Here is a 57,671-nt window from a genome sequence, read left to right as displayed (position 1 = left end):
AAATCAATACATTACGTTTCAAACAAACAACCCATAACTTAATGTTATGTATCATTTTTAATGTTTTCTCACAACAAAAAAGCTAAAGAAACACCCTATTAACAAGTAGATCAAAATAAAGTTACGTTTAAAAAAAATGAATTAAATCCGTCAAATATAACGCACTTTTATTTCTTAAAAAAGCTCCTTTTTTTTAAAAAAAAGAACACCTATTTCCTCTAAATTATACCCAGTATTACAATGCATTCAATTGATTTTTCTGTCAATTGCAGCTATACTTTTTGTAGCGCTACTTTCGAAAAGCTGTCGTTTACTTGCAAAACTACCCGTCTTACAATGGACGATATTTTCTATTTCACTTCCCTATTCTATCCTCAAAAACTCGGAAAAACAAAGCGTGTAAGCTGTGTTTTAAGCTTGATATTTCTCTTTTATTTTAGTGCAAAACAAGTACATTTTGCCTTTAAACCTCTCGCAAAAACAGTGTATTTACCACGTATTTTTCAACGTAACACCCCTTTAAACACCCCTTTAAACACCCCTTTAAACACCTTAAATTCAACTAGAATCCGTTTGAATCTACTTGAGTAAATAGCAAAAAAAAGGCGAAAATGACTGCCATTTTCGCCTTTTATTTCTTTGTTATAGTCCGTTTTTTACTGTTTTTTCAAACGGTAAAGTTCTGCCATATTACCTGTAATTTCATTTCCGTCTTCATCTAAAAGCAAGATACTTCCTTCGTGAACAGCAACCATTTTTTTACTTCCATCTTTTGAAGTAAGCGTGATTTTGTTTCCTGTCGCGTCCCACTCAAATGTTCCTTCAGATTCAAAATGACCGTCTTTTTTCTCTTGATAATGGTCTACTATTTTGAACGTACCATCTTGTTTGATTTCAATTGTTTCATCAATTCCAGGACAATCTGCACATGGAATAGTACCTTTATAAGTACCTGCCCAGTCTAAAGCTGTTCTTGAATTATCAGCAATTGTTTCTTTTGGAGCTACTTCTTCTACTGCCTCTGTAGCTGTTTTTACTTCTTTCTTACAGCTAGCTAATGTCAAAACACTTAAAGCCGCAATAAAATAAATTCTTTTCATAGGTAAATTTTTTTTATTCTATCTCAAAATTACAACATATTTTTTATACTTCTAAGTTTTTTTAAAACAAAAAGCACACTAATGTTTTTATTTCACACAAAGACTTGTTAATTCTTTATTTTTTTAAACTTTAAATACACTTCTTGATCTTTCGATTGCAAGAGTAAGTGCTCTTTTTCTACTTTGTATTCTTTCGCCTCACCTAATGCTTGCATATAGACCAAAGGTTTAACTCCTGAACAATACTTTAGTGTCGACGCTAAGCCTTTATTTAAGACAAGCGTAGTAGCTGTAATACTCTTAATAGGGCCTCGATATACGTTACAGCCATTGTTTCCGAAAATGATCATAGCCTCTGTATCAATAACCAAAAAGGGTTTCTTTAACGGAAATAGGTCTTCTAGTGTTTCATCTGTCATTTGGCGAAATTTAATAGCCACAAGCTCCCATTCCCCTGCTATTTCGCTTGCTATTTCGCTTGCTTCTGTTTGTCTTAGCTGTGTCATTTGATCTGTTTCTTTTTCAACGGCCTGGCTCTTACACCCTATGGTAAGTAGAGCCATGACGAACAACAGTACTGAGCATCCTTTTTTCATCTATTTTATTCTATTAATTTTAAATTTTCATCATATAAGCCGATCAACACGCTATTGCCCTGTTGATCTACTCTTAAACCACCATATTTAGCTTGGTCATACAGGCTATCTTTCTTTTCCTGAAAGAAAAAACTCTCTGCACCAACAGCAAGTGTAAATCCGTCCCAATTAAAGTACTTTATAGGTAAAAGAGAATCTCCTTTTACAGCAGGAAACGTCGAACTAATATCCTGAAAGCTCCCTATTTGTTGTTGATTGACACGGAGTAGTATATACCCTCTTTTGCGTATATCTGCTCTATCTCGTGTTGTTGTGCGCAATTGCTCGTTAAGGGCGTAATTCAATTGCATATAATCTCCTTGCATCAAGGATCGTGGGTCTACAGGTGCTAAAGGCAATAGCACGAGCCTGCCTTCTTTTATTGTCTCTTCCTTTTTTCCCACGGCGCGTAAGAAAAAAACACCAAATAAAACGAGGGTTACAACAACGACTATATTTCTTTTATTTTTCACGATTCCATCGGTTATTAATTATAAAAAGACTTAAAAAAACAAGCCCACACCCCATGAGCAACAGCGATTTAATCAGTAAACTCACTTGTAAGAAGTAGTAGTAACTGACAAGGGAGAACAACAACAGTACTACGCCAAGCACGATTCCCTTGGTCAAGCGATATTGGAAAGACCAAACGATTAAAAGCAGACTAACAGTTAAGGGTATTCCAAATCCATTCATAAAGGAAGAGAGGGCTAAAACACCGACAATACTACCTCCTATAACTAGTTTAAGTTGCTTAAACCCATGTTTTTTCCCTATTTGAGTAACTGTAAAATAAGTTAAACCGACTAACACCAGCCGAACAAAGACGAAGTAGATTTGATGTCCTACTTCATTATAGGTAATCGATCTATTGCTATTGATCCAAGATGAAGGGTCAATAAGCGCTATATTGTCGTGTACTACTTCTAGGAATAGCAAAGCGATTAATCCATGTTGTAGTGCGCTGTATTTTTGAGACCAAAAATTTGTAGCTGTTTTGAGTTTGACTTCCTTGATAAACAAGACATAGACACCGGCAACAACAAACCAGAATAGCGCCAATCCAAGATAGCCTAAGTTCAGCGTTCCCATTAAGTATACGAGTCCATAGTACAGACTAAGGACGGATATAAATTGTATAATCTTACTTTTAAAGACTGAAAAACCAAGCAAACTAAGGAGAACAATACAGTATTCCATAGTTCTCTCACTTGAATTAAAATCGAAATAAGCCGCCATCAAGCAAACAAATGCACTGATATACGTTGCGACAAAAACACCATCTCTCAAGGCGGGTTCTCTTTTTTTGTTTCCCAAGAAACTCAAAGCATATAAGAGTACACCAAAAATAGTAAAGCTCACATACCCCAAGGAATCTCCTAGCGTAAGAAATAAGAAGCCGAAGAAAAAGCCCATTGCCAATAAACTTCCCAAGAGGGCTACTACTTTTAAGAATACATACTTGATTGAGTTTTCTTCCTGTATGCGTTGCATTAGGTGTTCATCTACAACCACGCCTTGATTCTCCACTTGGCGAATCAAATCACTCCACGAATTACTCTTCATACTTCCACGCTTTTGATTTGTTAGACACAAACTTGATAATGAAAAAGATAGCTCCAATTGCATAGAGCATATAGATCAATAAACCTTCTGCAGAATCTTTAAATAATTTCATCCAAAGCATTAATCCACAGCTAACTGCCGCAATTAAAGCATAAGAAAACAAATAGATTTGCCTTTGCATCCATCCTACTGCAAAACCACCTCCAATTAGCAATAAAGCGAGCAATAGCATCCAAAGGGCACCTTGTAGTTCTTGAGGTTGGTAATTAGCATCAGTTGTAAACAGCCAAACGCCAAATCCTATGGTAGCTAGTATATAAACCGTTACAAGTTGTAATTGGGTATATAAATTCCCAATCTCAAACGTTGGGTGTATCCATTTCATCTTTGGCAATACGAAAAGAATAGCATTGGCTAACACTAAACAAAGGATTCCCACAAAAATAGAATCTACTTGTAAGCGTTGTACCATAGCCAAAATAAGCGTTGTATTGGCTAGAATACTAAAAAACAACCATTGATATGTCGATTGGCTAACAAGGGTCAATGGCGTGATAACACAGAGCCAAGTCAAAAACAAATCATAGGCATTGGCTCCTGTTTGGTAGATTTGCCCAAAAACAGCGAGTAACACACCGACGAGTATGGACGTAGCGACGAGGCATATTTTGTTTATCGGCTCTTTTACTCGGGGGGTAACCGCAAAAAAAGCGCTAACAACAATCCCACTTCCAACCAGTATAAACTTGACCATCGCAGGCATGTGATCCCAATTAAAAGCAAAGAAAAATAGCACTCCACTAACCAAAAAGCCGATGCCACAAACGGCTAGTGCATAGGAGATAAAATTTTCCCATTGCCTTTGAGAAGCCACACCGTACTGTTCATAGAGCACTTTAAAGTCTTCCTCACTTATAGAAGCATGTTCTCTTAACAAAAACAACGCTTGCTTGTTTATTTTCTTTTCTTTCATAACGCATGTATAATAACCAAAAAAGAGCAGTACTGCTCTTTTTTGTTACAATTCTAAAATTTGAGCCGCGTGATCTTTGGTTTTAACCTTTTCGATCACGTTGCTAATCACTCCTTTTTCGTCAATAACGAAGGTCATACGATGAATCCCATCATAGGTTCTACCCATGAATTTTTTAGGTCCCCAAACGCCAAAGGCAAGTAGAACTTCTTTATTTTCATCAGCCAATAACGGAAAAGGCAAGTTATTCTTGTCTATAAATTTTTGTTGTCTAGCAGCTGAATCAGCGCTAACACCCAACAATTCATACCCTTGCTCCTTTAGTACTTGGTAATTATCTCTTAAATTACACACTTCTGCTGTACAACCTGGTGTACTTGCTTTTGGATAAAAAAAGACCACTAATTTCTTGCCTTTATAATCGCTCAACTGATGTTTTACTCCCTCTTGATCAAAACCAACAAAATTTGGCGCTTGATCACCAACTTTTAAATGTGTCATTTTAGTATACTTTTTGTGAATAGTAAAATTACTTTTTTTTTACTTAGTACCATCATTTTACCCTCACTCTCTGAATTTAAATCAAAAAAGAAGGTCATCAATCCAATTAACATCTGCTAATCAATACTTTACAAAACATCTTTCTAAACGGAGTCATTCCAAATGCTCCTCTATTCTAGATGGATCACCTTTTATTCTTGCTTCTAGCACAGGTTCTTCATCTGTGTTTGTAAAAGCACACGAAGACTTGTCTCCACTACTCCTTCCACTACGTTCCCACTTTCCTAGTGGTATGCTAAACGAGAAAGCCAACTCAATGAGTTGGCTTTCTATTACCATAAAATCTAGACGTGGCTACTTGTCCAATTTGATTTTTTACGAAATGTTATTTTATTTTTGAGATTCCTAAGGAAAAACTTCTATCCAGAAGGTGTCTTTTTTCGAAGTGGGGACCTCGTGTCAAATTTTGGTTTTGCAAATTAGCTTAAATAATCTGAAAGAAAAAACGCTAAACAATTATTACTAAAACATCTAAATAAACATAGTATTACTACATTTTACTTGAGTCTTTAACACATTACAATTTTTAATTCCCTGAAACTGTGCTATTATGAGTAATAATTTAAGGTCTATTTAGCAAAAACTCTACTAGTAAAAACTCAAAAATAGCATATTCCGATTTATACCTATCCATAAAGCGCTCCCAAATTACCTCTGGTATTTCAATTTTAGTTTTATTACTATCAGTATAGATGTAACTATTGCTATAGTTTTTCTTCAAGTTTGCCCATTGTCTACCACTTGAATACTCTAAATCACCTGCTAAATTTTTTCCAATACTAGAGGAATGTCGTTTGTCTGTCGTATCAATTTTAAGATTTCCGAAGATATCTACTTTAGATTTGACTGTTTTTCCCTGATTATCTGTTATTGTTAACGTACCAAGGATATCCACTTTATAACTAGCTTCATATCCACTGATATGGCGATAATCCAAGACTAAATCCTGAAAGAACAGTGATTTTACATCATAGTCTTGGTACATATTTCCTATGTTTTGCTCTAAATACGCTTTGTTAAATTCTATTTTATTGTCGTTAGAATCGGTAAAAAGCAAATGGTCAAAAATGTCTTTTTTGAGTTTAGCCTCATACTGTCCTTCTTTAAAGATCAAATCGTTAAAGATATCTTTTTGAATACGTTGACCATATCCCACAAAGGTGCAAAACAGTAGGAGCAAGCACATTCCTATTTTCCACGGATTATTCTTCTTCATCTTTTTTATTGCGTTTTCATTTTTGCTTGCTCCCAATATACGTCCATTTCTTCTAAATTCATATGAGACAATTCCTTACTTTCTTCTTGGATGAGTTTTTCCATGGTTTGGAAACGCGCCATAAACTTTTGATTGGTTAGACTGAGGGCGTGTTCTGGATCAATGCCAACAAAACGCGCATAATTGACAAGTGAAAAAAGAATATCGCCAAATTCTTTTTCCATGCGTTCTTTATTAGCTGCTAGTTCTTCTGCTTTAAACTCTTCAATTTCTTCTTCTACTTTTGCCCAAACCTCGGTCTTATTACTCCAATCAAAACCAATACCACTAGCTTTTTCCTGCATACGCAACGCTTTGATAATAGCAGGTAAACTTGTTGGAACTCCTTCTAAAACTGATTTACGGCCTTCTTTAAGCTTCAATTGCTCCCAATTTTGAAGTACTTCTTGTTCGTTGGCAACTTTTGCGTCTCCGTAAATATGAGGATGTCTATAAATCAATTTCTCACAAATTCCATCAGCAATCGTTTTTACATCAAACAAGCCTTGTTCGCTACCGATTTTGGCGTAAAAGACAATATGCATGAGCAAGTCGCCGAGTTCGCCTTGCATTTCTTTGGAATCCTTGCTAGAAATACTATCTGCCAATTCATAAACCTCTTCAATAGTCAAAGAGCGCAAAGAATCAAAAGTTTGTTTTTGGTCCCAAGGGCATTGAACGCGCAATTCATCCATGATCGTTAACAAACGTCCAATGGCTTCTAATTTTTCTTGTTGTGTATGCATAGCAATTTGTATTAATGTAGGGTAAAAATAAAAAAGCTCGTTGTACAACGAGCTTTTTATCTATTCTTTTTTCTTATTTATTTTCTTCAACCACTTCTTGGAAAGTTTCTTGAATCAATCCTCTTTTTTGTACGATATTATACCAGTTGATTACCTTTTTAATATCTGAATTGTAAACGCGCTCTGCATCGTAGTTTGGCAATACTTCTTGGAAATAAGCAACTAATTCAGGATCAGAAACTTTGTGAGAAATCGCCTCTCCATTATTTTCTTTTGCTGCGATATTTTTAAACACGTCAAATAGTTTAACTTCTCCTTCGTGTGTGTATATTGAGATTTCAGATAATAAACTAACGTTGTTTTTTAATCCTACCGTGCTTCTTTTCCCGTCAACTAATGATTCTGCGATAAATCCTGTGCGTGTTTGAACAATTAACTCAAATAATCCTGGTTTACCAGAAATAGCTAATACTTTTTCTAAACTCATTTTCTAAAATTTTTCTTTTGTAACAAATATCTTAATTACTTCTTAATTTCCAATTTTTTATCTGCCTTTTTTAGCAGCAAATTTCATTTTATAGTCTGTAAATACTTTACCTTCCATAATATTCTTCAATCGCTTGGCGATTAGTTTCTTCTTTAGGCTAGATAATTTATCTGTAAAGAGAATTCCTTCAATATGATCGTACTCGTGTTGAATGACACGTGCCGCTAATCCGTTAATTGTTTCGGTATAGCTCACAAAGTTTTCATCGCAGTATTCAATGGTGATTTGCTCTTTTCGAGTCACCAATTCATGTACATCGGGAATACTCAAACACCCCTCATTGAAGGCCCATTCGTTGCCTTCTTCATTGATGATTTTGGCATTGATAAACGTTCGTTTATAGTTGGTTAAAAACTCTTTTTCTTCGGGTGTATTATCTTCAATCTCTGCAAATGGTGCACAATCAACTACGAATAATCGAATTGGCAGTCCCACTTGAGGAGCCGCTAATCCTACTCCACTAGCCGAATACATCGTATCGTACATATTAGCAATTAACTCATCTAAATGGGGGTAATCTTTTGTTATGTTTTCACCTACTTTACGCAAAACAGGATCTCCATAACCAACAATTGATAGTATCATAGTTGTTCCTTTGTATCTTTATTGATTTTAACGATTGCAAAATTAATCAAATTTATAGTATTCTTGCAGACTACAAAACTTTTTTCGATTTAACTTTTAGCCTTTATTCATTGCTTTTTCAATTTAGTAAAGTGAATACAGGCGGTTAAGAGAAAAGGAAGAGTAAGTAATCCTCTGATTTATATCATTTTAAATAACAGTTAGGTATAAAAAAAGCCTTCCATCACGGAAAGCTCTTTTCGTTAATTTCTTTTATTCTTCTTTGTCTTTCAAAAAATCTACTAGCTGGCTGACAGCTCTTCCGCGGTGACTAACTGCATTTTTTTGTTCTATACTCAATTCAGCGAAGGACTGCGTCATCCCTTCCCCTCGAAATAACGGGTCGTAGCCAAATCCCCCCTCTCCTTGTTCGGCAAGTAAGATTTCTCCCTTGCTAATTCCGGTAAACAGATGCTGTTCTCCCTTGTAATGCAAGGCAATTACCGTTTTAAAATTGGCTTTTCGGTTGTCCTTATCTGCTAATTCACGAAGTAATTTCGCGTTATTTGCCTGATCGTTCTTCTCTTCTCCTGCATATCGGGCAGAGTATACCCCTGGAGCCCCTTGTAATGCATCTACTTCTAAACCAGAATCATCCGCAAAACAATTGAATCCATAGTGTCTCTTGATGTAATCTGCTTTTAATAAGGCGTTACCCTCAATAGTATCAGCAGTTTCTGGAATGTCTACCATGCATCCTATATCTTCTAAACTCAATATTTCAATTGAATCGGGTACTTGGCTTTTAATTTCTTGAATCTTGTTCTTGTTGTTTGAAGCAAATATGAGTTTCATTGTGTTTGTCTTTTATCCGCTCAAAAATACAAAATAGTTAGGAGAGACAAAAAACAAAATAAGTGATGAAAATTTAAATAAAAAAAGAACAAACTCATTACAAGTTTGTTCTTCTCATTCACCTTATCAATTACTAACCTAGTAAAAGAAAATATGACCTATTATGTAAGCGATTCTGATAAAATTTTAACTCAACCATTTTATATCAAAAAAGAACCCCAAACACTTAAACACAGGACATACTTATCTCTTTCACAAGTTTTAACCTAGTACAATAGTACAGCTATTTTGAGTATTGCCTTAAAAAAACGAACTGAAACGGAAAAATGTAAACACTCAAACGTGGATATGGGGAACTCAGTTGTTTGTTGTGAGGTTTGTTCGGTTTGCTCGTTGTGAGGTTTGTTCGGTTTGCTCGTTGTGAGGTTTGTTCGGTTTGCTTGTTGTGAGGTTTGTTCGGTTTGCTCGTTGTGAGGTTTGTTCGGTTTGCTTGTTGTGAGGTTTGTTCGTTGTGAGATTTGTTCGTTGTGAGGTTTGTGTGTTGTGAGGTTTGTTCGTTGTGAGGTTTGTTCGTTGTGAGGTTTGTTCGTTGTGAGGTTTGTTCGTTGTGAGGTTTGTTCGGTTTGCTCGTTGTTTGTGGAAGAAATTTTCTTTTAAAGAAAAAACTTCTGATCCCTGATAACAGATAACAGATAACCAAAAAAAAGGAGCGAAAATTCGCTCCTTTCTTTATCTTATTTTTTGTATTCTTTTACCACTTGGTTAATTCTACCAAAAATGCTTTTTCCTTCTTTGTCCATCATTTCAATTTCGATGCGGTCACCGAATTGCATGAATGGGGTTGATGGTTTTCCATCCTTAATGGTTTCTAAGCATCTTACTTCTGCTAAACAGCTTGATCCTGTTGGGCTACCTTGATTGGCAACGGTTCCTGATCCGATTACTGTTCCTGCCATTAGCGAACGCGTTTTGGCTGCGTGTGCTACGAGCTGACCGAAGTTAAACGTCATATCTACACCTGCATTGGGTGATCCTACTAAAGTTCCATTTAACGTTGAATGTAAAGGCAAATGCACTTTTCCCTCTTGCCAATCTGCTCCTAGCTCATCTAAAGTTACCATAACTGGTGCGAATGCTGTCCATGGTTTTGACTGGTAAAATCCAAATTGTTTACCTAATTCTGCTGGGATTAAATTTCTCAGTGAAACGTCATTTAAAATCGTTACTAATTTAATGTGTTTCAATGCGGTTTGCGCATCTACTCCTGGAGGTACGTCGTCTGTAATAACAGCTACTTCAGATTCGAAGTCGATTCCCCACTCTTCTTTTTCGATGAGGATATCATCTGTTGCTCCAATAAAAGCATCCGAGGCTCCCATATACATTAATGGATCAGTCCAAAATGATTCTGGCAATTCTGCATTTCTTGCTTTGCGCACCAACTCAACGTGTGTTACATAAGCACTTCCATCTGCCCAGTGATATGCACGTGGGATTGGTGCCATTATTTTAGCCGTTGCAAAATCGATGGTATTAGATAGTTTTCCTGCGTTTAAGTTGTCATACACTTCTTTTAAAAGTGATTCTTTTGTTGCCCATTGATCTAATGCTGCTTGCATTGTTGTAGCAATTTCACTTACTACAACTGCTTTGGTTAAATCTTTTGAAACAACGACTAATTGACCATCTCTTGTGCCATTGTTGATACTAGCTAATTTCATGAATTTATGTTTTTAGTTTTTATTGTTGGTTTACTATTTTTCTTCTTTATGAGTTGTTGAAAAGAAAAGCCGAAGGTATAAAAAAAATAGGGAATACTATAATTTCCTTTTTTCAGAAGGGCTAAAAGGCTTTCTTCTCTCAGAAGATAGAATGGACAAGGTGTTTAATCGTTTGTGTCACACCATCTTCCTCGTTGGTTGGTATTTTGTGTTGAACGAGTTCGAGTATTGTTGGATGTGCATTGCCAACGGCGTAGGTATGAGCGTCTAACTGAAGCATGCCTTGATCATTGAGGTTGTCTCCAAATAAATGCAAATGGTCCGATGGAATTGCATACGCATTTTGTAAAAACTCGATGGCCTTTTCTTTTGTTGCGTCTGCGCTTGAGATTTCCAATACAAATTGATTGGGGATATATTGATCCTGCATCAACAAGCATTTAAGAGCATCGCCATGCTGTTCTTGTAATTGGAGTTTAAAGGATACTAAAGTATCGTACGTATCAATAAACATCACAACTAAGCTTTGTGTATCCCAATCTGAGGCGGTTTGTATGAGTTGTTCTACTTCAATAAAACGAGGATCACTTGGTCTCAGCTTCATAAAATACTGTAATCCTATACTGGGATTTTCTTGATAAAAGATCCCTTCCTCAAAGTCCTCATTCAACGTAAAGACAAAAGGTGAAAGTCCTTGGCATTGACCTAATTCTAGTACTTCTTGCACGACAAGAGGCTCGATTCCTTTTATTTTCAGTACTTTTTGCGCTTGCCAATCGTAAATTACTGCGCCATTATTAAGAATAACGGGAAAATTCCAATCTACTTGTTGCACGACTTTAGCAGCGCTTGTTAATCCCCTAGCTGTGGCAAAGCCAATTTTGTGAGGGGAATTCAACCTTATTTCGCGTAGTATTTCTTCACTATCGTAACTCAAGTAACCGCGATTATTGAGTAAGGTTCCATCTAAATCCGTAATAAAAACTTGTTCCATAGGGCTTATTCCTTTAGCATAGAAATGAATACATCGAGCATTAGGTCATCGGTTGTCCAAGAAGTAATGAGACGTATGGCCGCATATTCTGCATTTATGGGTTTCCACACGTAAAAATCGAACTTTTCTTGGAGGCGCTTAATGAGGTCAAGCGGTAAGATGGGAAAGATTTGATTACTTGAAGGCGCTACTAAAAAAGAAAACCCTTCTTCATGGAAAGCTTGCGCTAATTTTGCTGCCATACCATTGGCATCCTTTGCCAATTTAAAATAAAGGTCATCTTGAAAAAGAGCGAGAAACTGAATACCGAGTACCCTGCCCTTTGCAAAAAGGGCCCCCTTTTGTTTGAGGTTATAATCGAAATCAACCGCTAATTTTGGGTTTGGAAAAACGATTGCTTCACCAAATAAAGCTCCGTTTTTTGTTGCTCCTATGTAAAAAACATCGACTAACTCCGCAACTCGTTCTAACGTTAAGTCGTTACTTGCTGCAGTTAGGGCGTGTCCTAAACGCGCACCATCCAGAAAGAGAAGAAGTCCCTCAGCTTTACAAAATGCTGATAAATCGCGCAATTCACTTTCCGTGTACACAGTTCCTATTTCGGTTGTATTGGAGATATAAACGACTTTAGGCTTCACCACATGAGGACGCAATTGATACAGCGCTAAGGTTTGCTTGATTTGCAAGGGAGTTAACTTACCATCTTTGCTTTCGATTGGGATGACCTTGTGGCCTGTTGCTTCAATTGCTCCTGTTTCATTAGCATAAATATGCCCAGTAGTTGCACTGATAACGGCTTCATGCGGTCGCAACAAGAAAGAAATTACGAGTAAGTTAGCTTGTGTTCCTCCAGATACAAAGAAAATCTCCGCCTTAGCTTGGTTCATTTTCTCTCGTAAAATTGCTTGTGCTTTTAGGGTATATTCATCACTACCATAACCGTTCTGCTGGATGAAATTCGTTTCGAGCAACTGATCTAAAATTGCAGGGTGAGCACCTTCTGCATAATCTATTTTGAGGTTGTACATATCGATAATCTTGTGTCAAGTAAAAATAGAACTTTCTCACCAAAATAGGGTAATTCAAGCGAAAACTTTGTTAAAAAAAGTAGGGGTACTTTCCTTTTTTCCATTTAAAAAGTGTACTTTTAAGTAAAAATAGAAGAATATGGATCACAAGAAATTATTCGCCGGTAGTGAGGTTATGGTTTTAGCCGTACGCAACGTATTAGAAGAAAATGAGATAGCTTATATTATCCGTGATGATATTGAAGCAGGACGCAGTGCAGGATACGGCACACTAGGAAAGGCTGTTCACGTATTTGTAGCCGAACAAGACTTAGACAGAGCCCAAGCGTTATTAAAAGAAAATAACCTAGAAGAATAAAGAGAAAAGGTCCTACAACTAGGACATAAAAAAAGGAATAACGGTTTTCGTTATTCCTTTTTTTATGGGTTAATCATCAGACTCCTCTCTAACTCGAATTGGCATACTGGGATTCACTACGGATTTACAATATCTCGCTTTAACTGTTATCTTGGTAGGTCTACTTCGAAAATCTTCATGTGAAAAGGGAAAGTGTTCTCCTTGATCAATACTTTTAGCAGAAATATAAATACTATAATCTCCTTCAGGAAAACTTTCATCTTCCGGTGTAAAATACACTATACAACTATATGTGTTGTAATATAATTCCCATTCTCCTACACCTGGTTCATCGTATATCTGACTGATATAATCATTTAAATCATGTTCAACTATTCTATAATCTAAAGGATAGCCATATTCATCTTCTAAACGCAAGGAATAAAAGTCAATTTCCTTATAAGAATCTCCTCCTTTAGGACGAAAGGGATCATAAGGATCACCGACATAAAATCGTGCCCCTTCAAAAGGCTTTTCTAATCGTATCCAACTTTCACGATCATCACCAATACCAGGTTCACTTAAACAAAGTAACATTTCTTTATCCTGAGTTTCGGGGGCATGCTTCAATCGAACGTTAATATTTTTTAGTAGATGTGTTTGGCTAGCCTCTCCTGTTGATGCTGCAAAACCAATGCGATAACTATCTATATTTTTCGCATTAAACGTATATAAATTTCCATTCTCATCTCTCGTTTTAAAGGACTCTTTATATTTAAGTATTCCATAATTCCCTCCTCCATATGTATATTCATTATCAATATGGTAACTTAATGCAAATTCCTCATCCCCGTTGTTCACAGGATCAAATTCAAAAGTTACCTTATTAAATCTCATCTGACTCCCGTATTGCGTTCTTAAGTTTGGGGTACTATTTACATAAGACTTTTCGATATAATCACCTGTTTCGAAATCTAATTGCACATAAGCTGCATCAGGACTTGAGCTGCTTCCTGAATATGTTTGTTGAGAGTAAATCACAGGATAACCTTTGTAACGATTATTCTCATGTTGTCCCCCACGAAGTGTTACGTGACTACCATAGTATTGATAGTTCACTCCAGCAACTCCTTCTCTCTTAACACGAGTGGAGTTTGCTCGAATTTTAGCATCTCCAAATACATCAAGACTCAATCCTAAATAAGCACCATCTAGCCCAGGTTGTTTATTTCCCGAGGCGTTATTATAAGCATATCCGATTCCAGAACCTGTACTTCCTAGGTCAAACGTTGCAGCTGAATCAAAGAAGAACATCGTTAAACCATCTCCATAGCTATCATTGTATGTTTCACCATCTAGCGTAGCATATTCAAAATCTATAGTAAGTACATAATTCATTGGTACCTCTACATCCTTGAGGTAAAAACCACTGAGTGCGTGTTGGGTATCATCATAGGTTAAACGCAACCCATCCTCGGTATATCGATTACTTCCAGTAGGTGCTCCTGTTTTTATTTTTTCTACAATTCTAGTGGGTGCAGAAGTTCCTTGCAAGGAAGCGTGGTAAGGGAATGTTCGATTCAGTTCTTGAGCTGAAATGCCCAGAGATATCAAAAGGAAAAGAAGTAGTACTACTTTATATTTCATATTGGTCTAATTAAATAAGAATTAAAGATCTCCCTTATTTCTTTATTCCGTTGAACTAAGGGAGTATCATTTTTTAGTCTTGTCTAAGTTGCATGGCTACATTAAAGAATGTAGCTGCAGTAACTTCAGCATCGCGTTTAACATCGTATTTTAATACTCCTGCTTCACTAATCGATACATTTTCGAAAACGTCTTCATCATAATACAATACAAAGAAATCCAACTCGACTTTTTCATAGATAGCTAAGCTAGCCGTTGATCGAGAGGAAATAGCGCCTTGGAATTGATCTTTATAAATCTTATAGACATCTTTAGTTTTACCACGGCTACCTGGATATACGTCTACTACAAAAGAAGGCGAATAGAAGAATCCCGAATTTCCTCCTTTTGCTTTTTGGAAAGAAGCCCCTCCGTTTCCGTCAGAAGTCAATACAAAACCTTCAGGTGTATTATCCTCCTCTTCATCTTTAGAACTAATTTTTTCAGCAGACACCCCTTCATCTTTAATTACATCTCCGTGAACTGCATTGCCCTTTAACTCATCATAACCAATCGTATTATCCGCAATATGTTGGGTGGTAATTGATCCTCCTTTTACTTTTAAGTCTACATTTTTAAGTACCGCATCGGTCCCGTTTGTCACTTCAATTGTAGAAGAACTGTTTAAATTTCCTTTCGTAAAATCTGCTCCTGCTGGTGCTTCAAAAGCCACTGTTCCTCCTGATTTAACCGTTAGAACGTGTCCAATCGTTGCAGCACCTGCATCGATTTTAGAAGCTGTAATTCCTTTATTTCTTACTACAACACCATACACAGCATCCGGTTGAATCTTATCGTAATTCACAGAATTCTTCTTAATCTTCGATTCAGTTACCGCATCCGTTGCAATTTTATCCGTTGTTACTGCATTCGCTGCAATTGCTCTTGATTCCACTGCACCAATAGAAAAGTGTTCATCTTGAAGTGCCCCTTCTTTAATTTTAGTTGCCGTTACTGCTTCTTCCGCAATTTTACTCGTGATTACGGCATCATTGGCTAAGAGTTGTGCGTCAATTGAGGTTGGCTTCAAACTTAGTTGTACATCTTGCCCAACCGTATTGTCACCGTTTACCACCTTAATTGGAGAAGTACCACCATCAATAGTACCTGTTAATTCAGTTGTAGCTGTGGGTTTAAAACTTACTCCTCCTCGACCATCTGAAGTTAACACATGTCCACCAGTCACATAGTTATTATCTACTTTAGAGCTCAACTTGGCTGCAGTTACGTTTTTATCTGCTATTTTTAATTCTGTTACTGCATTAACCCCTAACTTAGCTTCTGATACCCCTTCATCTTTAATACTAACCGTTGCTTCTGCTAATAAAGCATGAGCCGCGTTCACGCCGGTTACCGAGATTCCCGTTCCGCCTGTTAAACGTTGTCCAGATTCAGAAACGATATCAAACATATTAACCAAATCAACTCCACCTTGTCCGTCAGCTCCTAGAATTAACCCAAATGCCGCATCATCAGTTGCCATTTTATCAAGGGAAACATTACGTGCAGCAAGGTGTTCCTTTTTAATTCCCCCTTTCGTAATGCTAATACTAAGCTCCTGTAATGCTGCTTTATTAGCAGCTGGAGAAATCGTAATAGAAGGATCACTCAACAACGCTTTTCCTTGCGTCGTAGCGAGTGTCTCAAACGATTGGAATATAGCATTTCCATTTCCATCCGCGGTTAATACCGTTCCAGTAGCAGCATTATCTGCTCCTGCTATAGCGCTAATTTTACTAGGCGTTACTGCTTTTTCTTGTAGGTGTTGATTAGAAACCCCTCCTTCTGCAATAGCGATTGTCGTTTCAGCTAACAAGGATTTGTTGTCCTCCAATACTTTAATCGATCCATCTGATTTCAGATCTTCTCCTTGTCCTTCAAAAGCAGTATCACTCAACGCTTTGAACGCTACTGTACCATCGCTATTTGCAGTTAGCACTGTATTTTCAGCTGCATTTTCAGCTGTTATCTTCGCTGGAGTAACAGCGCCATTAGCTAATTTACCCGTTCCAATTCCGCCCTCAGCCACATCAATTTCAGTTGGTGCTAATACCGCACTCAATCCTGTTGTTTCTCCAGTAAACACCAAAGCATTTCCAAGTTTTAAGTCTACACCTCCCGCCTGAACCGCTTCTTTTGCTTCATAGTTGAACCCTCCTTGTCCATCCGTTACTAATAAATAGTCTTCTAAATACGGTTGGCCATCAACGATTGAACTCAATTTATTACGAGTAATACTCTTATCTGCAATACCTAAGGTTACGTCTTTTAATAGTGATTGCTCTGCATCGCCACTGGTCACTTGAATAATGTCATCAGTGGTTAAATTCCCAGCGGTTTGACTGACGATATCACCTAATTCCGCCCATTGCGCAACGCCATCTCCTTGGGTTACAAGCATACTAGCTGCCGTGATTCCCTCGGCTGAAATCTTCTCAACAGTAACCGCATTATCCTTTAATTGTTGTGTTCCAACGGCTTCATTAGCCAATTGAGTCGTTGTGATTCCTTGGTTCTTGATACTCAGTTTCAAATCGCCGAGTACTTTATCTACCCCATTATCTACCACAATAACACTATCCGTTGTAATTTTTCCTTTGTTAAAAATTTTAGCTGGAGTAATTGCTTCATAGCTTACAGTTGTACCATTGGCGCCTACCATAGCTACGGTATTCGCAACTGCTCCGCCCCCGTTCAATTTAGTTGCTGGGATAGAATTTTCAGCGATACCTAACGTAACATCAGCTAGTACTTTTCCAACCCCATCCTCTGAAACAGTTATAATCGAATCGGTACTAATATCTCCTTTCTCGGTCATAGAATCTGCAGAGAGCGTTTGATAAACCACCTTTCCTGCAGCATTAGCCATAGCCACGCGATTGTCCTCACCCTCACCTGCTGTGAGTTTAGTTGCCTCAATGGTATCATCAGCAATATTGATGTTTTTAACTGTACCTGCTGCAATATGGTTGCCCTTTACACCACCCTCATTAATTTTTACAATGGCTTGTGTTCCGTCCGCACCAAAGAGCACATTAGCTCCCCCTTGCACTATAATTCCTTCTTGCCCAACTAAATCGCCATTCATGGCAGGAGCAAGTACATCTTCTGTTGTTTTAAATATTGCATTTCCAGATCCATCTGCAGTTAATACAGCGCCTTCTGTAGCACCTTGCGCACTAATTTTAGTAGCTGTTACCGCGCGATTTTGAAGATGAGCGGTTTCAATCCCCCCTTCTTTCACTTTCAATTCAAACGGTTGTAGAACAGCTTTAGCCGCATCACCTACAATTTCTAAGGAGGTATCCACGCTAAGTGCTTTTCCTTCTACCACAGCAGCCATTGGCTGATATTGTACACTTCCATCAGCTTGCGCTACTGGAATGTGATTGGCTTTTCCTGCTCCAGCGAATAATTTGCTTTCTGTTACCGCTTGATTTTGAATCTTAGCCGTTGTTACACCATCGTCTTTCAACGTGATATTCATCACTTCTAAAGCTGCTTTTTCTCCTCCTGTTATTTGAATCGATGCATCTCCTGTTACTGCTTTACCTTGAGCCGCAACGGTAGTAAAAATGTCATGCTGAACGATTGAATCATTTAAGATTTCTGTAATGTTTTCAATTACGGTACCCGCTACATCGATAGTTGCTAGTGCTTCATCTGATCCTTCATTATAGAACACATACGTTCCTGCCACGCTATCATCAATGCGAAGTGTATTGGCATCGAAGGTCACTCCTGTGCCTACAATCGCTCCTTCTTTAGTAACATCGCTCTCATTGAAGTACGTAAACGTTCCATCTCCATTATCTTGTAGTAGGGTGATTCTCTCTTGCGTTGTGACAATAGTCTCGATAATATCACTTGTTGCATCAACCCAAGCAACTTTTCCTTCTTCATCGGTTACCAACAATTGACCAACAACACCAGGAGCTATCTTAGCAGGTGTAATTCCGGCGTTTGCAACTGCAATTTGAGTAGCCGCTAAAACAGCTTGATCACCACCTGAAATGGTGATAGATTGATCCGTAGCAGTTAAGGCTTGTCCTTGAGCTGCTATTGTTTCATATAGCTCTTCTTTAACAGTAGTTTCGTTTAAGATTTCTGTAATATTTTCAATCACAGCAGCTTCTACATCAATCGTAGCAATAGGAACGGTTGCACTACTCCCATCGAAGAATTGGTATTTCTTATCCTCTGTGTTTACAATTCGCAATGTATTCGCATTAAACGTAGAACCAACTGCATTGGGTTTTATATTGCCCTGCGCATCTACTTCTTTTTCATCATAGTAGGTAAACGTCCCATTTTCATTGTCCTTTAGCACCGTTACAATTTCATTGGACTGGATGATGGTTGTTAGGATACTATCATTAGCATCCATCCATTTCACTAAACCACTAGCATCCGTACCCAAGATTTGTCTTGGTTCGTCACCTAGCATTTTAGCAACCGTAACTGATTGATTTTGAATATTACTCGTTCCCACTGCATCTTCAGCCAATTTTTCATTGGTAACGCCGCCATTCGTGATAGAAAGGGTTACATCTGCTAAAGCAGCATTTCCTCCCCCTTGTACATCAATTCCTTCTTCACCAACGATCGCTTTTCCGTTATTTCCAATGACTTGACCCAAAGAACGAAACTCAGCCCCTCCTTGACCGGTAGAGGTTAACACCAATCCGTTAGGTTTATTGGTTCCGATTTTATCTTCTGTAACAGCTTTTGCTGCGAGGTGGTCTTTTTTAATTCCTCCTGTAGCTACCTTAACATCCAAAGGTTGTAGCGTCGCTTTGTTTCCAGCAGGTACAGCGATGGATTCATCTGAGGAAGATACTGTTTGTCCTTGCACGAGGGCAACCTCATTCAACGGTTTAAAGGAGGTATGACCCGCCCCGTCAGCTGTTAATACCGCTCCGTCAGCAGCAGCTTCTGCATTGATCTTACCTACGGTAATGGATTGATTTGAAATATGTTGATTTTTCACCCCACTATTTGCAATACCGATCGTCAACGCATTTAAAACTGCCTTATTATCTTCTGGAATTAACAACAATCCATCCGATACTAAATCAGCTTCTGTTCCTTCAAAAGCAGTTTCATTAATCTTTTTATAACTTACATTTCCTTGTCCATCTGCTGTTAATACAGCGTTTTCTTCTGCTCCAATTGCATTGATCTTCGCTGTAGTAACGGAAGCATCTGCTAACTTAGCAGTGGTAATTCCTTCATTTTTTACGCCAATTTTTGTCGGTACTAGCACGGCATCTACTCCATTTCCTTCAACAAATTCTAAAGCCGTATCTAATTTTAAATCTTCTCCATCTGTTTCAATACTCTCTCGAGCTACATATTCAAAACCACCTGTTGCTGTAGAAACTAAGATCATGCCCTCACCTGTTGCACCTGCACTACTCAATTTTTCAATTTGAATGGTTTGATCTTGAATTTGTGTATTGGTAATACTGCTGTCTTTAATTCCCAGTTTTACATCGTTAAACAAGGTGTTTATGCCATCACCTGTTTGAATTTCAACAATATTATCTGTCGTTAAATTACCTGCAGCATCCGTCACTAAATCATCGAGTTCGCCCCATTTCACCACACCTAATTCATCAATAACTAAGGCTCGCTTTGGCGGTTCATTCCCTGCAGAAATCTTGTCTACAGTAATGGTATTTTCAGCAATAAGATCATTGGTAATGGTTCCATCCGTAATTTGAGCCGCAGTAATGGATTTGTTTTCGATACTCAAGTTCACATCGGCTAATACTTTGGCTGTACCGTTATCCACTTTGATGATAGCATCCGTTGTGATATCTCCTTTTTCAGCAATTGCACTAGCTTCTAGTACCTTATACGTAACCGTTCCATCCGCATTTACGGTTGCAACTGCACCTTCTACTGCGCCAGTTGCATCTAGTTTTCCGGCTCCTACCGATTTATTTTTGATTCCCAAATGCACATCACCCAGTACTTTGTCCACGCCATTATCTACCGTTACAACACCATCTGTTGTGATATCCCCTTTGCTAGTAATCGCTTCAGGAGTAAGAGCTTGATAACTAACTGAACCATCTGCATTTACAGTAGCTACATGTCCTGCCGTTTCCCCTGTTGCATCCAACTTTTCCGCTTTGATGGATTGATGTCCCAAGTGAGCGTTGGCAATTCCTCCTTCATTAATTGCAATGGTTACTTTTTTAGTTGTATCACCAAATAGTACATTTTCTCCTCCAATTACATTGATGACATCCGTTTCTCCAACCAAATCCCCTTGCATAGCTGGTTCGACAACAGTTGTTGGTGTTTTATAACTGGCATTACCCAATCCGTCAGCCGTTAATACAGCCCCATTCGCAACTCCTTGCGCATCCATTTTAGCCGCTGTAATGGTTTTATTTTTAATTTTGTCAGCCGTTACTCCTTCATTTTCAATGTTGATAGTCACGGCACTCAATACCGCTTTACTACCTCCTGTTACGGAAATAGATCCATCATTACTTGCTATTTTCTTTCCATTTGCAGCAACAGAAGCGTAAATTTCGTTTTGAACTTCTTCCGTATTGAGGATTTCCGTAATATTTTCAATCACACTGCTCGCTACATCAATGGTTCCAATTGGTGTAGTATCGCTCGATTGATCGTAAAATTCGTATGTATTCTCCGCTGTTTTGACAATTTTTAGTGTATTGGCGTCGAATTTTATCCCACTACCTGGAATGATAGCTCCATTGGCATCAATTTCCTTTTCGTTGTAGTACGTAAACGTTCCATCACCACCATCAACTAATAGAGTCACTACTTCGTTGTGTTCTACGACTTCTTTGATGATCTCATCCGTGGCATCTACCCAAGTTACCACCCCATTCTCATCGGTAACCAACAGTTGTTTGAGTCCACCTGGTTGAATTTTAGCCGGTGTAATTCCCGCGTTAGCCACAGCAATTTGCATGGCATTTAATACCGCTTGATCTCCGTTATCTACTTGAATCGAACCATCTGCAGCAGTTGCAGCTTTTCCTTGCGCCGCTACAGCGTTGTAAATATCATTTTGTACGGTTGTATCGTTTAAGATTTCCGTAATATTTTCAATCACACTGCTCGCTACATCAATCACTGCGATCGGTGTTGTTGCACTGGTTTTATCGTAAAATTCGTATGTATTATCTCCTGCTTTGACAATGCGAAGGGTATTGGCGTCAAACTTAACTCCCGTATTTGGAATTAGATCACCATTAGCGTCAATTTCCTTTTCGTTGTAATAGGTAAACGTTCCATCTCCACCATCAACTAATAGAGTCACTACTTCGTTGTGTTCTACGACTTCTTTGATGATCTCATCCGTAGCATCGACCCAAGCTACCTCCCCATTTTCATCAGTAACTAAAAGCTGTTTCAAACCACCTGGTTGAATTTTAGCCGGTGTAATTCCCGCATTTGCCACAGCAATTTGCATGGCATTTAATACCGCTTGATCTCCGTTATCTACTTGAATCGAACCATCTAAAGCAGTTGCGGCTTTTCCTTGCGCCGCTACAGCATTGTAAATATCATTTTGTACGGTTGTATCGTTTAAGATTTCCGTAATATTTTCAATCACACTTCCCGCAACATCAATCACTGCAATCGGTGTTGTTGCACTGGTTTTATCGTAAAATTCGTATGTATTATCTCCTGCTTTGACAATGCGAAGGGTATTGGCGTCAAATTTAACTCCCGTATTTGGAATTAGATCCCCATTAGCGTCAATTTCCTTTTCGTTGTAATAGGTAAACGTTCCATCTCCACCATCGACTAATAGCGTTACTACTTCGTTGTGTTCTACGACTTCTTTGATGATTTCACTACTTGCATCCACCCAATTAACCACGCCATTTTCGTCAGTCACTAAGAGTTGCTTACGACCTCCTGGCTTAATCTTAGCAGGCGTAACAGCTTCATTTCGCAGCTTAAATGTATTGACCGAACCATCTAAGATTTTTGGTTTCGGTCACTGCATCATCTGCAAGAGTCAAGAGCATATCTTTTAACACCGCATGCGTTACCTCTGCTTGTCCGTTCACCAAGATTCCGTTTCCTTTTAAAGAAGCTGTACTACCTTGAGCTTGTTCAACTTTGCGGATAATATTATCTAAAACAGCTTGTACATTTCCTCCTTGAATACTCGTTGAGTTGTTTTCATATACAATAGCTTTTGCACGCGTATTGATGGTCATCAAGGGATTTTGAACAGAAGTAGCTCCATCGTAAAAATCAAAAATCCCCTTTCCTGCACTACCTTCTCTTTCTTTGATTCTCAAGGTATTGGCATCAAACTTCACCCCCATACCCGGAATGAGCTGGCCATTGGCGTCAATTCCCTTTTCGTTGTAGTAGGTAAACGTTCCATCTCCACCATCCACTAAAAGTGTAATCACTTCGTTGTGTCCTACAACCTCTTTGATGATTTCGTCGGTTGCATCTACCCAGGCTACAGCGCCATTTTCATCAGTAACTAAAAGTTGTTTAAGTCCACCAGGTTGAATTTTAGCTGGTGTAATACCAGCGTTAGCCACTGAAATTTGCATTTCATTTAATACCGCTTGATCTCCATTGTCTACTTGGATTGAACCATCAGCAGCAGTTGCGGCTTTACCTTGAGCGGCAACGGCATTGTAAATATCATTTTGAACCGTTGTATCGTTGAGGATTTCGGTGATATTTTCTATCACACTTCCCGCCACATCAATAACAGCAATCGGTGTAGTAGCACTCGATTTATCGTAAAAAGCATAGGTATTATCCCCTGTTTTCACAATGCGCAGCGTATTGGCGTCAAATTTAACTCCCCTATCCGAAATGATATTACCGTCGGCATCAATTCCTTTTTCGTTGTAATAGGTAAATGTTCCATCTCCACCATCCACTAAAAGCGTAATCACTTCGTTGTGTTCTACAACCTCTTTGATGATTTCGTCGGTTGCATCCACCCAGGCTACAGCGCCATTTTCATCGGTAACTAAAAGCTGTTTGCGGTCGCCAGGCTGAATTTTAGCCGGTGTAATGCCCGCATTTTTTATACTTAATTGAGTAGCGGCTAAGACGGCCTTTTCTCCCCCCACCACTTCAATGCTGCTATCTCCAGTTAAGTCTTTTGCGCTCGTTGTGATCGATTGTACAATTTCGTTAATTACATCTTCTTGATTGATAATGACTGAAATATTATTAATCACATCTGCTGCAACATCAATAACCGTTTCTGTGTTGTCTTCTGATTTATAGACATACTTTCCATCTCCTGTCGCGGTTAATGTAGTCACAAGGTTAATATCAGCTAAAGGCACGGATACAACATTGTTTTTTGTATCGCGTAGATACAAACTTTGTTGAGCTACGTTGACAGCTAATTCCTCATTGATGGCTAATTCTTCTAATAAATCATCGGTAGAAGCAATTAAGCGCACCCAACTTTTATCAAACCAATAATAGTAACCCGGTTTTAGTTCTGAATTGGCGGTGGTATTAAATACCAACAAACTATTCGGTGTATTTTTTGCATTGAAATTCGAATTATCACTTGTTGAAGAAAGGGGAACTCTTGGAATCAAAACCCCTTTAAAACTACCTGTTTTAGCTTCTACATCTAATAAGGCAGCAGGGTTTGGATTGGCCGTTCCAATCCCTACTTGCGCAAAAGCGAAGCCTGACATCATTAATAACGCTACTGAAAGTACATTCTTTTTCATAAACTACTATTTATTTCAACTCTGTATTTTTATTCATTTTACTAAAATCCTTCTTATCTGTCTTTTGTAGAGCTACCTTAAGAAAGGAGCATTTTGATTTTTTACTCTAATATGTGGATTGATACTTGCTCCACAAGCAACACCAGTAATTCGGATAGTGGCAGGTTGTGCTTTTGTTCCATCTCTTGCTTCCACGTTGTATTGAATTTTTGCTACATCGCCAGGTTCAAAGTTTCCATTGGTTAAGGTGAGGGTTACTTCTTCATTTCTAGAGGAATACTCCCATCGTCCTACATTAGACTGCGTATAGGAAGTACCCATTTCGTTTCCATTATTATCTAAAAAATTAAACGAACTGGGATTGACTGAAAAATCAGTATCCTCAAATACAGCGACATCAATCGTTGCGTTTCTACTGTCTCCTTCCTCACTCACACACATATCGGCTTTTACATCATCCAAAATAAGTGCATTGGGAATAGTAACTTTTACATTTCGAATGATTGTTTTTTGTTGGCTAAAGTTACCCGTTGAGGCTGTAAATCCCATTTTTACACGATGAGGAACAGGTGCTCTGAGGTCGTATAAGATATTTTGTCGGTCAAATGTTTTGAACGCTGTTTTGTACTCGAATTCATCAATTAGGACAATAGTTCTACTACCTTCTATTGCTTTTACCGTTATATAAATTCCTCCTCTACTAGCCGGTTTAAACTCTAGTCTTATTTTTTGAAAGTTGGGGTTGTTCTGCGACCCTCCGTTTCCTACATCGAAGGCAGCGGAGTTGGAGTTTACACCAAAGGTATATTGCCCCGTATCGTAATTTAATGTAGCCATAGACACATCGGTAGAGCTCGTTGATGCTCCCCCGTAATACTTACTTAGTAACACTGGGTTTCCACTGTAGCCTGCTGCTTGTCTATAAGCTGCATGAGCTCCTCTAAGTGTTACGTGATTGCCTTTATACCGTCCAAAATCCCGTTGAGATAAATTGGCATCTTCAAAGCGTTGCGCTGAAATCCCCTCACGTCTAGACTCGTTCGTATTAAAATAATCTTTAAAACCACCCGTAACGTCAAAAGCTATCGCTAAATAGGATCCCTCTAAACTCTTTTGTCTTCCAAAAGTACTACCTGTTTCATTATATGCATAGCCTAAGGCTTCAAATCGGTAGCCAAACTCAAATCGTTCACCAGGTTCGTAGAAGAAAAAGGCCATTCCTTCCCCCTTGCCGTAGCCCGCATTCACAGAGGCTAATGCATATTCAAATTCCACTTGTAATTCTTCGCGTAAATCAATTTCTAAGTTGTCCAGTGTAAATGCACTATACCCCACTCTATCTTTGGTGAGTACCAACCCTTCTGAAGTATGACGCTCATAACCTGTTGGTGTATTTCCTCCTAGTCCAAAGTGATCCTTAATTCCTGAAGGAGCATCGCCATTTCCATTGGTAAGAGGAAACGTAACCGTTCCGCTTCTCGTTTGTGCTTGCGCTGTTAGTAAACAGAGGCAAGCGATTATCGCATACAAATACTTTTTCATCTGTCGTCTATTCATCAAACCCACAACAGACCCGAGTCTGCTGTGAGTTTTAGATTATTATTTTACTTCTAAAACGATATTAAAAAACGTTTTTCCTGTGGGTTGCACACCTGTTCTCATTTTATACGACATAACTCCATCGTTACTCATGCTTACGTCATAGAAAATAGCGGTGTCATAGTAGGTAACGTGGTAGTTGAGTTCACTTCTTCCCATCACGGGTAAAGAAGGACTAGAACCCGCACCCGAGTTGGAAACCATCGGACTTCCGAATTGTTCTCTATACTCGTCATAAACTCTTAATGATCCTGAACCACCAGAGACGATAGGCACATACATAGCAGGTAAGTAGAAGAATTTCGGCATACCCGCTTCACTACTACCACCGCCTTGAGGAGCCTCGAACGTCGCACCTCCATTTCCATCAGACGTTAGTACATAGCCTGAACGCGAATTTCCTGAATCAATTTTACTTGAGTCAACCCCTTTAGGTTTAATCGCATTAGTGTGTACCGCATAACGATCTAATTCATCATATCCAACTGCATTTCCTGCAATTTTTGATGTGGTAATGGCTTTATCTTTAATCACCGATCCGTAAACAGATTCATTATCCAATTGATTGTAACCAACGGCATTATTTCCGATTTTATCTCTAGTTACGGCTTGGTCTTTGATTACATTTCCATAGACGGAGCCTCCTTTTAATTGATTAAACCCTACTGCATCATTAGCAATATATTCCGTATCAATAGAGCGTAATTTAATATCTAAGTGAACATCATGCATAATCGCATTGGCTCCATCGGTTACACTAATCGGACCATCGCCGTATAATTCACCAGAGGCATTACTACCAGATGCAGGTTTAAAGCTTGCTCCTCCCGAACCATTCGCTGTTAATACATAACCTGAACTGGCATTTCCTGAATTGATTTTAGCCTCCTTCACTCCTTTATCTTCGATGATATTATCGTAAACAGAATTCACTTTCAATTGATCATAACCTACAGAGTTAGTCGCTAATTTAGCTTGTGTCACTCCATTATCGGCTAGCTCACCCGTACCTACGGCTTTGGCTGCAATTTTTGCTGCTGTTACAGCGCCACTTTTTAATTCAGCTGTGCCAACTGCCCCATCTGCGATTTTGGCGGTTGTTACGGCCTCATCTTTTAATTCGGCTGTACCAACGGCTTTATCAGCAATATGTTTGGTTTTAATTCCACCCCCTTTGATATCCAGTTTAACATCTTTTAGTAGGGCTAAGCTTCCATTTTCAATATCAAATAAACTAGCTTCTTTACTTGTTAAATTACCTGTTGTAATCGATGCTCCTGTTGGTGCTTTAAAAGCTACGTTACCATTAGATTCTACTGTTAATACATGTCCTGTCGTTGCCGATTCAGCATCGATTTTTGCAACGGTAACTGCTTTAGAAGCTAACGCTCGTTTACTCACTGCACCTGTCGCAAAGTGAATTTCTTCAATATTACTGTTGTAGATATGGTTTTTACGAATAGCATAATCTGCAATTTTTGTAAACGTAATGGTTTCTTCTGCAATTTTTTCACCTGTTACTGCGCGAGTATCTAATTCTGCAGTACCCACAGCTTTGGCCGCAATTGTACGGGCGTTTACAGCACCGTCTGCAATTTTAGGATTGTCAATTCCCCTATTTGCTACACTAATTTTCACATCTTGTAAAGCCGCTTTTACTCCTCCTTCAATAGCAATTCCCGCTCCTTCTTGCATTGTTTTTCCAGCGCCAGCAATCGCCTCATCTACACTTTTAAATTGAGCAGCACCTTGTCCGTCTGCAGTTAATACTAAGCCTTTGCTGATTCCTGAAGTTCCAATTTTATCTGCTGTTACTTCTCTTTCTCCAATGTGTTTATTTTCGATTCCTTCTCTGGCTACTTTAATTTCCACATTTTGCAATACCGCTTTGTTGTTGGAAGTCACACTTAGTGATCCATCGGAAGACACCGCTTTTCCTTGTGCAGTCGCCAACTCCGTAAGCGTTTTAAAATTGGTATTTCCACTGCCATCCGCTGCTAAGATTGTACCATTAGCTGCATTGGTTGTTCCCACTTTAGAGCTGATTTTAGCAGTGGTTACCGCTAAATTATTCAAGTGGTTATTTTTTACTCCTGAATCCGCAATAGCAATACTTGTCTCTGTTAATAGGGCTTTATTATTGGCTATTACTTTAATAGAACTATCTGAAACTAAATCCGCTCCATTCCCTGCAAATGCATTTTCATTCAATGCTTCATAGGCAACAGTTCCATTTGCTTTTGCTGTCAACACACTGTTTACAGCGGCGTTCCCTGCGGTCATTTTACCTACTGTAACTGCGCCATCTGCTAGTTTTGCCGTTTGAATTCCACCATCTTTAACATCAATTTTCGTAGGCGCTAATACCGCATTTAATCCCGTAGTACCGTCTGCAAATGCTAAAGCGTTACCAAGGTTTAAATCTACTCCACCTACTTCAACTGCCTCTCTACTCGCATAGCTAAATCCACCCTGACCATCGGTTACTAAGACATGGTCGATGGCTACATTGGCGTCTCCTTCTTTGGAACTCAATTTATTGTGTGTAATACTCTGCTCTTTAATTCCCAATGTTACATCTTTCAACAGCGTATTTACTCCATTGCCATTGGTCATTTCGATGATATTATCCGTGGTTAAATTACCTGCCGTATCCGTTACGATATCACCTAATTCCCCCCAAACTACTTCGTTGTTGTCTCCGCTAATTAACACGCTTTTTGCCGTTACCCCTTGAGAAGATAATTTATTCGATGTAATGGTCACTTCGGCTACTTGTGCATTTGTTACCGCTTGATCAGCTAATTGCGCTGTTCCGATTCCCTTTGGTTTAATGCTTAAGTTTACATCTTGCAACACTTTGCCTACTCCATTTTCAGAAGCAACAATGATGTTATCTGTGGTAATATTTCCTTTGTTTGTTAGGTGATTTGCTGTTAAAGGCAAATAACTTACTGATACCCCATTCGCACCAACGGTTGCTATTGCCCCTTCAGGAGCGCCACCACCATCTAACTTGGTCGCTTTGATTGAGTGATCATTAATCCCTAATTTTACATCTTCCAAAACTTTTCCTACGCCATTATCAGAAACAGCTATCGTTCCGTCTGAAGTAATATTTCCTTTCCCTGTTAATACTTGTGTAGAAAGGGTATTATAAGTAACAGTACCCGTTGCATCTGCCAAAGCCACGCGATTCTCTACTCCTGTTCCGGCTGTTAACTTATTAGCTTGAATCGTTTTATTCACAAGGTGGTCGTTTTTAACCACTTGACTCGCTATATGCGTCCCTGTTACTCCTCCTTCATTGATTTTCACTTTTACTTGTGTGGTATTGTCACCGAAAAGCACATTCTCTCCATTTTCAACTACTAAAGAGGTATCACTAACTAAATCCCCTTGCATGGCTGTTTGAACAAGAGTACTAGCAGGTGTAAATGCTGCATTTCCAGAGCCATCAGCAGCTAGTATTGTTCCTCTTTGAGATTCTTGTGAATTAATTTTAGCAGCTGTAACCGCAAGATTTTTTAAGTGTTTCGTCTCAATTCCATCTTCTTTAATTTGCAACCCAATCTTTTCTAGTACGGCACGAGAAGCATTTCCTTCTCCAGTAATTGCTAAAGAAGAATCCACTGTTAAAGGTTGTCCAGTCACAGCTACCGTCATAGGCTGATACGCAACAGAGCCATCATTTTGTACAATGGGTACGTAATTTGCTTTATCTTCACCTGCCCATAACTTATCGGCAGTAATGGCTTGTGAGGCAACTTTTTCCGTTGTTACTCCCCCATCTTTCAAGCCAATGGTCATTTCAGCTAAAGCCGCTTTTGTACCGCCTGTAATCTCAATCGCTTGATCAGCTGTTACATTTTTACCTTGAGCCGCTACTACATTGAAAATCTCTTGTTTTACTGAAATATTATTCAATAATTCCGTAATATTTTCAATCACTGCTTTAGGAATATCAATGATTTCAAGTGGTTCGGCTTGAGACTTATCGTAAAACGCATATGCACCATTACCTTGATCTTCAATAGTTAACGTATTGGCATCGAATAAGGTACCAGAGCCAACAATATTCCCTTGCGCATCGATATCTTCTTCGCTATAGTACACGAAAGTTCCGTTTGCTTGTACCTCTAATACGGTTACTTTTTCATTGCTCTGTACGATTTCTTTGATAATCGGATCATTTTTATCTACCCACTGCGCTTTTCCTAGCGTATTGGTAATTAACAGTTGCTTAGCTGTACCTCCTTTTATTTTAGCTGGCGTAACCGCCTCGTCTTCAATACTCAATGTAATATCCTTAAAGACGGCATCCGCAACGGAAGCTTGCCCATTTATGAGAATTCCATCTCCGGATAAAGGCGCTTTTTCAATATCGAGATTTTCTAATTGCTCGATTTTTTGAGTCAAACTGATAATCGCTTCTTCAACATTGTTGTAGACGATGCTATTGTCTTCAAAAACAATGGATTTTGCTCTTGTATCAATAGTTGCTAAAATAGTTTGCCCTGTAGGATCTAAACGATCTTTAAACACATAAACAAAAGGCTCTGTTTGTGAGATTGAAAGCGTATTCGCATCAAAATCAACTCCTTTGGCATTAGGAATAAGATTTCCACTACTATCTACTTGACTTTCGTTATAGTAGGTGATTGTTCCATTTCCGTTGTCTACTAATTTAGTTATGGACTCGTTGGCTTTAACGATGACTTTAATCAGTTCGTCTGTGCTACTCATCCACTTTACTACGCCATTGCTATCTGTTCCCAAAATCTTGCTGCTTCCCTCGGGTGCAATTTTTTGAGTTGTAACGGCTTTATCCTTTATTTTTGCAGTCGAAACCGCTTGAGTATCAATTTTATTCTCTGTAATTCCGAAATTAGCTACATCGATAGACACGTCTTGCAAAGCAGCTTGTTCTCCTCCAACTACTGTAATAGAAGGACCGCTAGCAATCGTTTTTCCTGCACCACTCAACACATCACCAAGGGTCAAAAACGCAGCTCCACCTTCGCCATCCGACGTTAGGACTAACCCTTCTCCACTGTCTAAAGAAGAGATTTTATCTGGAGATACAGCTTGGTTTTCAATGTGTTTGGTTTTAATTCCACTTTCAGCCACATCGATACTTAGTTCCTGTAAGGCCGCTTTATTGGGTGCTATAGTCAAACTTTGCTCCTCAGATGTAATCGCCTTTCCTTGCTCATTAGCAATAGCGTTAAGTGTCTTGAAGCTCGTATTTCCAAGACCATCTGCACTTAATACGGTACCTGTTGCAGCCGCTTCCGAATTAATTTTAGAAACCGTAACCGACTGATCAGCCAAATGTTGGTTTTGAACTCCACTGCTTGCGATGCTGATTTCAACTTCACTTAAAAGGGCTTTATTATGCAAAGGAACACGTAAAGAACCATCGGATTTTAAATCCGATGCACCGTCTTCGAAAGCAGCGGTATTTATTTTTTTATACGCTACATTCCCTTGACCATCTGCGGTTAACACCGCGTTTTCATCTGCTCCTTGGCTTGATATTTTACTTGTCGTGACCGCATGATCACCTAGTTTAGCTTCGGTAATTCCACCGTTTTTCACGCCTATTGTTGTAGGTACTAAAACAGCATCTTTACCATTTCCTTGTGTAAACTCTAAAGCAGGTTCTACTTTTAAATCGTATCCTTGACTCGTTACACTTTCTTTGGCGACAAACTCGAATCCTCCATCTAGCGTAGAAACTAAAATCATTCCATCTGTCCCTGCTCCTTCACTGCTCAGTTTCTCAATTTGAATGGTTTGATCCTTAATTTGCGTATTGGTTATACTCCCTTCTTTAATTCCTAACTTAACATCATTAAAGAGTGAGTTTACCCCATCTCCATCTTGAATTTCAATAATGGTATCTGTTGTTAAATTACCCGCTGCATCTGTTACTATATCATCTAATTCTCCCCATTTTACGGTTCCAAATTCATCAATCACCATCACGCGTTTTGGTGGTTCATTACCCGCTGAAATTTTATCTACCGTAATGGTATTCAATGCAATTTGATCATTGGTAATGGTGTGATCTGCAATTTGAGTAGCGGTAATGGATTGTTCAGCGATACTCAACATGGCTTCTTTTAGTAGGGTATTGTTTTGTTCATTCACTCCATCCACTCGAATAATACCATCTGTTTTCAAGGCCGCTTTATCCGCTAGATTTTCGCCTTTTAAAGGTTGATAAGTCACCGTTCCGTCGGCATTTGCTGTTGCTACCGCTCCGTTGACAGCCCCTTGTGCACTTAATTTATCAGCGGTAATTGACTTGGTTTCAATGGAGAGATGAACATCGCTTAACACTTTATCTTGTCCGTTGTCTGATACAGCAATAATGCCATCTGTTGTGATACTACCTTTATCAGTAATATGCTCTGTTTTCAGCGGCAAATAGCTCACCGTACCATTGGCATTTACCGTTGCAACGGCACCTGCTTGCTCTCCAATCCCACTAAGCTTTGTTGCCTGAATCGTCTGATTGGCAATATTGTCATTGGTAATTGTTCGGTTTCCAATATGAGATCCTTTTACACCACCTTTATTAATGGCAATGGTTACTTTTTTATTCTGGTCGCCAAAAATCACATTTTCACCTCCACCTAAGATAGAGATTACACCTGCTTCTCCTGCTAAATCCCCTTGCATGGCCGGGATCACAGCTTCGCTAGTGGGCTGAAAAAACGCATTTCCCAAACCGTCAGATGTTAGTACGGTTCCTTTTTCAGCATGCTCTGTGTTTATTTTTGCGGTTGTTACCGTACCATCTCCTAGGTGAATGGTTTGTATCCCTTGCTCTTCCACCTTGATATCAACACCTTCTAAAACAGCCTTATCTCCTCCGGTAATCGCTAAAGATCCATCGGTATTTGCTAGGCGCTGTCCCTTATTGGCAACCGTTGTATAGATGGATTCCTGTACGTGTACATCTTGTAAAATTTGATCAATATTGTTGATCACACTTGCGGTAACATTAATCGTACTAATTGGATGGGTATCACTTGATTCATCAAAAAACTGAAATACACCCGTTCCATTTCCTTGGTCGTCCTCCACCTCTACTATTCGTAGCGTATTTGCATTAAAAGTAACGGCTTGTTCTGGATATACTAAATTTCCATCTTTATCAAAACAAGCTTCGTTGAAATACGTAAAAGTTCCATTTTGATTGTCTTCGACATAGGTAATGGCCTGATTTCCTTTGAGTATTTCCTTAATGACAGGATCACTTGCATCCATCCATTGTACTTCTCTATTTTCATTGGTCACTAACAATTGACCTTTTTTCAATCCTGGTGCGATTTTATCCGTGGTTACTGCTTGTGAGGCAATGGTGATTGTCGTTACTCCATCAGGAGCAATGGTCAATTGCATTTCTTTTAAGGTTGCTTTGTCACCACCAACAATGGCAATAGAACCGTTGGTAGAAGTTACATCTTTACCTTGAGCCGCTACCGTTTCGAAGATTTCATTTCGAACTTCTTCTTTACTTAGAATTTCAGTAATGTTTTCAACTACCGTTCCAAGGATATCAATTTCGGCTAATGCATCCCCTGTTCTTGTATGTCCATCTCGAAATACATATTTCCCAGCCCCATTATCTGCAATGGTCAACGTATTGGCATCGAAAGCTACACCTGCACCCGTTATTTGACCGTTGCTATCAACACTTTCTTCATTGTAATAAACAAAAGTTCCTTGCTGTTGATCTACGGTTAGAATCGTAATTTTTTCGTTATAGTCAACGATTTCTTTAATCACTTCATCCGAAGCAGGAACCCACTCCACCTGTCCATTTTTCGTCACCAAGATAAATTTATCTCCTCCTGGTGCTATTTTAGCTGGTGTAATTCCCTGGTTAGCTACCGATATTTTGGTCGCATGTAAAACAGCAGCATCTCCCCCTTCTACTAAAATTGAGGCATCTTCATTGGTCAGTGCTTTTCCTTCCGCTGCAATTTTCTCATAGATTTCCTCTACAACCGTTTGATTGTCGAGAATCTCCGTAATATTCTCAATAACAGTTCCTACAATATCAATTTCTGCTAAAGGAGTCCCTGTTTGTGTTTTTTGATCGCGAAAGACATATTTTCCCTCTCCGTTATTCGAAATTGTCAAGGTATTGGCATCAAAGGCAGTACCTGAACCTATGAGTATTCCATTCGCATCAAAATCGCTTTCATTATAGTAGATAAAAGTTCCATTGTTGGCACTAGTATCTAAAATCGTAATGGTTTCATTTTTGGTTACGATCTCTTTCATGATTTCATCTGTCACCGGAATCCATTGAACTTCTCCATCTTTGGTTACTAGGAGATTTTTATCTGGACCTGGGGCAATTTTAGCTGAAGTGACTGCTTTATCGTTTATTTTATAGGTCGTCACGGCGTTGTTTGCCAATTTTTGTTCAACAATTGCTCCATCCGCAATCGTCAATAAGACTTCTTTCAATACAGCACCAGCTAAAGACGGGTCTCCATTTACTAGAATTCCCTCTCCACTTAAAGCAGATGGTCTAGTTTGTGCCACTTCTATCTTAGCAATGATGTTCTCAATGACACTTTGCAAGTTATCACCTTCAATAATCGTACTGCTGTTGTCAATATAAATGGAGTTGGCACGTGTACTGATGGTAATTAATGGATTGGCAAGTGTAGTCATCCCATCATAGAAATCGTAGATACCTTTTTCATTCGCTGCCTCTCTTTCTTTGATTCTCAATGTATTGGCATCAAACACAACGCCAAGATTGCGAATAGGCATTCCCGTTTGCTCATCAATTGCCTTCTCATTGTAGTACGTAAAAGTACCATTGTGGTTATCTTCGAGAATCGTTACTTTTTCATTCGCTTGAACGGCTTCTTTGATTACTTCATCCGTTGCATCCACCCACTTCACTTCTCCCGTAGCATCAGTGACTAAGAGTTGTTTTGCTGTACCTGGTTTTATTTTTTCTGTCGTGATACTTTGATTTTTCACGCTTAAAGCCGTTGGTGCTAACACCGCTTGTTCGCCGCCTATAACTTCGATAATTTCATCCCCTGTTAAAGGCTTTGCATGGACACTAATGGCTTGAATAATTTCATTGATCACGGTATTGTCTTGGACAATCTACGTAATATTTTGGATAACTTCTCCTGGAATATCGATTATCGTCTGCGTTTGGTCTTCGGAAGTATAAGTATATGTTCCTTGTCCACTCGCCTCCAGTGTTGTTACTATATTGATGTCGGATAAGGGAACCTCAATGATTTTATCCTTTGAATCACGTAAGAATAGTGTTTCACGGGCAATATTTACAGCAAGTTCCTCATTGCGTGCAACATCCGTTAAAAAATCATCTGCAGATGTAATTAGACGTACCCAACGGCTATCAAACCAATAGTAATAACCTGGTTTGAGATCTTCGCTATTTGTAGTATTGAAAACAAGTAGACTGTTTGTATTTTTCCCTCCTTTAATCGTAGAATTGTCTGTGGTTGACAACAAGGGAATTCGCGGGATGAGCACCCCTTTATAATTTCCCATTTTTGCTTCTACATCTAAAAGAGCTGATGGATTAGGATTAGCTGTTCCAATCCCTACTTGTGCAAAAGTGAATCCTGACATCATCAGCAACGCAACTGAAAGTACATTTTTTTTCATAAACTACTATTTATTTCAATTATGTATTTTTAATCAAAAGAAATAACCTAAAAAGTTCAATTTCCTTCAATATTATTACACAAAACAAATATTATACCAAAACCAATAAATTTTATTTTTATGTTATTTTTCTTAAAAGCTAAGCTTCTAACCCCAATTGAAACACTATAAAATCGACATTTTTGTAATTATAAATCTCAAAAAGAGGATTACAATACACGATTCACAACAGAACATTCTTCTCCCCATTGAACAAATGTTAAGTTTTTAACAAGACAGATACCCCTTGTTATGCGACCAACCCGTTGATTTTAAAAGAGTCTCACAATCATTGCTTAATTCACATTTTTTCCTTCTTTTTTCAATATTTAAACACAAAAGGATTATTTATTTATTCCTTTGTTTATTTTTAAAACAGAATAATATCTAATTATTTTTAATAAAGAAATAACTTATATTAAATTTATTGGAATAAATATAAAGGATTTATCTTATATTTTACATAAAAACACCTTGTATTTTGTAATGTTTTTTATTTTAAAGTTTTCAGGAAAAAGCTGTATCGGTTGAATACTAAGCTTTTATAAGGATAATCAAAAAAGTCAGGTAACGATTTGGTAACGGTGCTTATTGCTTTGCTTTTCAATGTGTTTCCGTTAGCTCACAGCAAATATATGAAAACATATGTCTGAAAACAAGATCATAAATGATACAAAAATCAAAAAGCAGTGAAATTAATCACTGCTTGAAAATATTAATTATTCAAAATCTTTATCCATATGCTCTTCCAAAGATTTTTTTAATTGATCCAAATAGGCTGTTCTGGAACCAGCACGCATTTTCATTCGGTGAAAGGCATGGTGTATATCCCCTAATTCAATATTGAAAACAGATTGGACTGCTGAGGCTATTTTTCGAACACTTATATTTCCATTCAATATAGCTCCATTAACATGCAAAGTATAAATTAGTTCTATCAAAGCATTTTTTGATTCCGTCCATACCAATTGTTGTAAGTTTTCAGCTTTAGTCATATCAAATAATCCACTATTTATACGAAAAATGAGATAATCATAAAATAATTCATCACCTATTATTCTTGCTACTTTATAATCGAAGTAAGTAGAAAATCTGTGATCAGATTCAAAAATGTGACTATTAAGCCCATTGTCTATATTTATCTGCCCCCTAATAAATAACTCTTCATCCCGATCTATACGTCCCGACCGGTAATATCTGTAGAAAGGGCAATTGCAGGTGTTTTCTCTGTAAATATTTTCAATCTTTTGTAGTTCATCCGAAAAATATTTTTTGTGAACATCCCACATCTCACTTGGACAACTGCTCTCAATTTTGAACACCTTATTATAGAAAATTAATTTCCCTTGTATTTCGGGTTTTATTTTCTTGAAAAATTCAATTTCTTGATTAGGTTGTTCAAATCCATTTTCCATGATATAATCTCGTAATCTTTCCAGTTTAGACAATAAAAAAGAAACAACTTCACGTGTACTTTCTATTACATTTTGTGAGTTTAAATCCAATTTCTTTTCTTCTTCCCTTATTGATAAAAGGATGTTTTTAATGTACTTTATAATACTTCAATTTTTAATGAATAAATGTTTTATTATAACTACTACAGCTACTTAGCCTAATATTATTCTTCATAAATATGCCTTTCAGTAACATATGTTACAGACTATCTTATTCCCAAAATATACTTTTACGAATAATAATAAATAGTAACGGTATGAAATCACATTATCAAATAGCCATTATAGGTGCGGGTACAGCCGGAATTATGACCGCTGCCCAACTTTTGAAAAAAGATAAGTCTCTTGACATTGTTATCATTGATCCGGCAGAGAGACACTATTATCAACCTGCCTGGACATTGGTCGGAGCCGGAACATATGATTTCGCCAAAACGGCAAAACCTATGCGGGATTTAATCCCACAAGGCGTAGAGTGGCTTCAGGATGCCGTAGTATCTTTTTATCCTGAAGAAAATAAGATTGAAACCAAGAAAGGTATCAAAATTAGTTATGATTATCTTGTGGTTGCTCCCGGATTAGTAAATGACCTTTCCCTGATAGAAGGATTGGAAGAAGCAGTAAAAAAAGGCATTGTATGCAGTAACTATATAGATCCTAAATACACCTGGGAATGCCTAAAGAACTTTAAAGGTGGAAATGCGGTTTTTACCCAACCTACAACCCCTATAAAATGTGGCGGAGCTCCACAGAAAATTATGTATTTGGCAGCTGATTACCTTCGCAGAAATGGATTAGACAAGAAATCAAATGTAGTGTTTGCAACTCCCGGTACTGTCATATTTGGAGTGAAACGAATTGCAGATACACTAATGAAAGTCATCCATCGATACAATGTACATTTTAAACCTTTTTATGCTCCAGTCAAAATAGATGCCGATAAAAAAATAGTCTATTTCAAAAGCGTTGCTCCCGATGAAAATAATTGCGTAGTGAATGAAGGCAATGTGTTGGGAGAAAAGCAACAAGGTGATTCATTGATTGAAATGCCCTTTGATTTGTTACATTTAGCTCCACCCCAAACAGCCCCAAAGTTTGTGAAAGAGTCTATTTTGGTAAATGAAACAGGCTGGTTAGATGTGGATATCAATAGTCTTCAACACAAAAAATATCCGAATATTTTCGGAATTGGAGATGTAGCTGCTTTACCAACCGCAAAAACCGGTGCAGCCGTACGCAAACAGGCTCCTGTAGTGGTTGATAATATCCTTAAACTAATAAAAGGAAAAACTGCCGACAACAAATCGTACCAAGGGTATTCATCTTGTCCCCTAGTAACAGGTTATGGAAAAATGGTATTGGCAGAGTTTAATTACAAAAATGAATTCACGCCCGACCCAAAACTCAAAATGATGCTGATTGGCGACAGTTCCAAAGAACACTGGCGTTTGTGGCTGTTAAAAAAATACATGCTTCCCTATTTCTATTGGCAAAAAATGATGAAAGGCGAAGATGTTTAGTCCTGTGTAACCTATGTAACAGACTATCTCTTTTTATAAACTGAAATTTGCAGTAATAAAAAAGAATAAAACTATAATTTATGGAATGGATTTTACAACCATGGCCGTGGTATGTTAGCGGACCATTGATTGCACTGACGATGTTTATTCTACTTTACGTAGGTAAAAATTTTGGAATGTCGTCCAATTTGCGAACACTCTGTACTATGAGCGGAGCCGGCAAGACTTGTGATTTTTTCTGTTTTGACTGGAAAGCACAACGCTGGAATTTATTGGTAATGATTGGAGCTATTATCGGTGGTTTTGTAGCTTCAAATTATCTGTCGGATAATCAAATACCGGACTTAAACCCAAAAACGGTTGAGCATTTAAAGGAAATAGGTTTTGAAAGTGCTGGGAAAGCATACGTACCTACAGAACTTTTTGGAACGGAAGCATTTTCAGATCCTAAGACATTGGCTATACTACTAATTGGCGGAATATTGGTTGGTTTTGGAGCACGTTATGCAGGTGGCTGTACTTCTGGTCATGCTATATCAGGTATCAGTAATTTACAGTTACCGTCTTTGATAGCAACTATTGGTTTCTTTATAGGTGGATTAATTATGGTACATCTCATTTTTCCTTTAATTTTTTAATACCGATGAAAAGGCTGTTGGTAATACTGGTTGTAGCTATACTTTCTCAACCAACAATGGCACAGGAAAATCATATAAAAGATACTGTTGAAAATAAATCTTTGGTTTCCTATCTCAAAGAAGGCGAAATCAGCGGACATATCCGAAATTATTTTTTGATGACTGAAAACAATCATGGAAACGATTATTATGCCAATGCCACTGGAGGCGTATTAAGCTATAAAACCAAATCGTATAAAGGCTTTCAGTTAGGTGTTTCGGGAATATTTACCTATAAGCTGTTTTCATCTGATTTGAATAAACCTTACGATCAGACCAATAAATCATCACGATGGGAACAGGAACTATTTGATGTGAATCATAAAGACAATTTTAAAGATTTGGACAGATTGGAGGAACTGTATATCAAATATCATTGGAAAAATTCTTACGTAACCTATGGGAAAATCCCAGTAGAATATACGCCTTTATTGAATAAAAGCGATGGAAGAATGAAGCCTTTTGCTTTTCAGGGAGGTTGGTTACATCATAAAAATGAAAAATTTCAGGCTGATGTAGCATGGATACATAGGGTTTCTCCTAGATCAATGACCGAATGGTTTTCAATGGAAGAGGCTATCGGATTGACAGATAACGGATATTTACCAAACGGAGAAAAAGCATACTATAAAGAAACAACCCATTCACAAGGATTAGCGATTGTGCATTTGGGAAAGGAATTTAAAAATTTGAAAGTCAATTTCTGGAATTTTCATTTGGATAAATTCATTAACACCTCTTGGTTGCAATTGGAGTATGCAAAAAAAAATTGGGAGCTTGGCATTATTTATTCTTACCAGATACCTGATGCTTACCAAAAAACGCTCGCTTATAAAAACCGATATGTGCAGCCGAACGAAAACGGACAGGTAGTCAGCAGTATACTGAAATACAAAAATGGTTCATCACAATTTAAAGCAGCCTATACCAAATCTTTTGAGTCCAGCAGGTACTTATTCCCGAAAGAATTGGGTCGGGATCAGTTTTATACATCTATGTCCAGAAGCCGTATAGAAGGATTGGGTGGAGTTGATGTCTTTGCTATCGGGTATCAGTACAATTGGAAACATTTATTTTTGAATGTCGATGCAACTACTACTCACGGAGCAGCCATAAAAAACTATGAATTAAACAAATACAACATCGATGATTATTACCAGATAAATACACGATTGCATTATGAGTTTACCAATTTCTTAAAAGGGCTTCATATTGAGTTGCTGTATGTCTGGAAAAAAAATAAAAACGAGCATAACACACAATTGGTTGCACAAAGAAGCGATTACAACCAAATCAATCTAATAACAAATTTTAATTTTTAAAAGCAATGAAAAATATAGTTTACTTACTAATCGGAACCTTTTTCGGAATTGTTATGTACAAATCTGAAGCCGCATCATGGTTCCGGATTTATGAAATGTTCCAGTTTCAATCCATTCACATGTATGGTTTAATGGGAACTGCTTTGGCAGTAGGAATAATCGTAGTACAATACATCAAAAGAAACAAGGTAAAAGATATTACTGGAAATCCTATTGTTATTGCAGACAAGGATAAAAGTATTCCACGCTATTTAATAGGTGGTATTCTTTTTGGTTTAGGCTGGGCGTTAGCGGGAGCATGTCCAGGTCCAATGTTTGTAATGACAGGTGCAGGATATTTCCCGATTTTAGTTGTAATTTTAGGGGCGTTATTAGGAACGTGGCTTTATGGTCTGATAAAAAACAAGCTGCCTCATTAAATCGAAATAAATATGGAAGAATTAATCCGTGAAACCTACCGGGGGATATTTGAAAAAGAGCTCATTGACGAAATCGTTTCTGTCGCTAAGGTTGTCGAATTCAAAGAAGGAGATGTATTGATAGATATTGGTAAATATATCAAAACCATGCCTTTGCTAATCAGTGGAGCTATCAAAATTATGCGTGAAGATTTTGATACAGGTGAACTATTACTATACTTTATCGAAAAAGGAGATACTTGCTCTATGACACTTACCTGCTGTATGGGCGATAAAAAAAGCGAAATCCGGGCAGTGGCAGAAAATAATGGTTTGGTAGCGATGATTCCCGTAGGGAAAATGGAAGAATGGATGGGTAAATATAAAAGCTGGCGTGCTTTTGTTTTTGAAAGTTATAACAATCGCTTCAATGAAATGCTCGCTGCTATAGACAATATTGCCTTTATGCACATGGATGAACGCCTTTACAACTATCTTCAGGAGAAAAGTAAGATCAACGATTCGAATATTATTACTAAAACCCACCAGGAAATTGCTTACGAATTAAACAGTTCCCGTGTAGTAATTTCCCGATTGCTGAAAGCATTGGAAAATGAAGGAAAAATAAAACTAAACCGCAATAACATAGAATTGTTAAACTAACGCTATGGAAGAAACCAAAGGCGAACAAATAAATTCTCCTTTCAAAAAAGACCTGATACTTAGAGAAGAATTAGCTATCCAGCGTATATTTCTTGCCAACCAATCGACATTTCTGTCATTTTAAGAAGTTCTATCTACTATTTTGTGGCTGGTCTTAGTGTCAACAAACTTGTTGATGGTAACGAGGCGGCAATTTTTGAATTGCATGAAGTAAGCCAAACGAGACATAAATTAACGGAAGAATTCGAAATAAACTCACACAAAATGAAACTCGCTGAACAAGAATATACAATTGAGCGGCTAAAAGAATTAAAAGATAACGGGATATTAATATTGAATTAATATAAAGTGAGTATTATATCCATAATTTTATAAAAAGATGGATGGCACACAAAACACCCTTTTATCGAGTAATAATTGATAGAATAACATATGAAACGATTAGGAATAATTTATTTATTGTCTGTTGCAATTGTTAGTTTGAACTCTTGCGATTATGTAAAAAAAGCAGTCGAAGACACCTTTAACAATCAAGAAGATTCGCAAGAGAATCTAAAAGATACTTTTCACAACCCTTTTAGTTCGAAGCTCAGAGCACAAAACCAAACGATTGAAAAATACCGTGAGCTCATCCAGGGGTTATATCCAACACTTGATAGCCTAAAGTTTGATTACACCATGGCAATGCTGACGCATGAAATCGAGAAATGGAACAGAACTGAGATATCCTTACTTTTCCAACCTGAGAGATTGGATGAAATCCAAGCCGAATTATATACAGTATTAAATACGGAAGACATACTGTTATACTCTTCTCCCTTATTTGTAGAGCACCAAAGAGTACGTTTGCCTATTGTCAATCCGTCAAACCCCAACGAAGTAGATTGGTATTGGCATGAAAGCAAAACCGGAAAATGGGCAAAAAAAGATCCTGTGAAATTAACTAGTAGAGACTTGCAGAATATGGAGGGAAATTCCTATCCGCTCGCCACTATCAAGTTGCGTACTGCCCATCAGGTTCTATACGAGGTCATCAATAGGTTTGACGAGATAGGTTTTATAGAGCTCCCTTCTTCGGTAACCTATTACTCGCATCCACACAAACAATATTGGGCAATTTCACTAAGAGGTGATCGCTCAGATTACAGTCTGGAAACCGATAGCCAAGGAAAGTTTGCAAAACTGGAAATGAGGTAATGATTCAGCGTATTTAATAGTTTAAACACAAAAGATATGAGTAGAAATTTTTGGCAGTGGTACATCTTCTTTTTCCTTTACATCTTCCCTTTGTTTTTTTCTTATGCTGGAGGATGGAGTTCGGGTGCATGGACGGCGACAATTTCTCTGATGATTGGAATCATCGGTTGGGCCTGGTTGATCAAAGTACAGTTCCGAAAGCATGTCAGTAAGCCCAAGCTATTGCTGAAAGAAGCTCAAGAGCTACAGAGAAGCGGAAAGGTTGTAGATGCAAAAATCTATGAGATCATCACAAAAAAAGAAACCAAAGAAGGAAATTTCATGACCGAAGTAATGGTGTCTTTTCCCAATTTGGCGGGTACCGAAATCACTACTTCTTTTGATTTTCTTGATATCAAGCCACATTTAAAGAGATATGAAGTTGGGAAACAACTCCCCCTCAGACTAAACACACAAAAAAGTGCAGAAATTCCATGGATACTAGGCGAGGGAGATTATTTTGCTACCAAATCGAAAATGCGTTGGCTTTATCTATTTACTATTGTGTATGCCATTGCAGTATTTATAGTCAATCATTTGGTCTTTAGCAATGGAAAAGGATGGCGTTGGCTTTCGCTATGGCACCCTTGGGTCTGGACTCCATATTTTGGGCTTATAACTGAATTAGCAATTAACAAAATTTTCAGCCGAATGGGAGGTGGACTTAATCATAAAAGTTCCTATAAATTGTTTCTATACGGTTTGGAAACCAAAGGACATATTACGAAAATTAATCAGACCGGGACATTCATCAATGAGCAACCTGAAATGCGCATCCACATCAACTATACCGATAAAGACGGTAAGACACATTACTTAGAGAAAAAGAAAGTAGTATTACTCTCAGACATACACGCATACCAAGTAGGAGAAGTTAATCTACTCTACCTGCCGGATAGTCCACAAACTATAGAGTTCATATGATCAATTGTAAAAACTATAAAGCTGAGTTCGATTATTATTTTTTACTCAGAACGCTTTGAAATTGTCAGATTCGACTGATAACAACGAAGGAATAGCGGGCTATTTCTAGGCGTTTTCAGGAAGAAGATGGCTGTTTCAAAGTGAAACAACAAAAAAGCTAATCAATTAAACACGCTATGCTGTGTTGCCTCTGCTTGGCTTATCTCGATAAGCCTGCACAAAGGCGCCTTAACTATCATATTTATATTTCTGAGCGACCAAAGAAGAGTCTAACTCAGGTTTCAAGTATCATCACCAAAACCCATCAGGAGATTGCCTACGAACTCAACAGTTCCCGAGTAGTAATTTCACGATTGCTGAAAGCATTGGAAAATGAAGGAAAAATAAAACTAAACCGCAATAACATAGAATTGTTAAACTAACACTATGGAAGAAACCAAAGGCGAACAAATAAATTCACCTTTCAAAAAAGACCTGATACTTAGAGAAGAATTAGCTATCCAACGTACATTTCTTGCCAACCAATCGACATTTCTGTCATTTTAAGAAGTTCTATCTACTATTTTGTGGCTGGTCTTAGTGTCAACAAACTTGTTGATGGTAACGAGGCGGTGATTTTTGAATACATCTTGTTCGTCATATCCAGTCTTTTGCTGATTGTGGGTATCATCAATTTTTTCCGAAATCATAAAAAAATCAAGCAGAGCGAAATTCATATCGGCGATTATAAGTTGAAATATGAAAAGGCAGAATAATTTTGCATATAGCTTATCATTAGATTAAGAGTATCCCAAAATACATTGTTTCAAAATCACTCTTCTGTAACATTGGTTACAATAAAAACCATTTTGTAAAAATAACTTTGTTGCAATAATGGTTTCAAAAGATTTTCTTTGAAAAAGGCAGCCTTGTACATATTCCTCTTTACTTTAGTGTTTAGAACGTTCTATGCACAGTTTCATTATGCTTTTTATTTATTGGATACCGAAAGATATATAGAATTGTTTTGTGAAAATCAAGAGAAACCTGAACTGCATTGTAATGGAAAATGTAGTCTGAATAAAGCCTCAAAAGAAGCTTCAGAAACACAGGAAAAAATACCCGAACAGATTTCCTCCATCAGCTTTCCTGATTTTATTCCTACCGAAAAATTCACTTTAGAGTTTATAAAAATCAAAAGATTACAGAAGAATAAAATCATTGCCAAACAATCTTTTTATTCCTTTCTGTATTTGGATAAATGCAAATATCCACCCGAAAATTTGATGATCTAAATTAAAATCCCTGATATATTCACGGGACACATTTATCATTCATCAAATTTTAAAAAATGAAATCAATACTATTGACTTTGCTTTGTATTGTGCCTTATATAACTATGGCTCAAAGTGAGCAAAAAGAGGATACTATAAAAACAACGATCCTCAATGAAATAATAATTACGGGTTATAGATTGGAAAACCCCACATTCAGTAAAGTTTCCAACAACTATAATGAAAAAATAGTCCAACCCAAAAATGTTGCGGGCTTGTTTTGTGACATCAATGGATTTTCCTTGATAAAGAGAGGAAATTACGCAATGGATCCCACATTTCGTGGTGCACAATATGAGCAATTGAACATTCAATACGATGGTGGACTGAAAGTGATGCACGCTTGTCCCAATCGTATGGATCCGATCACCTCTCACATTTCACCTGAAGAAATTGAGAAAATAGAAATCATTAAAGGTCCCTATAGTGTGCGGTACGGTGCAAATTTTGGAGGCATCGTCAATCTGGTCACACGCAATCCATCAAAAGGAGAACACGGCTTTCACGGTTCGGTGGCTTCAGGCTACGAAACCAATGGAAGTGCCTATGTAGGAATGGCTCAACTACAGTATGTAACGCAAAAATTTGACGTAGCTGGTAATTTCGGTTACAGAGATTATGGCAATTACAAAGACGGTGATGATACAAAAATTCCATCTTCATTCAGAAGTACTGACTATGGTTTGAAATTAGGCTATAATATCCATCCGAATCAGCGTATACAAGCATCCTGGAGACAGGCTTTCGGACGTGATGTGTTGCACGCAGGTCTTCCTATGGATACCGAATATGACAACAGCAGCATTGCTTCATTGGATTACAAATGGGATAATGTTGGGAAAAATCTGAAAAGTCTGCAAGTAAAAACCTACTACAGTTATGTAGATCATCTGATGACCAATTACAAACGCTCCACAGCGACAGCAACCGAAGCAGCGGCCGATGTAAATTCTACAACCATCGGGGCAAAAGCAGAATTGGAATGGAAAACGTCCGATAAACTTCATTTTTTTAGCGGAGTGGATTATCTACACATCAGCAGATATGGAGACCGAACAAGACTGATAAAGATGCAGAACGGTAATCCATTGCCTAACCCTATTACAAGAATAAATTCTATATGGCAGGATTCGTATATTGACGATATAGGAGCTTATACGGAAGCGAAATGGAACTTTCTGCCCAGCTATATTTTATCCGCAGGATTACGTTACGATATGGTCATTTCAGACATTCGTAAACTGGAAGCTGATTTTGCCGCATTGTATGATTTGGATAAAAGAACAGAGCATAATATAAGCGGAACCATTTCGTTGAAAAAAGCATTTTCAGACCGCCTTTTTTTAGAATTTGCTTATGGTCGTGGTGTGCGTTCTGCCAATATGATCGAGCGATACATCAACCAGTTCAATGTAGGACAGGATAGCTATACTTATACCGGAAATTCTGATTTGAAAGCTGAAATAAATAATCAGTTTGAAATTGGATTAAGCGGTTATGAAAACCTAAGTGGCTTTTTCAATACCATTCGTTTTGAGGGATCTGTGTATTATGGCTTTTTGAAAAATTATATTTCAGCAGTGATTGAGCCTGATATAGCATCTGATGCAAAAGTATTTACAAATATAAAAGATGCTTATAAAACGGGTATTGATGTTTCCGCAAAATTAGATTTCGGAAAGTACTATTTCTTAAAAACAGATTTGTCTTATATCTATACCAGAAATAAGGATTTTGATGAATCTTTACCGTTAATTCCTCCATTCACAGCTCGTATTTCTAAAGGAATAGAAAAAGAAAAATTCTGGGGAAATATTCAATATAATATTGTTGCAACCCAAAATGAGTTGGCATATTCATTCGGAGAAATCAGAACAGGAGGTTATCAGACTATGGATGTGCGGTTAGGTTATAAACCTGTTGAAAAACTAAGTATCGGAATAGCCGGGCTAAATATTTTTGATAAGACATACCACAACCACTTAAATTTTGCATTTCGAAATCAAGAAGGTTTTGCCAGCGTACCGATTAATGAAGCAGGTAGAAATTTTACGGTTTTCATGCAATATAAATTTTAATGTATGCAGCCAAAATCCAAACATAAAATCACCACGCTAACAGGAATTGCCATTGTTGTTGCCAATATGATAGGCACAGGTGCATTTACCAGTTTAGGGTTTCAACTCAAAGACTTGAATAATCCTTCGGTTGTACTTACTCTTTGGGTTTTAGGCGGTATTTTGGCTCTTTCGGGAGCGTTCAGTTATGCTGAAGTAGGAACGGTTATTTCAAAATCAGGAGGAGAATATGCTTTCTTGTCCAAAATTTACAATCCTTTAATCGGATATCTTTCGGGATGGATTTCGCTTACCGTTGGTTTTGCGGCACCGATTGCTTTAGCTGCGATTGCTTTTTCGGAGTATTTTCCATTTGGGAATTTCAATGTCAAATGGATGAGTATTGCTTTGGTCGCTGTCATCACATTAATCCATACCCGAAGTTTGAAACTGAGTGCCGAATTTCAAAACATCAGTACTTTGCTCAAAGTAATTTTGATTGTCATAATTGTTGGTGTTGGTTTGGTTTTACCGGAGCATTCGGGCAATGAAATCGTTTCTTCAAAAGGATATTTTACCGAATTAACGTCAACAGCTTTTGCCATAGCACTGATTTATGTAAGTTATTCCTATTCGGGCTGGAATGCGGCAGCTTATATTACCGAAGAATTTGAAAATCCTTTAAAATCTTTACCCAAAGCACTTATTGGAGGAACAATTTTGGTAACGGTTTTATACGCCTTATTGCAATACGTTTTTCTGAAACACGTTCCGGTTGATTATTTAGCCGGACAGTTGAACGTAGGCACCATTGCTACACAGCAAATGTTGGGAGAAAAATTAGGGAATTTCTTTGGGTTGGCCATTTCATTACTGTTAATCTCAGGCATTAGTGCTATGGTTTGGGTTGGCCCGAGAGTAACATCGAGCATTGCAAAAGAACATCGTCTTTGGTCGTACTTTCAAACACAGGAAAACGGCATTCCCAAAAGAGCCTTGTGGTTGCAGTTTAGCATCAGTGCCTTATTGTTGCTCACCGGCACCTTTGAGCAGATTATGATTTATTGCGGAATATTGCTTACTGCATCTTCTTTAATGACAGTTTTAGGCGTATTCAAATTGCGAAAGCAAAATCACAATCAACAAACAAAAGGTTTCAAAAGTCCGTTATTTCCGCTGTTTCAAATTGTGTTTGTTCTTTTATCTGTATGGATGATTACCTACGCATTAATCCATAATCCGTTTGAAACAATATTGGGAATGAGCAATTTACTCATCGGAACAGGAACTTATTTTTGGAGTGAAAAAATAAAAAAGTCTAATTATTAAATTGATATAAAATGAAAAAACAAATTATTACGGCAATCTTCGCAATTGCCACAACAAGCACACTTATGGCACAAGAACACAACAAACACAAAGGTCACGGAGACGGAAAACCTGCACATTCTGCAAATGAGTATATGCACAGATCATCTGTGGATGAATTAGCAAATCGTTTTGAATCGAAAGAAAGAGACGAATACCAGCAACCGCACAAGGTGATGCAATATTTAGGCGACATCAACGGAAAAACCATTATGGACATCGGTGCCGGAACGGGATATTTTTCTGTGAAACTGGCCAAACACGGAGCAAATGTAATTGCAGCCGATGTAAATGACGAGTTTCAGACTTTCCTGAAAAAACGTATGGAAGACAACAAAATCGATAATATCACTCTTCGCAAAATACCTTTTGACAGTCCTGATTTGAAAGACAATGAAGTGGATATGGTGTTAATCGTAAATACCTATCACCATATTGACAATCGAGCCGAATATTTTGCAAAAGTAAAAAAAGGAACAAAAAACAATGGAGAATTGGTCGTGATTGATTTCTTCAAAACAGATGTTCCGGTGGGCCCGCCAACCGACCATAAAGTGTCTATCGATGAAGTAATTGCAGAGTTGAAAAAAGCAGGTTATACTTCTTTTGAAGTGAATGTAGATTTACTGCCGTATCAATTTATTATTAAAGCGAAATAAATCTCCTTTCTGTAACAATGGTTACTGTGTAAATTCCTGTTACGACATAATTTTACAACAGTTTAAAATGTAATAAAAATGGAAAATAAGGCAACAATACAGGAGTTCAATCGCTTCTTGAATATTCACGAACAATTGTATCTTCAAACGCTGGAATTACTGAAAGATGTTCCCGATGAAGTATTTAACAGTACACCGATTGATAACGAAGTGATGTATCTCGGAACTCGTGTGAATACAATTAATATAGGTGGATTAATCCGTCATTTTGTATTGGCAGAAATTCATTGGTTTCAGGCGATGAAGGAAGGAGAAAACGGACTGGCAATTCCAAAACCCGATAACGCTTCTTTATTGGAAAACATTGCAGACGGACAGGAATTAGTGGAAAAATACAAGGACGTTTTTGCCAAAGGATTTGAAATCTTAAAAAGCTATACCGAAGAAGATTTGAATAAAACCGTTTCCTTTATGGGACGGAAATACACGGTAATGGCATTTCTGTGGATTACGTTTGGGCATCATTCGTACCATTTAGGGCAGGTAGATATGCTGATGCGTCAAAACGGAATTTATCCGGCTGAATATATGGAATGGCCCAACACTTCAACCTTAATCGGATAATGGAAAACATTAGAAAAAAGTACGAAGAACTGCTGGGTTTCGTTCCGGAAAACATCGAGAAAAGGTTAAAATTGGCAGCACTTTCAGACGAAACAGATGCCATAGAAATCATCGAAAAATACCGAGAACAACTCATTTACAACAATCCACTTGACAAGAAAACCCAGCAATTGGTTCACTTTGCTCTATTGATTGGCGGAATGCACAAAGAACCTGCAAAATTGCACGCCAAAGGAGCCTTAAAAGCCGGAGCTACCGTAAAAGAACTTTTTGGCGTTTGCGAAACCGCAGCGATTACAGGTGGAATGCCTGCATTTAGCATGGCAGTAGATTGTGTGTTTGAAGCAATTGAAAATCCTGCTTAGAAAGCTGTTTAATAGCTTTAGTGAAAAACGAGGATTAAATGTCCTCGTTTTTTATTTGTGTAACCTTTGTTACAGTGTAGCTTAATGAGCTAAACTACTTTTACATTTTTAAAATAGTTTGGATTAAATGAATTTGTCTGAAAGACAGCTGGAAATCATAAAGGCATCAGGTAAAATATTGATGGAAAGTGGCATTGCAGGGCTTACAACTAAAAATTTGGCTCGGGAAATGCATTTTTCAGAAAGTGCTTTGTATCGTCATTTCAAAAATAAAGAGGCAATCGTAACACTATTAATTGCTTATTTATCAGAAAATATTACCCAGCGTTTTGATGCCATTATCAATACAAAGCAATCACCGGAAGGAAAGTTTACAACACTTTTTAAAAGTCAGTTTTCGTATTTCAAGCAAAATCCGTGTTTCATCAATATTGTTTTATCAGACGGGTTGATTGATAATTCTGATGAGGTGAAAAATGCCATACAGCAATTATTACAAACCAATTTCATCCGTTTCAATTCCCTGATAAAGGAAGGACAAGAGACAGGTGTTTTTAGAACAGTAATAGCTTCAGAAGAACTCGTGCATATTGTTATGGGTACGTTTCGGCTGCAAATGCTGAAGTGGAAATTGGCTTCTTTTGAATTTGATATTGAGGTTCAGGGACAAAAAACAATGGATAGCATTTTAGCTTTAATAAAGGTCTAATTTATAATATTTTTTTGAATGAAAAAGTTAGTGAATATTCACAAACATAAATTACTAATAGTCATCCTTTTATTGCCTTTTATGGTATGGTCGCAGGAGAAGAAAGAATTTCATACGCTGGACGAAGTACTTGCCTTTGCAAAGGAGAAAAAAGTCAGTTTCAGAAATGACATCATCCAGCAAAATTTAGCAGAGCTGACCAGAAAAACCGCAGTTGGAAGTGCCTTTAATCCGAGAATTCCGGTATCGGCTCAGGTTATTGATAATATGAATTTGCAAACCAATTATATTTCTGCCGAAGTTTTCGGCGGTTTGCCCGGTTCTTTTCGTGAAATCACAATGGGTTTGCAATATGTAAGCACATTCAGCATACAGCCGCAGTTCGATATTATTAACCTTGGAAATATAAGCCGTATAAAACTTGCCAAAACCAATCAGGAACTGGTAGCCAATCAGCAAAAAATAAACGAATGGACTATTTATGACCAGTTGAACGGCATTTACTTTAATATCTTATCGTTTCAGGGACAGCAACAGATGGTAGAGCAGAATATTGTCATTGCAAAACAAATTTTAACCATCGTAAACAACAGATTTGAAGAAGGACTTGTACGCAAACAAGATGTAAACGAAGCCGAAGTGAACCTTATTCGATTACAGGATCAGCTTTCGCAATTGCAATTTAATATCCAAATCCAACAGCAAAATCTTGCTTTGTTTTTTGAGAATGAAGTCAATCCCATTTTAAATCAAAACATTCGAGATTTTGATCATAAACAAATATTGACAGAAGCAAACAACAATTTATGGGTAAACCATTATCAGCTGAGAGAAAAAGTGGCAGAACAGGAATGGAAAGCGGCACAGAAACAACAGTTACCCGTTTTGGGATTTGTATCTTCCTTTAATTGGCAAAACTTGAGTAATGCGTCTTTTTTTCATTCTAATTCCAATTGGATTGATTTTAATTACGTTGGTCTTCGTTTGAGTTGGGATTTACCTACTACCGTTTCAAAATACTCGGCAGTAAAAGAGAAAAAAATGCAATGGCAAATGGCGGAAAATGATCGTATTCATTTTTTGCGTGAAAACCAAACCCGCAATAGCAATTTGTTGGTGGAGTACGAAAAAGCATCTTCACAGCTCGAAAATTTTAAGAAAATTCAAACCTTGAAAGAAGATACTTATCAGAAATACTTCGATCAGTATCAGGAAAATATTCTGCCCTTAGACAAATTACTTACTGCACAAACGGATATGCTGCTGAGCCAGCTAAATGTTATTACAGCTTTGGCAGGCATTGGATTTAGTGAAAATAAAATTATCATCAATAATAAGTTTTAAACTATGAAAATAAAGTTGCTCGTTACCATTGTACTGTTCGCTACACTACAATCCTGTGGTTCAAAGGAAGAAGCGCAGCCGGTGGTAAAAGATATAAAAGAATTGGTTTTTGCATCGGGAATGCTCGATTGGGATGATGCTTATCATCTCACGGCACAAACAGATGGCGTATTGACCGAAGCTAATTTTGAGGTGGGAGACAAAATGAATATAGGAAAAGTTATTGCGGTTATCGACAATCCGTCTAACCGTATCAATACGCATTCGGCAGAGGAACAATTAACCATTGCCAACGAAAACCTAACGGAAAATTCGCCTGCAATTCAGCAACTGGAACAAAACATTCGCTATGCAGAAAGCAAATACGAGCAAGACAAACAACAAGCTGAACGTTATGAACGCCTGTTCCAAAAGCAAAGTGTAGCCAAGGTAGAATTTGAAAATATGCAATTGGCAGCAAAAAATTCACTGGCACAGCTGAATGCCTTAAAAAAGCAAAAAGCAGAACTGTTGCAACGTGCCAAAACACAGCAGATTTCTAACAAAAATCAGCTACAAAACAGCAAAGTGATAGAACGATACAATCAACTGATAATACCTCAAAATGGTACGATTGTCAACAAGCTGAAATCAACAGGAGATTATGTCAAAAAAGGAGATATTGTTGCTACAATTGCTGATGACAGCAAACCGGAAGTGGTATTGAACGTAGATGAAAAAAGCATCGGAAAAGTAAAATTGGGACAATTGGTTTATATACAGTTTAACACAGATAAAAGCAACGTGTACGAAGGCAAAATCAGTGAAATAGTGGCTGCATTTGATGAAAAAACACAATCATTTGTTGTAAAAGTGTTGCTGAATGAAGCACCTTCAAGTAGTATTTACGGCACACAGTTGGAAGCCAATATTTTGACAAGCGAAAAGAAGAATGCTTTATTAATTCCGAGAAGTTATTTGGGCTTTGGAAATAAGGTAAAACTAAAAGGGAAAGACGAACCCGTTGTTGTAAAAACAGGTATCATTTCTACCGAATATGTAGAAATATTGGAAGGAATTAGCAAAGATGATATTCTGGAACATATAAAACCTTAGACTGATGAATATTAATACAGACATAGCCAGAACCTATCTGTTTTCGGGCAAAAAAATGACTGCTGTAGCCGTTCTTGGTGTGTTGCTCGGAATGTCGATCTATATTTTCATGAACAGTTTACTGGTTGGTTTTGATAAAGCATCTGACGAAAATATTTTCAAAAATACGCCACATATTCGGTTGTACCATGATGATGTCATCAGCAAAAATCTGGTAAGTGATACTGCTGCCGAATACCTGATTTCTAATCCGAAAATAGTACCCAAAGTCAATACTATCATTAACCCGAACGGTATTGCAGAAATGGCACAACAGCAAAAGGAAGTAACTGTGGTAACAGCCCAGGTAAACACAAGCGTGTTTTATAATAACGGAAGAACTCAAGTGAGTGGATTAAGCATCGGGATAAAGCCAGATGAAGCAGATATGATGTACAGCATTACATCATCAATGGTTGAAGGCAAATTTGAAACCCTGAAATCCGACCCGAACGGCATCGTAATCGGTATAGGAATAGCAGAAAAAATGAACTTGGCACTTGGTGATAACATCAATCTTACATCACAAAAAGGTGTAACTAAGAACCTGCGTGTAGCAGGTATTTTTCGATCATTTAATTCAACTGCCGACGACACCAAATCGTACGTTAATCTATACACCGCTCAGCAATTGCTCAAAGAAAACAATGTGTATGTAACAGACATCAGTGTCAATGTAAAAGATCCGCACCACGCGGCAGCCGTTGCCGAAAAGTTATCTCAATTAACCGGATACAAATCCGAAGATTGGAAAGAGAGTAACGAATCGCTGATGGCACTCAGCAAAATGCGGTTCATTATGATCAATTTTGTCTCTACAGCCATTATGCTCATTGCCGGTTTTGGCATTTACAATATCCTGAACATGACCGTTTCCCAAAAAATAAATGACATTGCCATATTAAAGGCTATTGGTTTTAAAGGGAACGACGTGATACGGATTTTTGTAACGCAGGCATTATCTATTGGCTTGATCGGTGTAGTTGGCGGAATGCTGATGGCATTGCTAATGATTACCTTGTTGAAAAAGGTTTACATCGGTGGTGACATAGGATACTTTCCTGTAGATTATGAACTGCAGAAATTCATTCAGGGAATTGTTATGGGCTTAGTGATTACATTTTTTGCCGGATACATTCCAGCCCGTAAAGCAGCAAAAGTAGATCCGGTCAGCATTTTTAGAAAGTAAATCATGGATAAAAATATCGTTTTAAAAACAGAAAATATCGACAAGTATTTTTATGACCCGGTAGAATTTCAGGTGTTGAAAAATATTGGTTTTGAAGTAGAGAGAGGAGAATTCTTAACACTTGTCGGGAAGTCAGGGAGTGGTAAATCTACTTTGCTCTATATTCTTTCCACTATGGACAGAGACTATAGTGGAAATTTAATGATAGATAATGAATTAATTACCGGAAAATCGGTTGATGAACTGGCTGCAATCCGAAACGAAAAAATAGGTTTTGTATTCCAGTTTCATTACCTGCTGTCAGAATTTACCTGCCTGAAAAACGTGATGATTCCCGCACTGAAACTTGGTAAGTTTTCTCCAAAAGAAATAGAAGAACGGGCTTATGAAAAGTTAAAAATGCTGGGTATGGAAGATCAGGCTCTTAAACCTGCGAATAAACTTTCGGGTGGACAGCAACAACGTGTTGCCATTGCCAGAGCGTTAATTAATGATCCGTTGATTATTATGGGTGATGAGCCAACAGGTAATTTGGACAGTAAAAATACAGACATTGTTTTTGATATTTTCAAAGACCTGACACGCAGTTTTGGACAGACCATTATCGCTGTAACCCACGATGATGAATTCGCTCAAAAAAGTGACCGAACCATAGAAATGAAAGACGGAAACATCATTGGTGGACATACAAATTAAATACAATGAACAATAACATATCTATACCTCAAAACATTGAAAATCAAACTTCGTATAAAAGAAAAGTTTCTTTATCGGAACTATTTCGTTCGCTGGTATTAGCACCGAGGTCAGCAATAGTATTTATCAAAAATAAAAAACAGAACACCATTGATGAACAATTTTTAGAAAGATTGCAACTGGCAGTAACTGAGGTCAACTCTTGTGCCGTATGTTCATACGCCCATACGCAGATGGCATTAAAAATGGGAATGAATAACGATGAAATATCGGGTTTCCTTACGGGAGACAAAAGCTTTGTCAAACCCGAAGAATCGAAAGCCGTCCTATTTGCTCAACATTATGCCGAAACACGTGGATTGCCCGAAATGGAAACATACGAAGCCATTGTAAAAGAATACGGAAAAGAAAAAGCAAGAATTATATTAGCTGCCATTCAACTGATGCTGATGGGCAATATGATTGGCTTACCAATGAGTGCACTCCGTGCCAGAAAGAAAGGGAAACCTTATTCAGATAGTTCTTTGTTGTATGAATACGGAATGATTATAGCCGCTATATTCATAATTCCGATTGCATTGGTTGTTTCATTCGTAAAATGGATTTTTGGAAGACCGAATATCTATTTTGAGACCAACAAAGAATAGGTTGAAAGATTAAAAAATGGAACAATTGCTTTTTTGAATATTTTTTTATTCCTGCATCCTATGTAACCTATGTTACTTTCCGCCAAAATGGGAATTGCTAATTTTGACGATTTGTTACTACACTAATAACGTACTAAAGTTAGTGTAGATAGTTTTAAACATTGAATTTTAAAGCAATTAATATATGAAATCCATCTTTTTAAAAAACAGTTTTCTTTGGTTGGTAGCAATATTCTTCTTGTCCAATTTCTCATTTGCACAAACTCTTTTCTTTGAGCGTATTTATGACGAAACGCTATCACAGGCAAGTTACGTGATCGGCGATACAGAAACCAAAGAAGTGATTGTAATCGACCCTAAAAGAGACATTGACACTTATCTGGAAATAGCTCAGACAAACAATCTGAAAATAACGAAAATAACCGAAACTCATATTCACGCAGACTTTCTCAGTGGTTCGAGAGAACTCGCAGCAGTTACGAAAGCACCGCTGTATTTATCCGACGAAGGCGGAAAAGACTGGCAATACGATTTTCCACACACCGGACTGAAAAATGGCGATAAAATTTCGGTCGGAAGTATTACGATAGAAGTCATTCACACACCGGGACATACGCCCGAAAGCCTGACTTTTTTGGTTAACGACGGCACAAAAAATCCAATCAAAGCCATTACCGGAGATTTTATTTTTGTAGGCGATGTCGGCCGTCCTGATTTATTGGAAAAAGCAGCAGGACAAATTGGTTCGCAGGAAGTTGGAGCAAAACAACTTTATGCTTCTATCGAACGTTTTATGAAATTACCCGAAGATACCGAAATATGGCCGGGACACGGAGCAGGTTCTTTCTGTGGGAAAAGTTTGAGCAATATTCCGCAATCTACTTTGAAACAAGAAAAATTGACCAATCCGGCTTTGCAATTTTCAGGAAAAGAAAAAGATTTTGTAAACTATATTTTGAGTGAGCAACCCGCTCCGCCAAAATATTTTGCGATGATGAAACATCTGAACAAAGTAAATCGTCCGCTATTGGTTGAAGTACCAAAACTTGCTGAACTCAATCAAAAAGAAATAGATAATGCAATTAAAAATGGGTTAATCGTTATAGATGCCCGTCCTAAAGCAGTTTCGAGTCAAGGATTTATTCCTGGGAGTCTTCTGATTGAAAATATGAAAACATTTTCTACGTTTGCTGGTTCGGTTATTGATTATCAAAATCAAATTGTTTTGGTTGCAGATGAAAATCAAATCGAGGATTTGACCCGTAAACTAATGCGTATCGGGATGGACAATATCTATGGGTATATAACCAATCCGTCTGAACAAAATTTGGCTTTGCAAAATGTAAAAACCATTGATATAGATACTTTCAAATCATATTTAGGAAACAAAAACATTCAGAAAATTGATGTTCGTACCGAAAACGAATACAAAAGTGGTCATATCAAAGGTGTTGAAAATATAGCACTGAATACACTTGAAAACAATCTTGATAAAATCAATAAAAAAGAACCTGTTATCATCCATTGCCAAAGCGGAACAAGAGCGGCAATTGCTTATTCTATTCTTGCAAAAAACGGTTTTGAAAACATTCTGAATTATACCGGTGGAATTAACGATTGGAAAGATAAAAACAATGAACTTGTGAAGTAATTTCAAATTCTCAAACAAGAATGCATCATAAAAGAAAAGCAATCCAAGATTTGTATCCCGATGAACTCGCACATTGCTATGGATGTGGAAAAAACAA

General features: G+C 37.7%; 43 protein-coding genes and 1 pseudogene (1 of these 44 only partly in view). 23 read left to right on the top strand and 21 right to left on the bottom strand.

Features of this window, described 5'->3' with window-relative positions:
- Positions 1-656: 656 nt before the first annotated feature.
- The 14 genes from ACPDG9_RS03870 to ACPDG9_RS03805 form a co-directional block, all read right to left on the bottom strand.
- Positions 657-1,100, bottom strand: a complete 444-nt coding sequence (locus ACPDG9_RS03870; protein WP_430526451.1) for a copper resistance protein NlpE — start codon at positions 1,098-1,100, stop codon at positions 657-659.
- Between the two features lie 107 nt (positions 1,101-1,207).
- Positions 1,208-1,696 carry an META domain-containing protein gene (locus tag ACPDG9_RS03865; protein WP_430526450.1) on the bottom strand — a complete coding sequence of 163 codons (489 nt, stop codon included), beginning with the start codon at positions 1,694-1,696 and terminating at the stop codon, positions 1,208-1,210.
- 5 nt (positions 1,697-1,701) lie between these two features.
- Entirely contained in the window at positions 1,702-2,208 is a 507-nt protein-coding gene (locus ACPDG9_RS03860) for a GDYXXLXY domain-containing protein (RefSeq protein ID WP_430526449.1), read from the bottom strand.
- Positions 2,198-3,301 carry a DUF4401 domain-containing protein gene (locus ACPDG9_RS03855; RefSeq protein ID WP_430526448.1) on the bottom strand — a complete coding sequence of 368 codons (1,104 nt, stop codon included), beginning with the start codon at positions 3,299-3,301 and terminating at the stop codon, positions 2,198-2,200. The genes ACPDG9_RS03860 and ACPDG9_RS03855 overlap by 11 nt, the downstream gene beginning before the upstream one ends.
- Positions 3,291-4,274 carry a DUF2157 domain-containing protein gene (locus ACPDG9_RS03850; protein ID WP_430526447.1) on the bottom strand — a complete coding sequence of 328 codons (984 nt, stop codon included), beginning with the start codon at positions 4,272-4,274 and terminating at the stop codon, positions 3,291-3,293. Before ACPDG9_RS03850 ends, ACPDG9_RS03855 begins: the two co-directional genes overlap by 11 nt.
- 45 nt (positions 4,275-4,319) lie before the next feature.
- Positions 4,320-4,775 carry a thioredoxin-dependent thiol peroxidase gene (bcp, locus tag ACPDG9_RS03845; protein WP_430526446.1) on the bottom strand — a complete coding sequence of 152 codons (456 nt, stop codon included), beginning with the start codon at positions 4,773-4,775 and terminating at the stop codon, positions 4,320-4,322.
- Positions 4,776-5,397: 622 nt separating this feature from the next.
- Complete coding sequence (locus tag ACPDG9_RS03840) at positions 5,398-6,051, bottom strand: hypothetical protein (RefSeq protein WP_430526445.1); 654 nt, start codon at positions 6,049-6,051, stop codon at positions 5,398-5,400.
- Between the two features lie 5 nt (positions 6,052-6,056).
- Positions 6,057-6,836 (bottom strand): nucleoside triphosphate pyrophosphohydrolase, encoded by a 780-nt coding sequence (mazG, locus tag ACPDG9_RS03835; protein ID WP_430526444.1) that lies wholly within the window; start codon positions 6,834-6,836, stop codon positions 6,057-6,059.
- Positions 6,837-6,909: 73 nt separating this feature from the next.
- Positions 6,910-7,323: a DUF5606 domain-containing protein gene (locus tag ACPDG9_RS03830; protein WP_430526443.1), complete on the bottom strand. Its 414-nt coding sequence runs from the start codon at positions 7,321-7,323 to the stop codon at positions 6,910-6,912.
- A 57-nt stretch (positions 7,324-7,380) separates the two neighbouring features.
- Positions 7,381-7,968, bottom strand: coding sequence for a peptide deformylase (gene def, locus ACPDG9_RS03825; protein WP_430526442.1), 588 nt, complete (start codon positions 7,966-7,968; stop codon positions 7,381-7,383).
- A 252-nt stretch (positions 7,969-8,220) separates the two neighbouring features.
- On the bottom strand, positions 8,221-8,802 hold the full coding sequence (locus tag ACPDG9_RS03820; protein WP_430526441.1) for a non-canonical purine NTP diphosphatase: 582 nt from the start codon (positions 8,800-8,802) through the stop codon (positions 8,221-8,223).
- 734 nt (positions 8,803-9,536) lie between these two features.
- Positions 9,537-10,523, bottom strand: a complete 987-nt coding sequence (locus ACPDG9_RS03815; protein ID WP_430526440.1) for a fumarylacetoacetate hydrolase family protein — start codon at positions 10,521-10,523, stop codon at positions 9,537-9,539.
- 139 nt (positions 10,524-10,662) lie between these two features.
- Positions 10,663-11,517 carry an HAD-IIB family hydrolase gene (locus ACPDG9_RS03810; RefSeq protein WP_430526439.1) on the bottom strand — a complete coding sequence of 285 codons (855 nt, stop codon included), beginning with the start codon at positions 11,515-11,517 and terminating at the stop codon, positions 10,663-10,665.
- 5 nt (positions 11,518-11,522) lie between these two features.
- Positions 11,523-12,545 carry a threonine aldolase family protein gene (locus ACPDG9_RS03805; protein WP_430526438.1) on the bottom strand — a complete coding sequence of 341 codons (1,023 nt, stop codon included), beginning with the start codon at positions 12,543-12,545 and terminating at the stop codon, positions 11,523-11,525.
- A 139-nt stretch (positions 12,546-12,684) separates the two neighbouring features.
- Here ACPDG9_RS03805 and ACPDG9_RS03800 point away from each other — a divergent pair, with 139 nt between their 5' ends.
- On the top strand, positions 12,685-12,903 hold the full coding sequence (locus ACPDG9_RS03800; RefSeq protein ID WP_430526437.1) for a putative signal transducing protein: 219 nt from the start codon (positions 12,685-12,687) through the stop codon (positions 12,901-12,903).
- Between the two features lie 69 nt (positions 12,904-12,972).
- On the opposite strand, the gene ACPDG9_RS03795 is transcribed toward ACPDG9_RS03800, so the two are convergent.
- The 7 genes from ACPDG9_RS03795 to ACPDG9_RS03765 all read right to left on the bottom strand — a co-directional run bounded on the left by ACPDG9_RS03795 (position 12,973) and on the right by ACPDG9_RS03765 (position 37,039).
- Positions 12,973-14,529, bottom strand: a complete 1,557-nt coding sequence (locus ACPDG9_RS03795; protein WP_430526436.1) for a hypothetical protein — start codon at positions 14,527-14,529, stop codon at positions 12,973-12,975.
- Positions 14,530-14,602: 73 nt separating this feature from the next.
- The gene (locus ACPDG9_RS03790) at positions 14,603-22,462 is read right to left on the bottom strand and encodes a beta strand repeat-containing protein (protein WP_430526435.1); all 7,860 of its coding nucleotides are present in this window, start codon (positions 22,460-22,462) and stop codon (positions 14,603-14,605) included.
- 61 nt (positions 22,463-22,523) lie between these two features.
- Positions 22,524-24,299, bottom strand: a complete 1,776-nt coding sequence (locus ACPDG9_RS03785; protein ID WP_430526434.1) for a hypothetical protein — start codon at positions 24,297-24,299, stop codon at positions 22,524-22,526.
- 72 nt (positions 24,300-24,371) lie between these two features.
- A complete protein-coding gene (locus ACPDG9_RS03780; protein ID WP_430526433.1) occupies positions 24,372-25,841 on the bottom strand; it encodes a hypothetical protein in 1,470 nt (489 codons plus the stop codon).
- Positions 25,842-25,898: 57 nt separating this feature from the next.
- Entirely contained in the window at positions 25,899-35,033 is a 9,135-nt protein-coding gene (locus ACPDG9_RS03775; protein ID WP_430526432.1) for a beta strand repeat-containing protein, read from the bottom strand.
- Positions 35,034-35,051: 18 nt separating this feature from the next.
- A complete protein-coding gene (locus ACPDG9_RS03770) occupies positions 35,052-35,585 on the bottom strand; it encodes a hypothetical protein (RefSeq protein ID WP_430526431.1) in 534 nt (177 codons plus the stop codon).
- Between the two features lie 758 nt (positions 35,586-36,343).
- Complete coding sequence (locus tag ACPDG9_RS03765; RefSeq protein ID WP_286395950.1) at positions 36,344-37,039, bottom strand: RteC domain-containing protein; 696 nt, start codon at positions 37,037-37,039, stop codon at positions 36,344-36,346.
- Positions 37,040-37,335: 296 nt separating this feature from the next.
- Here ACPDG9_RS03765 and ACPDG9_RS03760 point away from each other — a divergent pair, with 296 nt between their 5' ends.
- From ACPDG9_RS03760 to ACPDG9_RS03655, 22 genes and pseudogenes are all read left to right on the top strand, one after another.
- On the top strand, positions 37,336-38,598 hold the full coding sequence (locus ACPDG9_RS03760; RefSeq protein ID WP_286395953.1) for an FAD/NAD(P)-binding oxidoreductase: 1,263 nt from the start codon (positions 37,336-37,338) through the stop codon (positions 38,596-38,598).
- 80 nt (positions 38,599-38,678) lie between these two features.
- A complete protein-coding gene (locus tag ACPDG9_RS03755; protein WP_286385895.1) occupies positions 38,679-39,236 on the top strand; it encodes a YeeE/YedE family protein in 558 nt (185 codons plus the stop codon).
- A gap of 5 nt (positions 39,237-39,241) precedes the next feature.
- On the top strand, positions 39,242-40,597 hold the full coding sequence (locus ACPDG9_RS03750; protein ID WP_430526430.1) for a hypothetical protein: 1,356 nt from the start codon (positions 39,242-39,244) through the stop codon (positions 40,595-40,597).
- Positions 40,598-40,602: 5 nt separating this feature from the next.
- Positions 40,603-41,016, top strand: a complete 414-nt coding sequence (locus tag ACPDG9_RS03745; protein ID WP_286385893.1) for a YeeE/YedE family protein — start codon at positions 40,603-40,605, stop codon at positions 41,014-41,016.
- Positions 41,017-41,028: 12 nt separating this feature from the next.
- Positions 41,029-41,658, top strand: coding sequence for a Crp/Fnr family transcriptional regulator (locus ACPDG9_RS03740; RefSeq protein WP_286385891.1), 630 nt, complete (start codon positions 41,029-41,031; stop codon positions 41,656-41,658).
- A gap of 432 nt (positions 41,659-42,090) precedes the next feature.
- The gene (locus tag ACPDG9_RS03735) at positions 42,091-42,855 is read left to right on the top strand and encodes a hypothetical protein (RefSeq protein WP_286385889.1); all 765 of its coding nucleotides are present in this window, start codon (positions 42,091-42,093) and stop codon (positions 42,853-42,855) included.
- 36 nt (positions 42,856-42,891) lie between these two features.
- A complete protein-coding gene (locus ACPDG9_RS03730; protein ID WP_286385888.1) occupies positions 42,892-43,818 on the top strand; it encodes a hypothetical protein in 927 nt (308 codons plus the stop codon).
- A 278-nt stretch (positions 43,819-44,096) separates the two neighbouring features.
- Positions 44,097-44,240 (top strand): annotated as a pseudogene (locus ACPDG9_RS03725) (helix-turn-helix domain-containing protein); the annotation flags it as partial.
- Between the two features lie 471 nt (positions 44,241-44,711).
- The gene (locus ACPDG9_RS03720) at positions 44,712-45,092 is read left to right on the top strand and encodes a hypothetical protein (RefSeq protein ID WP_286395955.1); all 381 of its coding nucleotides are present in this window, start codon (positions 44,712-44,714) and stop codon (positions 45,090-45,092) included.
- Positions 45,093-45,148: 56 nt separating this feature from the next.
- A complete protein-coding gene (locus tag ACPDG9_RS03715; protein ID WP_286395958.1) occupies positions 45,149-47,209 on the top strand; it encodes a TonB-dependent receptor domain-containing protein in 2,061 nt (686 codons plus the stop codon).
- 3 nt (positions 47,210-47,212) lie between these two features.
- Entirely contained in the window at positions 47,213-48,517 is a 1,305-nt protein-coding gene (locus ACPDG9_RS03710) for an APC family permease (protein WP_286395961.1), read from the top strand.
- Positions 48,518-48,528: 11 nt separating this feature from the next.
- A complete protein-coding gene (locus ACPDG9_RS03705; RefSeq protein ID WP_286385884.1) occupies positions 48,529-49,215 on the top strand; it encodes a class I SAM-dependent methyltransferase in 687 nt (228 codons plus the stop codon).
- Positions 49,216-49,293: 78 nt separating this feature from the next.
- The gene (locus ACPDG9_RS03700; RefSeq protein ID WP_286385883.1) at positions 49,294-49,839 is read left to right on the top strand and encodes a DinB family protein; all 546 of its coding nucleotides are present in this window, start codon (positions 49,294-49,296) and stop codon (positions 49,837-49,839) included.
- Complete coding sequence (locus tag ACPDG9_RS03695; RefSeq protein ID WP_286385882.1) at positions 49,839-50,204, top strand: carboxymuconolactone decarboxylase family protein; 366 nt, start codon at positions 49,839-49,841, stop codon at positions 50,202-50,204. Before ACPDG9_RS03700 ends, ACPDG9_RS03695 begins: the two co-directional genes overlap by 1 nt.
- A gap of 127 nt (positions 50,205-50,331) precedes the next feature.
- Positions 50,332-50,913 (top strand): TetR/AcrR family transcriptional regulator, encoded by a 582-nt coding sequence (locus tag ACPDG9_RS03690; RefSeq protein WP_286385880.1) that lies wholly within the window; start codon positions 50,332-50,334, stop codon positions 50,911-50,913.
- Positions 50,914-50,931: 18 nt separating this feature from the next.
- The gene (locus ACPDG9_RS03685) at positions 50,932-52,257 is read left to right on the top strand and encodes a TolC family protein (RefSeq protein WP_286395964.1); all 1,326 of its coding nucleotides are present in this window, start codon (positions 50,932-50,934) and stop codon (positions 52,255-52,257) included.
- A 3-nt stretch (positions 52,258-52,260) separates the two neighbouring features.
- Positions 52,261-53,352: an efflux RND transporter periplasmic adaptor subunit gene (locus ACPDG9_RS03680; RefSeq protein WP_286395966.1), complete on the top strand. Its 1,092-nt coding sequence runs from the start codon at positions 52,261-52,263 to the stop codon at positions 53,350-53,352.
- A 4-nt stretch (positions 53,353-53,356) separates the two neighbouring features.
- Positions 53,357-54,580: an ABC transporter permease gene (locus ACPDG9_RS03675; protein ID WP_286385875.1), complete on the top strand. Its 1,224-nt coding sequence runs from the start codon at positions 53,357-53,359 to the stop codon at positions 54,578-54,580.
- Positions 54,581-54,583: 3 nt separating this feature from the next.
- Complete coding sequence (locus ACPDG9_RS03670) at positions 54,584-55,276, top strand: ABC transporter ATP-binding protein (RefSeq protein WP_286385873.1); 693 nt, start codon at positions 54,584-54,586, stop codon at positions 55,274-55,276.
- 5 nt (positions 55,277-55,281) lie between these two features.
- Complete coding sequence (locus ACPDG9_RS03665) at positions 55,282-55,923, top strand: carboxymuconolactone decarboxylase family protein (RefSeq protein ID WP_286385872.1); 642 nt, start codon at positions 55,282-55,284, stop codon at positions 55,921-55,923.
- Positions 55,924-56,107: 184 nt separating this feature from the next.
- Positions 56,108-57,574: an MBL fold metallo-hydrolase gene (locus ACPDG9_RS03660; RefSeq protein WP_286385870.1), complete on the top strand. Its 1,467-nt coding sequence runs from the start codon at positions 56,108-56,110 to the stop codon at positions 57,572-57,574.
- Between the two features lie 20 nt (positions 57,575-57,594).
- Positions 57,595-57,671 carry the beginning of a PaaI family thioesterase gene (locus ACPDG9_RS03655; RefSeq protein ID WP_286385868.1) on the top strand. Its footprint extends 391 nt past the window's final position, so only the first 77 of its 468 coding nucleotides appear in the window; its start codon is at positions 57,595-57,597; its stop codon lies off the right edge, out of view.

The organism is Myroides sp. C6-3 (assembly GCF_050522425.1).
Lineage (GTDB): Bacteria > Bacteroidota > Bacteroidia > Flavobacteriales > Flavobacteriaceae > Flavobacterium.
This window is presented reverse-complemented; position numbering and strand designations above follow the sequence as displayed.

What these genes read in the sequence shown, in the direction of transcription:
- ACPDG9_RS03705 (WP_286385884.1), top strand. Translation starts at nt 48,529, where the DNA reads ATGAAAAAACAAATTATTACGGCAATCTTCGCAATTGCCACAACAAGC.
- ACPDG9_RS03870 (WP_430526451.1), bottom strand. Translation starts at nt 1,100, where the DNA reads ATGAAAAGAATTTATTTTATTGCGGCTTTAAGTGTTTTGACATTAGCT.
- ACPDG9_RS03750 (WP_430526430.1), top strand. Translation starts at nt 39,242, where the DNA reads ATGAAAAGGCTGTTGGTAATACTGGTTGTAGCTATACTTTCTCAACCA.
- ACPDG9_RS03735 (WP_286385889.1), top strand. Translation starts at nt 42,091, where the DNA reads ATGAAACGATTAGGAATAATTTATTTATTGTCTGTTGCAATTGTTAGT.
- def (WP_430526442.1), bottom strand. Translation starts at nt 7,968, where the DNA reads ATGATACTATCAATTGTTGGTTATGGAGATCCTGTTTTGCGTAAAGTA.
- ACPDG9_RS03840 (WP_430526445.1), bottom strand. Translation starts at nt 6,051, where the DNA reads ATGAAGAAGAATAATCCGTGGAAAATAGGAATGTGCTTGCTCCTACTG.
- ACPDG9_RS03730 (WP_286385888.1), top strand. Translation starts at nt 42,892, where the DNA reads ATGAGTAGAAATTTTTGGCAGTGGTACATCTTCTTTTTCCTTTACATC.
- ACPDG9_RS03855 (WP_430526448.1), bottom strand. Translation starts at nt 3,301, where the DNA reads ATGAAGAGTAATTCGTGGAGTGATTTGATTCGCCAAGTGGAGAATCAA.
- ACPDG9_RS03755 (WP_286385895.1), top strand. Translation starts at nt 38,679, where the DNA reads ATGGAATGGATTTTACAACCATGGCCGTGGTATGTTAGCGGACCATTG.
- ACPDG9_RS03665 (WP_286385872.1), top strand. Translation starts at nt 55,282, where the DNA reads ATGAACAATAACATATCTATACCTCAAAACATTGAAAATCAAACTTCG.
- ACPDG9_RS03810 (WP_430526439.1), bottom strand. Translation starts at nt 11,517, where the DNA reads ATGGAACAAGTTTTTATTACGGATTTAGATGGAACCTTACTCAATAAT.
- ACPDG9_RS03745 (WP_286385893.1), top strand. Translation starts at nt 40,603, where the DNA reads ATGAAAAATATAGTTTACTTACTAATCGGAACCTTTTTCGGAATTGTT.
- ACPDG9_RS03785 (WP_430526434.1), bottom strand. Translation starts at nt 24,299, where the DNA reads ATGAAAAAGAATGTACTTTCAGTAGCGTTATTAATGATGTCAGGCTTC.
- ACPDG9_RS03710 (WP_286395961.1), top strand. Translation starts at nt 47,213, where the DNA reads ATGCAGCCAAAATCCAAACATAAAATCACCACGCTAACAGGAATTGCC.
- ACPDG9_RS03680 (WP_286395966.1), top strand. Translation starts at nt 52,261, where the DNA reads ATGAAAATAAAGTTGCTCGTTACCATTGTACTGTTCGCTACACTACAA.
- mazG (WP_430526444.1), bottom strand. Translation starts at nt 6,836, where the DNA reads ATGCATACACAACAAGAAAAATTAGAAGCCATTGGACGTTTGTTAACG.
- ACPDG9_RS03740 (WP_286385891.1), top strand. Translation starts at nt 41,029, where the DNA reads ATGGAAGAATTAATCCGTGAAACCTACCGGGGGATATTTGAAAAAGAG.
- ACPDG9_RS03715 (WP_286395958.1), top strand. Translation starts at nt 45,149, where the DNA reads ATGAAATCAATACTATTGACTTTGCTTTGTATTGTGCCTTATATAACT.
- ACPDG9_RS03675 (WP_286385875.1), top strand. Translation starts at nt 53,357, where the DNA reads ATGAATATTAATACAGACATAGCCAGAACCTATCTGTTTTCGGGCAAA.
- ACPDG9_RS03670 (WP_286385873.1), top strand. Translation starts at nt 54,584, where the DNA reads ATGGATAAAAATATCGTTTTAAAAACAGAAAATATCGACAAGTATTTT.
- ACPDG9_RS03695 (WP_286385882.1), top strand. Translation starts at nt 49,839, where the DNA reads ATGGAAAACATTAGAAAAAAGTACGAAGAACTGCTGGGTTTCGTTCCG.
- ACPDG9_RS03850 (WP_430526447.1), bottom strand. Translation starts at nt 4,274, where the DNA reads ATGAAAGAAAAGAAAATAAACAAGCAAGCGTTGTTTTTGTTAAGAGAA.
- ACPDG9_RS03760 (WP_286395953.1), top strand. Translation starts at nt 37,336, where the DNA reads ATGAAATCACATTATCAAATAGCCATTATAGGTGCGGGTACAGCCGGA.
- ACPDG9_RS03685 (WP_286395964.1), top strand. Translation starts at nt 50,932, where the DNA reads ATGAAAAAGTTAGTGAATATTCACAAACATAAATTACTAATAGTCATC.
- ACPDG9_RS03700 (WP_286385883.1), top strand. Translation starts at nt 49,294, where the DNA reads ATGGAAAATAAGGCAACAATACAGGAGTTCAATCGCTTCTTGAATATT.
- ACPDG9_RS03815 (WP_430526440.1), bottom strand. Translation starts at nt 10,523, where the DNA reads ATGAAATTAGCTAGTATCAACAATGGCACAAGAGATGGTCAATTAGTC.
- ACPDG9_RS03660 (WP_286385870.1), top strand. Translation starts at nt 56,108, where the DNA reads ATGAAATCCATCTTTTTAAAAAACAGTTTTCTTTGGTTGGTAGCAATA.
- ACPDG9_RS03765 (WP_286395950.1), bottom strand. Translation starts at nt 37,039, where the DNA reads ATGGAAAATGGATTTGAACAACCTAATCAAGAAATTGAATTTTTCAAG.
- ACPDG9_RS03820 (WP_430526441.1), bottom strand. Translation starts at nt 8,802, where the DNA reads ATGAAACTCATATTTGCTTCAAACAACAAGAACAAGATTCAAGAAATT.
- bcp (WP_430526446.1), bottom strand. Translation starts at nt 4,775, where the DNA reads ATGACACATTTAAAAGTTGGTGATCAAGCGCCAAATTTTGTTGGTTTT.
- ACPDG9_RS03830 (WP_430526443.1), bottom strand. Translation starts at nt 7,323, where the DNA reads ATGAGTTTAGAAAAAGTATTAGCTATTTCTGGTAAACCAGGATTATTT.
- ACPDG9_RS03865 (WP_430526450.1), bottom strand. Translation starts at nt 1,696, where the DNA reads ATGAAAAAAGGATGCTCAGTACTGTTGTTCGTCATGGCTCTACTTACC.
- ACPDG9_RS03780 (WP_430526433.1), bottom strand. Translation starts at nt 25,841, where the DNA reads ATGAAAAAGTATTTGTATGCGATAATCGCTTGCCTCTGTTTACTAACA.
- ACPDG9_RS03805 (WP_430526438.1), bottom strand. Translation starts at nt 12,545, where the DNA reads ATGTACAACCTCAAAATAGATTATGCAGAAGGTGCTCACCCTGCAATT.
- ACPDG9_RS03690 (WP_286385880.1), top strand. Translation starts at nt 50,332, where the DNA reads ATGAATTTGTCTGAAAGACAGCTGGAAATCATAAAGGCATCAGGTAAA.
- ACPDG9_RS03770 (WP_430526431.1), bottom strand. Translation starts at nt 35,585, where the DNA reads ATGAAAAAAAATGTACTTTCAGTTGCGTTGCTGATGATGTCAGGATTC.
- ACPDG9_RS03795 (WP_430526436.1), bottom strand. Translation starts at nt 14,529, where the DNA reads ATGAAATATAAAGTAGTACTACTTCTTTTCCTTTTGATATCTCTGGGC.
- ACPDG9_RS03800 (WP_430526437.1), top strand. Translation starts at nt 12,685, where the DNA reads ATGGATCACAAGAAATTATTCGCCGGTAGTGAGGTTATGGTTTTAGCC.